Origin of the sequence: Glycomyces sp. NPDC047010 (assembly GCF_040644205.1) — a bacterium.
Lineage (GTDB): Bacteria > Actinomycetota > Actinomycetes > Mycobacteriales > Micromonosporaceae > Glycomyces.
Genome location: NZ_JBEYVY010000004.1, coordinates 167,104 through 221,930, shown reverse-complemented (window position 1 = coordinate 221,930; position 54,827 = coordinate 167,104). Strand labels below are relative to the sequence as shown.

Genomic DNA, 54,827 nt, shown 5'->3' with positions numbered 1-54,827 from the left:
GGTGCTGTTCACCGTCGTCGGCGCCGTCTGGGCGGTGGTCGGCGTGCTGAACCTGGTCGCCGGCGTGTTCGCGCTCGGCATCATCACCGGCCCGCTGTTCCTGCTGATCGGCATCCTCACGTTCTCGAACCCGTTCGCGTCGTACGAGGCCGGGACCATCTCCATGCACTCGCCGCTGGGCTTCAAGGTCTCGGCGTACGGCGCGGCCAAGGGCGAGCGGCTGTGGTTCGACGGCACGAACGTGCTGCGCGTCCAACCCGACGGCAGGCAGAAGAAGGTCAACCTGAAGATCGGCCGACCCGAGGAGGTCGCGCTCGTCGTGCAGGCGATCGGCGCCGCCCAGCAGCAGGCGCAGCAGTAGGTCCGATGGACGACCGGCGGCTGGTCAAGGTCTCGAAGTACCTGTCGCGGCACCTGCGCCACGACCCGCATCGGCTCGGGATCGAGCTGGACGCGCAGGGCTGGGTGGACGTGGACGTGCTGCTCGCCGCCCTGGAGCGGCAGCACTTCCGGCTCACCCGCGCCGAGCTGGACGAGGTCGTGGAGCGGAACGACAAGCGGCGGTACGTGATCCGCGACGGCCGCATCCGCGCGAGCCAGGGCCACACCGTCGATGTCGACCTGGGCCTGGAGCCCCTCGACCCGCCCGCGGAGCTGTTCCACGGGACGGCCGAGGGGTTCCTGGCCGCGATCCGCGCCGAGGGCCTGAAGGCGATGGACCGCCACGACGTGCACCTGTCGCCCGACTACGCGACGGCCGTCCGCGTCGGCTCGCGCCGCGGGCGGCCGGTCGTCCTGGTGGTCGACGCGGCCCGGATGGCCGCGGAGGGCCACGAGTTCTTCCGCTCGGACAACGGCGTGTGGCTCACGGAGTCCGTGCCGCCGTGGGCGATCGCGTTCCCCGACTGAACATCTGGACACCGCAAGGCCGCCGTCCCTCGTTGGGGACGGCGGCCTTGTCGTTCTTTTAGGCGACGGGGACCGGTTCGGGCTGGGCCGCTTCGGTCTTGCGGACCCGGATCACGGTGACCGCCACAAGGAACGCGACGGCGACCATGACGGCGGCGATGGTGTAGCCGAGCCGGTATCCGGCGGTGAGGGCCTCGGCCTGGGCGGTGCCGCCGTCGAGGAGGGCGGCGGTGCGGGCGGAGACGGCGGTGCTGATGACGGCGAGGCCGACGGCGCCGCCGACCTGCTGGGCGGTATTGAACAGGCCTGAGGTGACGCCGGCGTCCTCGGGCTTGGAGTCGGCCATGCCGAGGGTCATGAGGGCGGGCATGGTCAGGCCGAAGCCGAGCGGGGCGGTGACCATGCCGGGGAGCACGTCCGTCAGGTAGGCGCCGTCGGCGCGCATCTGGGCGAAGAGCACGAACCCGAGGACCATGACGGCGAGGCCGACGATGGCGATCCTGCGGGGCGCGAACCTGGTGAGCAGGCGCGGGGCGACCCACAGAGACACGGAGGCGATGACCAGCGGGGCGGGGAGGAACGCGAGGCCCGCGTGCAGCGGCTGGAAGCCGAGCACCTGCTGGAGGTAGAGGACGGTGAAGTACATGAACCCGAACGCGGCGCCGACCATGAGGGCCTGGGCGAGGTTGGCCCCGGCGACGCTGCGGGAGAACATGATCCGCAGCGGCACGAGCGGTGTGGCGGCCTTCGCCTGGCGGACGAAGAACCCGGCGAGGAGCAGCGCGGCGAGGGCGCCGAAGCCGATGGTGCGCATGGAGTTCCAGCCCTGGTGCTCCACCTCGATGAGCGTGTAGACGGCGAGCATGACGCCCGCGGTGACGAGGACGGCGCCGAGCACGTCGGCCCCGGCCTTGAGGCCGATGCCGCGGTCGTTCGCCAGCAGGCGCCAGGCGAGGACGCCGACGATCACGCCGAGCGGCACGTTGATGAAGAAGATCGACTCCCACCCGATCGACTCGGTGAGCACGCCGCCGACGACGCTGCCGAGCGCGCCGCCTCCGGCGGACGCGAACCCGAAGGCGCCGATGCCCTTCGCCTGCTCGGCGGGTTCGGGCAGGAGCATCACGACCATGCCGAGGAGGCCCGCGGAGGCGACGGCGCCGCCGATGCCCTGCACGAACCGTCCGGCGAGGAGCAGGCCCTGCGTGTCGGCGAACCCGATGGCCGCCGAGGAGATCGTGAACAGGGCCAGTCCGGCGATGAAGACCCATTTGCGGCTGAGGAGGTCGCCGAGGCGCCCGGCGAGGAGCAGGAGGCCGCCGAAGGGGATCACGTAGGCGTTGACGGTCCAGACCAGGTTCGACGGGGAGAAGCCGAGGTCGTCGCGGATCGCGGGGAGGGCGATCGTGACGATGTTCTGGTCGAGGATGATCATGACCTGGGCGGCGAGCAGGACCATGACGGTGAGCCAGCGGCGGCTCAGGCTCGCTTCCGTTGCGGTGGACATTCCGGGGCTCCTTCAGCTCTTGGGGAACGATTTGTTCCTGGAGCAATCATGTGTTCCAATGGAGCCGTCCGTAAGAAGGCACTTTCATGTACCGGGGGATACACGGATGTTCCTCTCCAGCTCATCCCCCTCAAGTGCCGCTCTGTGAAGTGGAGCACATGCCATGGCGAACGAATGCGACGACGTCCCGATGTCCGACGTGCAGGTCGAAGCCTGCCCGATCGTCCAGATCATCGACCGGGTCGCCGGCAAGTGGTCGGTCTCGATCCTGGTCGCGGCCATCCGCAACCCGGTCCGCTACACCGAGCTGGAGCGCAGCATCCCCGGCATCAGCCGCCGCATGCTCACCCTGACCCTCCGCAACCTGGAACGCGACGGCCTCCTCACCCGCACCGTCTACCCGACCGTCCCGCCCAAGGTCGAGTACAACGCCACCGACTCCGCCCGCGAGCTCTACGGCCACCTCACCGGCCTCCTCGAATGGGCCGAACGCCACCGCCCCGACATCATCGAGGCCCGCGAACGCTACGACGCCCTCGTCGCCGCCGCCTGATGCACTGAGCGGCGCTCTCGGATCGACGAGATCCGGGACCGCCGCCCGCGTCTCGCCTAGGACTTCGGCCCGCAATGATGGCCTTCGCTGCCTGCGTTCGTCAGGCAGGCGCGCACGTAGAGGCCCTTGATGTTGCTCTTGCTCCAAGGGCCCCAGGCGTACTCGCCGTTGGCCCAGGCGCGGGGGTCCGCGACGTCGTAGTGGGTCTCGCCGTCGATCCCAGTCCACTCCATGCGGATGGCCGCGCCTGCGCCGTTCGCCTCGGTGTCCTGGACGAAGTAGTAGACGTACGTCGAGTAGTAGCCGTTGCCGAGCGGCTTCCAGCACAGGTCGGCGAGCACATAGGCCCCGCCGCCGTTGTCGTCGTTGTCGGTGCGCGCGATCCGACCGTTCGTGTAGCCGCGATCGGTGCACGATTCCGGCACGGCTTGCGCCGGGGAGACGACGGCCAGACTGGCCACCGCACCCAACAGGGCCGCCAGCACGCTGACGACAGCACGTCGAAGTCTCATGAGCACTCCTCCTTCTTCGAGTTGCACTGGGCTGCAACCGATCCAGACTAGACGAACCAAGTGATCTGCGCCACACCCCAGTCCATGGCCCACGCGAAACCCGCCGCCCGGGACCGCCGCCCGTAAATCCGTTTCGCACACCGCGCGCGGCCCATACGATGCGGCAATGAAGGCACACTTCGAATGCGTCGTCCTCGACTGCCCCGACCCGACGGCCCTCGCCGAGTTCTACCGCTCGATCCTCGGCGGGGACGTCGACAAGCCGGACCGGCGCTGGTCGCTCGCCGACGGCAGCGCGACCCTGCACCTCGAATCGGGGTTCGCGCTGCTCTTCCAGCCGGTCGCCGACTACACCCCGCCCCGATGGCCCGATCCCGTACGCCCGCAGCAGATGCACCTCGACTTCGCCGTCCCCGACCTCGATGAGGCCGAGGCCGAAGTCCTCGCCAAGGGCGCCACCCTCCTCGACGACCAACAGGGCTGGCGCGTCTACGCCGATCCGGCAGGCCACCCGTTCTGCCTGGTGCGCGACTGGTGGTCCGCCAAGGGCGGCCCGGACATCGACGCATGACCGCCCCGTTCGCCGACCCGGCCGGGGCCTGGGACCCGCCGTCACTCCACGAGATCCAGGCCCTCCTCGCCGGCCTCGACGCCCCCTGGTGGATCGCCGGCGGCTGGGCGATCGAACTCGCCGTCGGGCGCCCCGTCCGCCCCCACAACGACGTCGACGTCCTCATGCTCCACCGCGACCACCCCGCCATCCAAGCGGTCCTCCCCGACTGGGAATGGTGGGCCGCCGACCCGCCCGGCACCCTCCGCCCTTGGCGCCCAGGCGAAATCCTCCCCCACCACATCCACGACATCTGGTGCCGCCCCACCGCCGACCACCCCTGGTCCTTCCAGTTCATGCTCGACAACGCCGACGGCGACCACTGGGTCTCCCGCCGAGACCCCAGAATCCGCCGCCCCATCCCCGACATAGGCCGCACCACCCACGACGGACTCCCCTACCTCGCTCCCGAGATACAACTCTTCTACAAATCCAAAGGCCCCCGCCCCAAAGACGAACTCGACTTCAAGGCAGCCCTACCAATCCTCACCCCCGAACAACGCCAATGGCTCGACAGCGCCATCAACCTCACTCGCGGACCAGGTAGATGACCTCAAGCGGCTCGCTACCTTTGAGCCGCGCTTGATACCAGGTGATGTAGAACGCCACTTTGAGTAGTTCGTCCGCGGTCGTCATATCGCCCTGCTCATCGGCCTCAGATGCGAGATCGACCGCCGAAAGCCGGATGTGAGCGAAGTCTTCAGGCTGCGGAACCGTCCTACGTTCCGCGGAGCCGACGGCTTTTTCTAGGAGCCGCTCTACCGATTCTATGAATGACTGCGGAAATGTTGCCGAGTACGATGCCTGACGAGCCTGTCCGAGATGCAAGACAATCCAGGAAGGATCAAGCGGAACATCTACCATCATTCCCGCTCGTTTCCTCTCAACGAGGTAGTTGATCGCAATCTCGGCCATAGATTCTGAGAGGAACCCATCGTCCCGGTCAGCCTCGAAGTTCGGCACCAGCGTCCATCCGAACGCACCGCGCACCAGCCCCTCTGTAAAGCTATACGGCACCAGATCATGTGAGTCCGCTTCCGGAGCTACCCAAGCCCGTTGCCAATGAGATGCGGACCGCATCGTAAAGAGCTCTTCGGGTGTGGGGAACCGAAACATGGTCCTGTTCTCGGATACGGCAAGGCTGTTGGCCCAGTCAAGGAATTCCAAAGCCTCTCTCGCCCACATGCCCGCGGCCGGAGCCGGAGACAAGTGATCTAGGCCGCGGAAGCCGTCGGGTGGGAGCACTGAGTTCCAGTCCTTCGTGAAGAGCCAGTAGAGATCGTCCGGAATCGGGTTCGCGCATATCCAGCTGCCTCCTTCAAGCTGGATCACCTTGTTGGTATGGCTGGAGAACAATGCTCGGGCAACTCGGAGTCGATCCTCGCGACTCGCGCCTACGCGGAATGCTCCCTCCTGGATTCGCTCGATGACGTCTCGAAGACCGCGGTCAATCTGAGCATGATGGTTCAGGCAGTCGAAGGCGAGGGAGAGCGAGTCGCCGGTGTCACGGGCGACCGCAGCAGAGACGATCCCGGTGGCGTCGTTGTCCGCGACGTAGAGCAGCGTCGTCTCGCGCCACCAAGGATTGCCGACCACTTCCTCCAGCTGGGCGCCGAGCCCGTTTGCTCTGATATGGACCGATGCCAGGTACTCGCAGAAGGTGTGGTGAGAGAATGAGAACAGATCGCGTTCGCGCTCGATGAGGAGACCGCTCGAATTCACGATGCTCTCAAGCAGATCCTCGGCACTGATCTCGGTGTCGCCGCTCTGGAGCATTCGGCCGAAGACAGAGATCACTTCGCTTCGGGGGAAGTCGCGGGTCTCTTCGCGCATCATGTTGTAGGCGAGCTGGGAGAGGATGCGCTGTCGGACGGGCCCTCCGGGTCTGACTTCCAGCTTCTTCGACTCCATGCGACGCCAGAGCATGACGTCGCAGACCTGGTTGTAGAGCTCGGCGCGGCCTGTGGGCAGGGCTCGGCGCTCGCGGTGGACCGTGACCATCATCGTGAGGAGCAGCGGGTTGACCGCCAGCTCATAGAGGACCGGCGCCGAATTCAGCTGGACGAGGATGTCTTCCGCGTCCTCTCTAGCGCGGTATTCGATCTCGGAGCCGGACTTGCCGGTGGCGAACTGCTCGGTCGCCACACACCAGGCGTGTACGAACTTGGTGATCTGCCGGGAGGTGAACGGCCGGACTTGAAGCACGACCGCCTTCGGAATCACCGCCGTCTGGTAGCCGTGCGGACGGGAGGTCACCACGAAGTCGTTCCCCGGGTGCTTGGCGTTCTGCATCGCAATCCACTCGGAGACCGCGAGCCGGTCCTCGTTGCGGGCGACCTCGTCGAGTCCGTCGAAGAGGATCAGGCAGTTGCCTTCACGGAGTTGGGTTTCCCACCACCCTGCGGGTTCGAGGACGTCGAGCCTGCCGACGCTCGCGCGAATCACATCGGCCAGCGACAGGTCCGGGTCCTCGGCCAGCTCTTCGGAGTGGTCCCGAAGGGCCAGCACGACGGGAACCCGGCGTCGCTGATCCCTCTTGTTCGCCGCGGCGGCCCGGCTCGCGGTGTGGCGCAGCAGAGTGGTCTTGCCCCCGCCGGGGGCGCCGATTACTGCCAGGACTGCGGGTTCGCTGCGGTCGAGGAACTCGTGGATGGGGCGACGGGTACGACCGTCGTCGCGCCCGATTGGCAGCAGACCTCCGGGCCGCTTGGAGGGCGAGTCGGGGACCAGGCCGACGTCGACGTACACCGCGTCGAGCTCCGGAATATGACTCGGCGTGTGGGCGAGGTCCCGGGCGTTGATGTGGGCGTTCTGCTCGATCACATAGCGGCGGTAGTGGCGGGCGTAGCGGGAGACACGGCGGCCCAATGCGAGGTCGGTGAAGTTGGCAAGTTGCTCTAGTCGAGTGCGGACCGTCTGTTGGGCGACGGAGAGCATCATTGCGCCGAGACCGATCACTGCCTCGTACAGGACCAGGAGGAGAACCGCCAACCAGGGTTTGGCCAGGTTCTGGTCGATCACCAGCCAGGTGAGGGGCAGACCCGACAGGCCGAGTATTGAGGTGATCGCTCTACCTGCGACGGACATTCGCGGGCTCCTATGGGCTCAGGGGTTGAGTCGAGGGTATCGGAGTGTCGCCCTTGCGGAGGGTCATGAATAGGAGCATCGCGGCAATCACCAAGGCGGCGAGCGTTAGTCCGAGGGCCGGGTGGTCGGCGACTGCGAGGGTGAGGCCGAGCCAGACTCCTGTGAGGGTTCCTGCGGCGGAGAAGGAGCGGCTGGTTCCTATGGCGCTGAGGAGGGTGGGGCCTTTGAGGCGGGCTTGGCGGGCGGAGGCGTAGAGAACCATGGCGGCAGAGCGGGCGAATGCGGCGCCGAGGAGCGCTAGCCAGGTGAGGGAGGTCGTTGCGGTGGAGTGGGAGGGGAGGGCTGTGGCGGCGATTAGGGCAATGGTGAGGCTGGCGAGGAGGATCGCGGCAGCGGTGATCATTGCGGTGGAGTATTCGATTCGGCGGATTGCGTGCCTGGCGGTGAGGGGGCCGATGGCGGCGCCGAGGCCGACGCAGAGCAGGCCGATACCCGTCTGTGCCAGGAGGTTCGATCCGCTGCTGGCCGCCCAGATGACGACGTAGCCGCCGATGATGCCGTTCGCCAGCGCGAGCGAGCCGGAGATGATCGGGGAGATTGTTCCGAGGCTGAATGCGAACACCGCCTTCTGCCGCAGAGAGATTCGTTGACGATTCCGGTCTCTCCCTGATTCGGTCTGCTCGAACGGGGTCGTCGGGAGCATTCGGTTGGAGATTGTGCGGGCCGTGAGCGCGACGGCTGAGAGTGCGGTGTTGGCGATCAGGAGCAGGACAACCGACTGCTCTGCGATGAAGGCGCCGAGCGGTTGGGCGATGACGAAGCCGAGGAGTGCGGTCGAGGAGGAGATGGCCGCGTTGTAGCGGACGGCGGCGTCTTCGCTGGCCATGGAGACCTGGGCGATGTAGAGCTCTTCGGCGACGTCGACGACCAGCGGGAGGATCGTCGTGGCGAGGAGGTACACGATGATGACCGCGGCGATCGGGACGTCGAGGGCGGTGATGAGGGCCAGGGCGGTCAAGCAGAGGGCGATGTCGATGAGTTCGCAGGTCTGGAGGAGTCGGCCGGGACTGAAGCGGGCCAGGAAGCGCATTGCGAGGGGCGTGCCCATGTCGAGGACCATGCCCGCGGTGCGGAAGAGGGTCAGCGAGACGACCGGCAGGACGCCGACCGCGATCAGGGCGGGGAGCGCGCTTTCGGCGAACATGCTGCCGGTGAATGAGATCAGGAAGCCGCTGATCATCCATTTGGAGGCGCGCAGGGCGGCGAGGGGCCGCCCTGCGGTTGTGGCGGTGATGGTCAGCTTCCGCTGGCGGGGAGGCGGTAGACGGATACGTGGGATGGGGAGTCGGCGGTGAATTCGGTGCCTTGCCAGTCGGCGTGGCGGGATTCGAGGTGGAAGCCGGCGAGGCGGGCCATGAGGTCGAGCTCGGAGGGCCAGATGTAGCGGTGAGGGGAGCGGCCGAGGCGGGCTTGGCGGGACTCGTCGAAAGTGAAGTGGTGGGAGACGAAGTGCTGGGTGAGGGGGTCATAGGTGTCGAGGAGGATGTAGCCGTCCTCGACGATGCCGACGGTGGCCTTGCGGCCCGGCGGGAGTGCGCGAAGTTCGGGGACCCACAGCTCGATCACGAAGCGGCCGCCCGGGACGAGGTGCCGGGCCGCGTTGCGGAAGCACTCCACTTGCAGGTCTTGGGTGAGCAGGTTCGAGATGGTGTTGAACACTAGGTAGGCGAGGGTGAATTCGCCGGGGGCCCGGACGGTAGTCATGTCGCCTTCGAGCACCGGGAGCGCCTCGTCGTCCACTTTGGTGCGGAGCTGGGCGATCATGGCCGGGGACAGCTCGATCCCGGTCACGGGCACCCCGCGCTCGGCGAGCGGCACGCCCACGCGGCCGGTGCCGATCGCGAACTCGACGACGCGGCCGCCGTCGGCGAGCCCGGCGAGGCGGTCGAGCGTCGGGTCGAGGACCTCCGGCGCGAACATGCCTTCGCCGGGCGTGTCGTACCTGTGGGCCGTCTCGGCGTCCCAAATGTCGTTCGATTCCATCGCCCCAGGATTCCGCACGCCTGCGGCCGTGTCGAACCGTTTGCGGCGCGGAAGCCCTCGGGATGGGTCAAGAGAGCGCGCGGGTGAGCATGTGGGCCTTGCGCATCCGGCCGTCCGTGGTGAAGCTGCCGAAGAAGTGGACGTCGATGGAGACGTCCTTGCCGCGCTGCGAGGAGTGCAGGGTGTACCGGGCGGCCAGGAGGTCGCCGTCCAGGACGGCGTCGTGGACCTCCATGCGGATGGTCGGCCGGTTCTTGCGGACCGGCCGCGTGTGGTCGATGAGCTTCTGGCGGTCGATGGGGTTCCCGTCGGCGACCTGGACGATGTCAGGGGTGTGGTAGCGGTCGACGACCAGCGCCGCATCCTCGTCGCCGGCGAGCAGGTCGCGGGTGAAGCCGATGTAGAAGTCGGCGATGAACTGCTTGGGATCGGTGCTCTTGAGCTGCTGCATGGTTCCCAAGCCTGCCCGCGGGACGGCCCGGCGGCGTCGGCCGGAGGTTTGCCTTTGCCCATACCCCCTGGGGCGTACGCGTCAGCGGGACGGGGCCCGTACGTCGGTTGTGGCGAGGAGGCGGATGGTGAGGGACGGGGGGAGGGTTCGGGTGACGGCGGCTATGAGTTTGTTGTGCCAGCCGGGGATGCTCAGGGGTTTGCGTTTGCGGAGGTCGCGGAGGGCGGTAGCGGCAACCGTATCGGGGGTCATCCAGAGGGCGGCCGGGACTTTAGTCATGTCCATTCGGGCGGTGTCGTGGAAGCCGGTTCGGGTGAAGCCGGGGCAGAGGGCCATGACCGTGACGCCTTGGGGGCGCGCCATTTTCGCCGTCGCCTGGGTGAAGTTGATGACCCAGGACTTCGACGCGGAGTAGGTCGAGCTGGGGAAGAAGCCGAGGAGCGAGGCGGTGTTGACCACTTCCCCGCTGCGCCGGTCCAGCATCGCCGGGAGGGCGGCGTGGGTCAGGCGCAGCACGGCCTCCATGTGCAGGCGGGCCATCGCGATCTCGGCTTCGATGGGGGTTTCGAGGAAGCGGGTCGGGTGGCCGAAGCCCGCGTTGTTGATGAGGAGGTCGAGGCCGGAGCGGCAGCGGTCCTCGATCAGGGCGAGGTCGCCGGGGTCGGTGAGGTCGGCCCGGATCGACTCCCCACCGGAGGGGGACGGTAGGGGTTCGCGGTCCACCAGAATGAGCCGATAGCCCTCGGCGGCAAGGAGTTCGGCGAAGGCCGCGCCGATTCCTGATGCGGCGCCTGTGATCAGGGCCGTCGGTCGCGGTGCCTCAATGCTCATACGCCGGAGCATACGGACGGCAGGCCGCCCGCGGGCGGCCTGCCGGGTTCAGCGACGTGCCGAGGTCAACAGGATATGCGTTTGGTGGTGTCGTGGAAGGCGTTGAAGGTGTCTCCGATGATCTGGAGGGAGACGTAGTAGGAGCCGGAGCGGCAGGTGACGTTCATGGTGAGCACGTAGTTCTGGTCGCCGCGGAAGGTCTTGGTACGACCGTTGTCGGAGGCGCCGGGGCCGCTGACGTTGGAGTACTCGGTCCAGTACTGGCCGGAGCAGCCGGAGACATGGACGCGGAAGCGCACCTGGACGATCGTCTGGACCTTGTCGGGCCCGTTGATGCCGCTGGCGACGATGCCGCAGGCGGCCTCGGCCGAGGGAGCGGCGGCGGCCTGGGAGGCCGGGACGGCCGCGGCGAAGGCCCCGGCGGCGACCAACATGAAGGTCACCGCGGCGCGGGTGATCCATTGTCGGAGTTTCATGGTCTGGTCCTTTCCGGGCCTCAGCACGAGGTCACGTTCAGGCGGGTGTCACTGAAATCGTCGGAGTTCTTGCCGTGGCCTTGGACGATGATGTGGGCGACCCATTGGCCGCGCTTGCAGGGCGTGGCGATGCTGTAATAGGCGTCGTACGGTCCGGACACCGTCCAATTGACGGTCTTGACCGGCACATACACACCATTGGTGAGGACCGACAGGTGGAGCTTGACCGTGAAGTTCCCGGAGCAGCCGGACCCGCTGAGCCAGATGTGGCCCGAGCCGCGGATGTTCGAGCCGGACTTGGTCGCGTTGTTGGCGATGGAGCCGAGATCGCAATCGGCGGGCCCCTGGACGTCGGCCGCTACGGCGTGCCCGTCGGCACCTGACGGGGCGGCCGTCGCGGTTCCGGCGACGCTGAGGCCCGCTAGGACCATCGCGAACGCCGCGAGCAGCGACATCAGCAGCCTGGATTTGGTAGTCATGGACTGTCCCTCCTTCATTGCAGGGTGACTTCAGTCCATCGTTTCGGATAGAGACGCCGATCACGAGGCAGAACGGCGGCAGGAGCCCGGCGGTCCTGCGCTGGCGCGTCGACAGTGCGGGCGGGTCTCGCGTCTGCGCGTCTAAGGTGGTGCGGTGCATCAGAGGCGAGCAGTGCTGTTGGGCGGGACCGGGGCTGTCGGCGGGGCTACCGCGCTGCGGTTGGCGAGGGCCGGGTGGGACGTCGCCGTGACCGGGCGGGACCCGTCGCGGATGCCCGCGGAGTTGACGGAGGCCGGGGTCCGGTTCCGGCAGGTCGAGCGGGGCGACGTGCGGGAGGTGGGGCGTCTCGTCGGGGACGGGGTCGATCTGCTGGTCGATCTGGTCGCGTACACCGGCGAGGACGTGGCCGCGATGCTGCCCGTCATGGGCGCGGTCGCCTGCCCGGTGGTCGTCTCGGGGCGGGCGGTCTACGTCGATCGCGAAGGGCGGGACCTGAACGGGGAGGTGCCGCCGCGGTTCGACGGTCCGCTCACTGAGGACGGACCCACGCTGGCGCCCGCGCCGCCGGGGACCGATCCGTTCACAAGGGAGGGATACGGTCCCTGCAAGGCCGCGGCCGAGCGGGTCGCGCTCGATTCGGGGCTTCCCGTCACCGTGCTCCGGCCGTCGAAGGTCCACGGCCGCTGGGCCCGCAACGCCCGGACCCGGGCCGTCATCGAGCGGATGCGCAGCGACGCCGACCGGTTCGACCTCGCATACGGCGATGTCACCGACCACCTCTCGGCCGCTTCCAACGTCGCCGCCCTGATCGAGGTCGTCGCCGCGAAGCCCAAGGCGCGCATCCTGAACGCCGCCGACCCTGACACTCCGACCGCCGAGGACATCGTGCGCGCCGTCGCCGCCGAGATCGCCTGGGACGGCACGATAGTGCGCACCGAGGACGCCGAGCGCGGGCGCCACCCCTGGCAGACCGCCATGGTCCTGGACACGACCGCCGCGCTCGAACTCGGCTACCGGCCCGTCGGGACGGCGCTCGACCTGCTGGCCGAAGAGGTCCGCTGGGTCGCTTCGCGCTAGAGCGACAACGTGTGAGGGTGGGGCCGGGCAGGTTCCACCAAACCTGCCCGGCCCCTTGGGGAGGGAGTGCGGATCAGGTCAGGTGTCGGGCTTGGTGATGAGGGCGAGGCATTGGGCCATGATCCAGAGGGTCCACTCGTCGCCGTCCCAGGCTAGGGCCCATTCGGGGGTGTCCTCGGGGTCGTCGGTGAAGCGGCAGCATTGGCGGGGGCCAGCGCCGTCCTCGACGTCGAGGAGGTAGTTGGTGACGCGGGGCGTCTGGGCCGGATGGGAACCGAGCGTGTAGAGCGTGAAGACGGCCGGGCCGCGCTGGAAGTCGCCGAGGTAGCCGTCTATGCCGGGCTTGCCGTCGGAGCGGAGGTTGTAGTCGTCCTCGCTAACCATTGCAGAACCTCGCCTCGCGGTAGAAGATCCGGAACGCCTGCTCCTCGACCCAGATCTTCGCGTGAGGCTTGAGGCCGTTCCAGAAGCGGCCCCAGGTGGCCTTGAGGTCGCCCGAGTTGAGGCCGGAGACGACGAGCACGACGTCGGTGTTGCCGGGGCCGGTGAGCACCTGGAACGAGTCGGGCTCGACCGGGCCCGCGGCCCGGACCGTGTAGGTCCGGTACTCGTCGGCGAAGGTCCCGCGGACGAGGCCCTGCGACTCGGGTCCTTCACTCGTAAGGTGTACTGTTCCCATCGTAAATCCCTTTCGGACTGTCAGCTTTCCGACACTTGCTCGCGCGCTTCTCCCGCAGCGGGCACCATTTCGAGAGCGAACGGGCCGAATCCTGAGCCGCGATGCCTCTCGACAGCCATGACTCTAGACGGTAAAATCGCAGGTCACAATATGTAATCCCTTGCGGCACAGCGGAACTGTGATCCGAGGACCGTGGACGACTCACAGTGGCAATTGCACGGTCGGAACACCCCGCAGCGTTTCTCACAGAGGCGCAACAGGACCGGCGTGTGCCATAGTGATGGTCCGAACACGTCAAGGACCACCACCTTGGGAGCTGCGATGGCGAAAACGGAATCGGGAGCCTGGTTCATCCGCATGATGCTGCGGACCGGTCGAGAGAAAGTGGGGAAGACGCAGGAGCAGATCGCGCGCAAGTGCCACGTGTCCACCGATACCTACCGCGCGTACGAGGCGGGCCGATCCAGCCCGCACGCCCGGATCATGGGGTCGCTGGCGAAGGAGTGCGGCTACGACGAGGAGATGGCCGAGTACATGGTCAAGGCGTCCGACGCCCGCGCGGAGGAGTGGGAGGCGCTGGAGGCGGACCAGCGGTTCAACGCCCTGTACATCTCCCTCGCCGAACGCTTCTACGGCGAGATCTTCAAGTTCGACGCGCTCATGATCCCCGGAATCCTTCAGCTCCAGGGCTACCACTACCTCGTCGTCCGCCTGGCCGAGCCGCTCGCAAACGACGAGTTCATGGACGGCGGCTGGGACTTCAAGGAGATGCGCATCGAGGACATCGGAGCCCGGACCGACCGGCCGCAGATCCAGATCCTCATCGGGGAGACCGCGCTCCTCCAACTGCGGATGATGGACGAGGAGCTCTACCAGGAGCAGCTGGCGCACATGCGCCGCTTGGCGAAGAAGCCCGGCATCCTCATCCGCGTCCTTCGCGGCCCGGTCCTCGCCCAGCGGAGCAACTTCAGCATCTACAGCGTCGGCAACAGCAAGCTGGCCGGGCCGGACATCGCCTACGCCGAGATCGCCGACTCCAGCTGGCTCATAGATGACCCCAACCGCATCGCAAGTTACGATGAGATCCGCAAGATCCTTTGGAAACAGGCGATCCGGATCGAGGTCTACAACGATGACTACTGGCGTTACCGTCTGGCGTAAGAGCACCCGCAGCGGCGGCGGCAACAACTCCGACTGCGTCGAAGTCCGCCGGGCCTGGCGCAAGAGCACTCGTAGCGGTTCTGGGAACAACTCCGACTGCGTCGAAGTCGCGTTCTGCGCCGACGACGCCGGTTTCCACCTGCGGGACTCGAAGCTCGACACCGAATCCCCGGTGTTCGACCTGACCGCCGCCGACTTCACCGCTCTGGCAAAGGCCGCGGGCTAAGCGAATACAGACCCGAACGGGAGAGGCGACCGCGCTGCGGTCGCCTCTCCCGTTTTCGGTGTCTAGAGGGCCGCCAGCGCGCGGGCTCTCGCGTGTTCGGCCTCTGTGATGCCGGTGTCGGCGTCGCGGAAGCGGAGGGCGGTGTCGAGGGCCGTTGCTGAGAAGGTGTGGGCGAACGGGTCGCGCAGCGGGGCCGGGTCGAGGGGGAGGGACTCGGGGTCGAGTTCGGCGAGGATCGTCCAGGAGACGGCGCGGTCCACGGCCGGGTCGCCCGCGGCGGCGTTGGTCCAGTCGATGACCACCGGGCCATCGGCGGTCCCGATGATGTTCTCGGGGTGCATGTCGAGGTGGAGCACGCTGCGGCCGTTGAGGTCCAGGCCGCGGGTCTCGCCGGGGAGCCAGTCGGGCGCGGGGATGCGGTGGAGGCGTTCGAGGAGGTCGAGCATGAGCGCGGCCGCTGCGGGCGGGGCGACGCGGCCCGCGAACAGGTCCTCGGCGAGGGTGGGGCCGTGGAGGCGTTCCATGGTCATGTCGTTGCCGTCGATCCTGAAGACCTCGGGGACGGGATATCCCTGGTCGCGGAGGTGGGCCATGAGGCGGGCTTCAGGTTCGAGGTCCCATGAGCAGCGGCGCAGGACCCGATTGTCGGACAGGGCGTATACCTTCGAGGCCCTGCCCGACGAGAGGAGGTGCATTACGCGATCTCGGCCAGGAGCGCCCGGTGGAGTTCGGGGTTGCAGGCGAGGATCGAGGTGGCGCTGGTGTCGTAGTCGACGCCGTCGATGTCGGTGACGAGCGCTCCCGCTTCGCGGGCGATGACGACCCCGGCGGCGACGTCCCACGGGTTGATGAACGAGTGGTAGGCGGCGTCCACGCGGCCAGCGGCGGTCCAGCACATGTCGAGCGCGGCGGTGCCGAGCATGCGGACCCGCTGGATCTTGGGCACGAGGCGGCGGAACAGCTCCAGGCGCTGGGTGTTGCGGCGGACCGACTCGGCGGTGACTCCGAAGTCGCCGAAGGCGACCACGGCGTCCGAGAGTTCTGAGGGCCCGCGGAGGGTGAGCGGGTGCTTGTTCAGGGCCGCGCCGTGGCCGAGGGCGGCGGTGAAGCGCTCCTCGCTGACCGGGGCCTCCACGACGCCGACGACGGAGATGCCGTTGCGGGTGAGGGCCAGGGACACGGCGTAGAGCGGGGAGCCGTGGGCGAAGTTGACGGTGCCGTCGATCGGGTCGAGCACCCACTCGTAGTGGGACTCGGTGTTGCCCGTGCGGCCGCGCTCCTCGCCGAGGAGCGGGATGTCGGGGGTCTCGGCGGCGAGGAACTCGCGGACGGCGTCCTCGACGGCGAAGTCCAGGTCAGTGGCGTAGTCGCGGTCGCCCTTGCCGCTGATGGAGCGCTCGCGCCCGAGGCCGGTCCGGATGACCTCCGATGCGGTCGCGACCGCCTGCTCGGCCGTGCCCAGGAAATCCAGAAGATCGCTCATTATTCGGTTCCTCGTCTCGTCAAACCCACCCGACGGACCACATCCTAGACGTGCAAGACCAAGCGCCACTTGGACTCCCAGTGCGATTTTTCCGACAATCGCGGCGAATCCGGGGCCGGTGCGCCCGCAAAGCGGGGCGCACCGGCCTAAAACCACTCAGGTGACGGGCAGCCACACCCGCATCGCGGCGGGTCCCCGCGTGGCGCGGAGTCTAAACGGCAGGAGCGGGACCTCCGCGGCCTTGCCGTCGTCGTCGGCCGCGGCGGGCCCGTACGGCCAGGCGTCGGCGCGGTCGTGGACGCGGGCGGCGACGTGGACCGCGCCGTCGCGCAGGACCGGGGCGACGGAGGTGTCCACGGTGAGCTCGTCCAGGTCACCGCCGGGGAGGTCCACGGACTCGGCGCAGAGCACGACCGGGCCGCGCTCGACGGCGGCGCAGCCGCGCACGGCGTCCACGCGCGGGTCGGGGAAGGTCCAGCGCGGGGCGACCGAGAACTCCAGGTGGAGCTCGTCGCCGGGGCTGAACTCCCCGATGCGGCCCACCGAGACCGCGGCGGGGTCGACCTCGTGCACGGAGCCGTCGGGGTGGACCAGCCGCACGTCCTCGGCCCAGGCCGGGACGCGGAAGGTGATCTCGCGGGTGCCGCCCTCGTTGGCGTCGACGCGGACGGTGACGCGACCCTCCTCCGGATAGTCCGTCTCGACGGTGAGCGCGAGGCGGGAGCCGTCGACCACGGTGTCGATCGTGCAGGGCGTGAACTGGTGGATCTGCACGCCGTGCTCGCTGGTGGTCGCGACGTACACGGCGAACTGGGCGAACGTGCGGGACAGGTTGGTCGGGCAGCAGGACACGTCGAACCACTGGGCGCGGCGCCCGCCCGCCTGGACGTGCGAGAGGGCGCGGTCGCCGGGCGGCTCGGGGTCGGCGGTGCGCTGGTGGAGCGGGTTGGCGTAGAAGAACGACTCCCCGTCGGGGGCGACCGCGCCGGAGAGCACGTTCCAGGCGATGCGCTCGATCATGTCGCCGTAGCGGGAGTCGCCGGTGGCGAGGGTGAGCCGCCACGCGGTCATGACCGCGGCGATCCCCGCGCAGGACTCGGCGTAGGCGCGGTCCGGGTTGAGCGCGAAGTCGCGGCCGAACGCCTCGTCGGCGTACTGCGAGCCCATGCCGCCGGTGAGGTGGGTGCGGCGGGCGACGGTGCGGTCCCATTGGGCGCGCACGGCCTCCAGGAGCTCCTCGTCGCCGGTCTCCACGGCGACGTCGATGGCGCCGGAGGACAGGTAGAGCGCGCGAACCGCATGGCCGCGGAGGACCTCGGCGTCGCGGACGGGGGTGTCGTCCTGGTAGTAGAAGCCGTTCTCCTGCAAGGTCTTCTTGCCGTGCCGCTCGATGAACAGGCGGGCCTGCTCCAGGTAGCGGGGCTCGCCCGTGGCGCGGGAGAGCTCGGCGAGGGCCACCTCGATCTCGGCGTGGCCGCAGATCCGCTCGATGCCGCCGGGGCCGAACGTGTCGCAGACGTGGTCGGCGACGCGGCGGGCGATGCGGGTGAACTCGTCCTCGCCGTGGTTGCGGAGGCGGGCGACGGCGGCCTGGATCAGGTGGCCGGCGCAGTAGAGCTCGTGGCCCCATTCGAGGTTGGAGTAGCGGGGCTCCTGTCCGGGGTTGCCGAACGCGGTGTTGAGGTAGCCGTCCTCGTGCTGCGCGGCGCCGATGCGGGCCGTGAGCCTCTGGAACTCCTCCTCCAGGCCCGGGTCGCCGGTGCGGCCGATCTCCCAGGCCATGGCCTCGGCGAGCTTGTAGACCTCGGAGTCGGAGAACTCGCGCCCGGCGCGCTGGAACGGCCGCCCCGGCTCCTCCCCCGAGGCCGTGCGGTCGAAGTTGCCGATCCAGTCGAGCTCTTCGAGCCAGTGCAGGCAGTGGCGGATCGTCGCCGCGGCGTTCACCGCCTGCCGCTCGCCCCAGTGGCCGCCGGTGAGGCGCACTTCCTCCGTCCCCAGGGGACGGAGTTCGCCGGTGGAGGGCATTACGGGTGTTCTCATATTCATCCTTTAATAGCTCCGGACATGAATCCTCGGACATAGTGGCGCTGGAGCAGTGCGAAGAGCACCAGGCACGGCAGCGCCATGACGACCACGCCCGCCTGGGTCGCGCCGAAGTCGACGGCTCCCATCGACTGCTGGCGGAGGTTCGCGATCGCCACCGGCAGCACGGCCTTGTCGGCCGAGCTGACGAGAATGAGCGGGGCGATGAAGTCGTTCCAGGCGGCCAGGAACGAGAAGAGGCCCACGGTGATGAGGCCGGGCCACACGCTGAACAGCATGATGCGGGTGAGGACGCCGAAGGTCCCGGCGCCGTCGCACATCGCCGACTCCTCGATCTCCTTGGGGACCGCCTCGAAGGAGATGCGCATCATGAACACCGCGAAGGGGAGCTGGTAGAGGGTGAGGACCAGGGCCAGGCCGGTGAGGGAGTCGCGCAGGCCGAGGTCGCCGAGCATCGAGTAGAGCGGGATCAGCAGGGTCGAGTACGGGACCATGAGGATCGCGAGGGTGAGCAGGAACAGGGTGTCCTTGCCGCGGAAGGAGAACCGCGCGAAGGCGTAGCCCCCGGCGATCGAGAGGGCCAGGGTGAACACGACCGTGAGCACGGACGTGTAGGTGGAGTTCCAGAGGTACTGGAGGAGCCCGGCGTCGTAGTCGAGGAGGCTCGCGTAGTTGCCGAAGCCGTAGCCCTCCTGCTGGTTCGTGGCGCCGTGCGGGGAGACCGAGGCGTAGCCGGTCCATATGAGCGGGAACAGGAACAGGACGGCGAGGGCCCCGGCCAGGACGTAGTAGGAGGTGCTCCAGAGCTTGGTGCTCATCACGCGTCCTTTCTCAGGGCCCGGAACTGGACGATGTTGAGGACCAGGAGCGCGGCCAGCACGACCACGGAGATCGCGGCGGCCGCGCCGAGGTCGAAGCGCTGGAACGCCTCCCGGTAGATGAGCTGCACGACGGTGACCGTGGAGTTGTCGGGGCCGCCCTTGGTGAGGATGAAGAACTGGTCGAAGGCGAGGAGCGAGCCGGTGACCGAGAGGATGAGCACGAGGCCGAGCGCGGGCCGCAGGAGCGGGATCGTGACGTGCCAGAACGACTGCCAGCGGTTCGCGCCGTCGAGGCGGGCCGCCTCGTAGACGTCCGGCGGGATCGACTGGAGGCCCACGAGCAGGATGATCATGAAGAACCCGGCGAACTTCCACACGATGAGCACCACTGTGGACCAGAGGGCGGCGGTGGGGGTGCCGAGCCACGAGACCGGTCCGACGCCGAGCCACTCCATGAGCGGGTCGAGCGGGCCGATCGCGGGGCTGTAGAAGCCGAAGAACAGCAGCGAGGCCGAGGCGAGCCCGAGGGTGGTCGGCAGGAAGTACGCCGATCGGAAGAACCCGGTGCCCTTGCGGCGGTCGGCGACGATGAGCGCCAGCAGCAGCGAGAGTCCGATGAGGATCACCACGACGATGCCGGTGTACTTCAGGGTGAAGCCGACCGCGGGCCAAAACAGCGGGTTGTCGGCGATCCCGGCGTAGTTGTCGGGCAGGTTGATCCCCCGGTCGCCCGCCAGCAGCGGCCAGTCGGACGCGGACATGCGTCCGACCAGCAGCAGCGGCGCGACGAAGAAGACCAGCACGAAGACCGCCACGGGGGCGGCGTACAGTGCGCCGGCCAGCTTGCGCGAGTGTCGCATCGGGTTCCTTCTAGCTCGCGAGGGAGGCCGTGACGTCGTCGTTCAACGCGCTCAGGTCGGCGTTCGGATCGCCGTAGACCGCCTCGCGGACCAGCGGGAGCCAGGGGCCCTGCGGGTCGTTGAAGGTCTGCCCGAAGTTGAGCGAGTAGGGCGTGCGGCCGACCTGCACGAGGTCGTTCATGATGACGGCGTTCGGGTTCGCTGCGTAGTACTCGTTGTCGGCGAGGTCGGTGCGGGCCATGACGTCGCCGTTCGCGGCGAGCAGCTCGACCTGCTGCTCCTCTTCGAGGCTCCAGCGCAGGAAGTCCCACGCCTGGTTCGGGTGCTCGGAGTTCGCGGCGATGCCGATGGAGTCGCCGCCGACGAACGTGGACTCGCCGCCGTCGATGCCAGGGATGGGCGCGACGCCGATGTTCATGTCCGCGGGCATCTGCCCGAGCATGGTGGAGGGCATGGGCATCACGCCGATGTTCCCCTCGGGGAAGTACGACACCCAGGTCGCGCCGGTCTCCTCGTTGTGGCCGGGGGCCACGACCTCGTCCTCCACGAGGCCGCGGTAGGTCGAGTACACCTCGCGGGCCTCGTCGGAGTCCAGGAGGGACTCGGTGCCGTCCTCGTTCATGACCTCCGCGCCGGAGGCCCAGATGCTCGGCCACCAGGTGAAGACGAAGCAGCCGCCGCAGTTGCCGCCGAAGAACGTGCCGTTGACGTCCCCGCCGAGGGCGTCCACCGCGCGGGCCTGCTCGGCGAACTCGGCGAGCGTGGCCGGGGGCGCCTCGGGGTCGAGGCCCGCCTGCTCGTAGAGGTCCTTGTTCCAGAACAGGACCGAGAGGTCCAGGGTGTGCGGGACGAGGTACTTCGCGCCGTCCACGGTGCCGACGTCGATGTGCGAGGGGGCGAGCGAGTCGGCGAAGTCGAGCGCGTCGATCCGGTCGGTGATGTCCAGGTAGGCGCCCGCGGTGGTGAAGTTCGGGGCGAACACCACGTCGAGCGCGAACAGGTCGGGCAGCTCCTGGTTGCCCGCTGCGGTGCCGACGCGGGTCTGGTAGTCGTCGGTGGGGATGACGGTGAGCTCGATCTGGTTCTCGTGGCTCGCGTTGTAGGCGTCCACGAGGGCCTGCGACTGGGCCTCGGTGGCCGCGCGGGTCCACATCGTCAGCGTCGTGCCGTCGTCGACGCCTTCGAGGACGACCTCGTCGTCGGACCCGCCGCCCCCGCCGCTGCAAGCGGAGGCGAGCAAGGCGGCAGCGGCGGCGACCGCCGCCGCCCCTTTCACTCGGGCTGGGAATCTCATTGCCTACTCCTCGGTGAATAGGTGTGAAGGGTTTCGGCGGACGGCTCGTGCCGCCGCCAGTAGAGGTGGTACGGGTCCTGGTCGCCCAGGTGGAGGGGGGCGAAGGTGTGGCCGTCGGCGGTGAAGTGGAGGGGGACGCCGGTGGGCTCGAACGCCGCTTCGAGGTCGTCGCCGACGGCGATGGAGATGAGGCCGGTGGCGAGGTCGGTGCCGACGGGGTCGTGCTTGATCGCGAGGACGGTGGGTCCGCAGTAGACGGACTGGATCGCGGGGTCGTCCAGGGCCGCTTCGGTTTGGAGGCGCAGGGGCATCGCGATGTCGACGGTGTCGCCGTCCCTCCAGCGGCGGGAGACGACGGCGTAGGTGCCGGGCGTGGTGCGGATCGACTGGCGGCGGCCGTTCACCTTGACGGTGAAGTCGGTGGCCCAGGCGGGGACGCGGAGGCGCAGGTCGAAGCGGCCGCCGCGGCCGGAGACCTCGATGCGGCTCGCGCCCTCGAAGGGGTAGTCGGTGGTCTGCACGATCTCGGTGCGCCGCGCGGTCCAGTCGAGAGTGGACGGCATGTAGAGGTTGACGTACAGGCCGTCGCGGTCGGCGAAGTAGACGGACTCCTGGTGCTTGGTGTGGTTCTCCATGCCGGTGCCGCCGCAGCAGGTGCCGGTGTTGCCGTAGCCGCGGGCCTGGCCGGGGCGCACGGGCACGAAGTAGGTGACCTGCGGGTCCGTGGCCGAGTCGGCGTCGCGGCGGGAGGCGAGGATCTGGTTGAACAGGGCCCGCTCGACGTACTCCATGTACTTCGGGTCGCGGGTGTGGAAGAACAGGTTGCGCGCCAGCTTGATGAGGTTGTAGACGCAGCAGGTCTCGGCGTGGTTTGGGTCGTTCGGGTACTGCCACAGCGACCCGGCGATCACGTCGCGGGCGCGGAAGATCTCGCCGACGCCGGTGCCGCCGTGGGCGTAGGCGCGGTGCGGGATCGCCATGTCCCAGAACCGCTTCGCGGCCGTGAAGTAGTCGTCCCCCGCGCCCTGCTCGTACATCCGGAGGTAGCCGGTGAACTGCGGGATGTGCTGGTTGGCGTGCTTGCCGTCCAGGAGGTCCTGGCCCGCGACGGTGGCGGCGAGGAGCGCCGTGTTGTCGAACAACTTCGCGGTCTGGAGGAACTCGGGGCGGTCGGGGTGGAGCGCGGCGAGGTTCGCGAGGGACTCGTTGACGCCGCCGTACTCGCCCGCGATGTAGATCGACCACATCCGGTCGAGGCGGGACCGGTCGAGGACCGAGAGCCGCGAGTGGACCCACTCGCCGATCCCGGTGGCGATGTCGAGCGCATCCCCGTTGCCGCCCAAGCGGTGCGCGTCGAGCAGGCCCGCGAGGATCTTGTGGGTCGTGTAGTACGGGGCCCAGATCCCGGCGTTGCCGCCGTACGTGGCGAACTCCTCCAGGCGCAGGAACTGCGTCTCCGGGTAGGCCGCGAGGAAGCCGGGGTGGCGGCGGCCGTCGGTGGGGGCGAGGACGTGCGCGTCCGCACCGCTCCCGGAGGCGTCGGCGCAGACCGCGCCGGGCGCCTCGTCGAACCGGTAGAGGGCGAGGTCGCCGCCCGGGCCCGCTCCCGCGGCCAGGGCGGCGACCTCATCTGCTCCCAGCGAGGTACTGAAGACGTGGAACTCGTCCACGTCGGCGCCGAGGTACTGGACGCTCCCCTGCGGGAACTGGCCGCGGCCGATCCAGTTCGCGGCCGTGGCGCCGAGGTCCGCGGGCGTGAGCGCGACCGGGCCGGAGGCCGCGGCGGTGCCGTTGACGTAGAGGGTGGCGGTGCCGCCGCCGAGGGTCACCGCGAGGTGCGTCCACGCCCCCTCCGGGATCGCGGAGGTCGCGGTGACGCGCTGCTCCCCCGCCGTGCCGGAGGTGGTGATCGCGAAGCGCGGGAACGGGTTCGCGTTGTCGGCGCGCAGCGTCAGGTACAGGTGGTGGTCCGCGTCGGCGCCGAAGTCGAAGACCTTGACGCCGTTGCGCAGCGGCGCCGGGTCCGCGTTCGGGTCCGGCAGGCGGGTCCGGTCGACGGCCGCGAGGTTGAGCCATACGGCGACGGTGAGCTCGGTGAGGCCGTCGATGAGTCCACTGGGGAGTGAGACGTGCTCGGCGTGGCCCAGCGGCGAACCTGTCAGGCGCAGCGCCGTGCCGGTGCGGCCCGCCACCCGCGGGGTCGCCTTCGCGGCCGCCGCGGCGAGGGCGTCGCGGGACTCGCCGAGCCCGGCCACGAGGTGGTCGAGCTTGCGGCGGTACAGGTCGTCGCCGGTGCCCGCGTACGCCTGCGCGAGCATCGACAGGAAGTGCCCCGAGTAGTGCCCGCGCAGGTACCCGTTGCCGTCGTCCCAGCTCCCGGGCGGGCGGATGCCCGCGGGATTCGCCAGGCCCGCGTTCGCGCGGAAGTTGAACAACATCCGGTCCGGGCCCGCGAGTTCCCCGCGCCCGGCCTCGTAGCCGCTCGCGTAGTGGAGCATCCGGTCCCGCTTGCCGGCGAAGATCCCGTCCCCCAGGGCCACCGCGTCGAGCCCGAAGGGCTCCACGGTGGACGCTGCGGGGGCGGCCCCCGCCGGGATCTGGTGCATGATCCCGACGGGGGCCACGGACGCCAAGGCGCCCAGGCGAAGTGCGTTGCGGCGGTTCAGGTGCATCAGGCGCCTCCCCTGGTCTGCACGACCAGCTGCATCGTGCCGTCGGCGTTGAAGTACAGCGGGTCGATCGCCACCGAGCGGCGGAAGTTGCCGCCTCCCGGCGCGTCGGCCGTGTGGTAGACCATCCACCACTGGCCGTTGAACTGCTCGATCGCCGGGTGGTTCGTGGTCGACGTGACCTGCCCGAGGACCACCCCGCGGTGCGTCCACGGCCCGGCCGGGTTCGAGGCCGTCGCGTACCTGATGCACGCGTACGCGGAGCTGGTGACGCAGCCCGAGCCGCCGTTCGAGGCGTAGGCCATGTAGTAGACGCCGTTGCGCTTGAACATCCACGGCGCCTCCCAGAACTCGGTGAGGCCCGTCGGGGTGGTGACCGCGCTCGCCAGGGACGTCATGTTCTGGTTCAGCTTCGCCATGCGCGGCTGCCAGTACGAGCCCCAGTAGAGGTAGATCTGCCCGTCATCGTCGATGAACACGGTCGGGTCGATGTTCAGCGCCGAGGAGTTCGGCGTCGAGTCCGAGATCAGCGGGGCGCCGATCGCATCCACGTACGGGCCGAGCGGGTTGTCCGAGACGGCCACGCCGATGTTCATCCAGCCGTTGTCCGTGGCCCCGTCGACCGAGACGAACCAGTAGTAGCGCCCGTCCGGGCCCCTGACCACTTCGGACGCCCACGCGTTCGCCCCGGCCCACGCGAACGTCGACAGGGAGAGGCGGGCGCCGTGCGCGGTCCACGCCGCCGGGTCGTTGTCCGGTGCGGTGGAGGAGAAGGCGTGCCACTCGTCCATGACGAACGACTGCTGGCCCGCGGCGGCCTCGTCGCGGCCCGAGAAGATGTACATGGTGTTGCCGACGACCAGCGTCGCCGGGTCCGCGGTGTAGATGTTCGTGACGATCGGGTTGCCCGCCTGGGTGGCAGAGCCGGAGCCCCAGACCTTCCATTCGAGGACGCCCACGGAGGCGGCGCCGCTCTGGAGGACCGCGCGGACGGCCGTGGTGGTGACAGCGTTGAAGTTGGTGTGGTTGTAGGCGTTCGCGTTGACGCCGTAGGCGCTGGCGCCGCTCACGGCGGTCCAGGCGCCGTTGTTCAGGTACTCGATGCGCCAGCTCGCCGGGACGCGCACGCCGCCGGGGCCGGAGTTGTACGAGTCGTCGAAGAAGTAGAGGTCCGAAGAGGACACGGTGACGGCGCTGCTCCAGGTCAGCTGCACCCATTGGGACCCGGTCTGGGGCCAGGTGCCCCAGCGCGGGTTGGCGGTGTCGTTCGAGCCGGGGGGCTCGATCCCGTCGTTGACCGCCGCGACGGACTCCCACGAGGAGGTGTAGGAGGCCGTGGCGGTGGCCGAGCGGGCGACGTTCACGGCCTGCGCCTGGGCGGGGCTCGCGAACTGGAGGCAGGTCCAGGCCAGGGCCGCGGCGAGCGCGGCTGCGAATGTTCTTCTGAGGGCGGTGCGGTTCATGGTGCTCTCTCCTTGTGCCGGTTGGAGATCAGACGACGGTGACGGTGGCCTCGGCGCGCAGCGAGGTGCCCGCGATGGTGCCCTGGACGGTGAAGGTGCCCGGCGAGGCGTAGTCGGCCGGATCGACCGCGTCCCAGGTGACCGCGGTGGTCACGTTGTCCTTCGAGCCGTCGTTGTAGACGGCCGTGACGGTGGACGGGAACTGCGGCGGGCGGCCTGCCGGGGTGGTGACCTCCTCGGTTTCGAGCGCGGTGACCTCCACGGCGCCGGTGAGTCTGACGTGGACGGTGGCGCTCGCGGGGAGGGCGAGGCCGGTGACGAGGCCCGAGACCGGGACCGCGGTGGCGGGCTGGTCCACGTCGTCGGCGGTGAGCGGTCCCCACACGACGGGGAGGTCGAGGCGGGTGCCGTCCCCGTAGACGCAGGTGACCGTGTCGGGGAGGTCGGGGACGACGCCGACGGTGGTGGGCTGGTGGACGGCCCGGACCTGTTCGGGCGCTTCGGCGAAGACCTTCCATTCGAGGACGCCGACGGAGGCGCCGCCGCTCTGGAGGACCGCGCGGACGGCGGTGGTGGTCACGGGGTCGAAGGCGACTTCGTTGTACTGGTCGGTCTCGGTCCCGTAGGTCGCGTCCACATCGGTCCAGGCGTCGCCGTCGAGGTACTGAATCTTCCAGGAGGCGGGGGCGAGGACGCCGCCGCCGTCGTCGAAGAAGTACATGTCGGAGGCGTCGATGCGGACCGGGTCGTCCCAGGTCAGCTGGACCCACTGCTCGCCCTGTTCGGGCCAGGTGCCCCAGCGGGGGTTGGCGCCGTCGTTGGAGCGGGGCGGGTCGATGCCGTCGTTGATCGCGGTGGTGTTCTCCCACGGCGAGGTGTAGGAGGCCGTGGGGGTGGCGAAGAGGGCGGCGTTGACGCGGTCGTCGGGGGCCGCGACTTCGACGTCCACTCTGGAGGTCGAGACGGCGGCGCCGTCCCCGGCGGTGAGTTCGAGCGTGTACGTGCCGGGCTCGGTGAAGGTGGCGACGGTGCTCGACGCGGTCGGGTCCTCGAATACGACCGCGCCGGGCCCGTCAACGGCCGCCCACGAGGCGCTGAGCGCCCCGTCGAGGGGGAGGCCGTCGTCTTTGACCGTGCCGGTGAGCAGCGCCTGCATCGGCTGGCGGAACGCGAGGTCCTGCCTGGCGAGCGCGTAGGGCGCGGTGTTCTCCGGCGGATCGGCGTCGTGGTCCGTCAGTAGGACCTGGACTTCCTTGAGTCCGGTGACGTGCCCGTCCTGGTGGTCGAGGAGGACGCGCACGCGGTCGGTCTCGACCTGGGGGAACTGGACCTGGTTGTAGTTGGCGCGCGGGATGGCCGGGGTCTTGGTCTGGTCCTCTATGGTCACCCAGTCGGTGCCGTCGTGGTACTGGACCTGGTAGACGGCGGGTTCGGCGAGGCCGCCGGCGGTTCTGTCGCGGTAGAAGTAGAGCCGCAGCTCGTCGATGTCCTGGGACTCGCCTAGGTCCACTTCGTACCAGTCGGTGTCGTTGCCGGAGCCTTCGCTGGACCAGATGGGCGCGTTGATGGTGGTGCCGTCGACGGCGCCCGCGGTGGTGGTGCCCTCGGCGGTGTAGGACGCCGTGGCCGTCTGGCCCTCTGCGAGGTTCTCGGCGTCGGAGGTGAGGTCGGCCCCGGCCTTGGCGAAGACGTCCACGACGCGGCCGTCGAGTTCGACGTCCTCGGGGGCGGAGAGGTGCTTCATCTTGCGGCTCTTGAGGACGCAGCCGTCCTCGGCGAGCTGGACGCGGCCGGTGTCGGGGTCCCAGACGGCGGGGACGAGGCTGTCGAGGGTGAAGGCGCGGGTGCCGTCGATGTAGACGGAGTAGCCCTCGGGGACGCCGGGGTAGTGGTCGGTGCCGTCGCCGGGCTCGTCCCACACGATGGTGAGGTCGGAGTCGCGCCAGCGCAGGTCGTTGACGGTGAAGTGGTCCCAGCCGATGTCGATCGGGGACAGCTCGATCTTGTCGTCGGTGCGGGGGCGCAGGCCCGCGACGTCCTCCACGTAGGTCCAGATGCTGGAGCCGAGGGTGGTGTGGTGGATCCAGGAGCGGTAGTCGATCTCCTGGTTGGCGGGGTCCCAGTCGGCCCAGAACTCGTTGGAGTCGGGCCAGGCGGTGTCGCCGTCGATGTAGGTGGACCAGGCGTTCCAGTACAGGAGCTTCTTGTAGTCGTCGGTGGTGATGGCGTCCTGGTCGTAGTCGCGCAGCACCGAGGAGAAGAGTCTGAACTGGACGGTGGAGTTGATCTGGGAGAAGTTGTTGGAGCCGGGGTTGCCCTGCTCGGCCGCTTCTTCCTTGTCGGCCTGGTTGGCGGTGTAGAACGGGTAGACGGGGTACTCGTCGGGGTCGGCGAAGAGGCGGAGGGCGTCGGTGTAGGGCTCCTCGTTGGGGACGGCGCCGACGCTGAACGGGTAGTAGTTGTTGATCTCCTTCCAGGGCACGTGGTCCCCGGAGGCGACGTGGACGTGCTCGAAGAGCTGGGTGTCGGGGTTCCAGAGGACATCCGTGATGGCGTTCTTGATGTTCTCGGCGAGGGCGCGCATCTCGTCGGCCTTGGCGGTGTTCCCGGCGAGCTCGTAGGCTTCGGCGGCGGCGAGGGCGCCGGAGTACTGGTAGGCGGACTCGGCTCGGTCGAGGTCGCCGTCCCTCCAGTGGAAGGAGACGGCGTCGGCGTCGTTGCCGGTCATCGCGCCCCAGTCGTACTCGATGAGGTAGTTGCCGTTCGAGTCGAAGGTGTCGAGCTGGCCCTTGACGTCGCCTTCGGCGTAGCGGGCGAGGTTCTCGGCAATGTCGACGGGGCCGCCGTGGACCTGGTAGGAGCGCCAGGCGGCTTCGGCGATGTACTGGGTGTAGGAGTTCGACCAGTTCTCGGGGTCGCCGGGGTTGTCCATGAAGCGGCCGCCCTGGGAGGACTCGCCGGTGGAGACCCAGGGGCCGTATGAGTAGGCGGGGTCGCGCAGGTACTTGAGGTCGTCGATGAACATCGGGACGGTGAGCGCGATGGCGTTGTTGTACCCGGTGACGCCCTCGATGGAGGTGGGGAACTGGAAGTCGTTGCCGGGGATGTCCGCGTCGAGGTAGTTGTAGCGCATCAGCCACCAGCGGTAGTAGATGAACTTCTTGTGGGCCTCGTCGGGGACGTCGAAGTAGGGGACGTTCTCGGCCCACCACGCGTTGTACGTCTGGACCTGGGCGGTGAAGGCGTCCGCGGGGGCGGCGTCGCGGTAGGCGGCGTACTCGGTGGCGGACTCGGGGATCTCCTCGGCGATCATGCCGAGCTGGACCTTGATGGTGGCTGACTCGCCTTGGGCGAGTTCGAGTTCGCCGGTGAGGGCGCCGTCGTCGGGGGCGAGGCCGGTGCCGGAGAGGCGCGGGAAGACGGTGGTGAGGCGTTCGAGGCGGGAGTTCTGGACGTCGAGGACGCCGGTGAGCTCGTCGCCGTCGGCGGTCCACGCGAAGTCGGACTCGACGCTGATGGGGACGGTGGTGGCGCTGCCGCCGTTGGTGACCGTGATGTTCGCGACCGCGGTGTTGTTCTGGGTGATGAACTTCTGGACCTGGGCGGTGAGGGTGCCGTTCTCGTGCACGGAGGTCCAGTGGCTGGGGGTCTGGCGGCGCTGCGCCACGTCCTCGGTGAAGTCCCCGTCGCCGATGTCGACGGTGAAGCCGTCGGTGTTCGAGGCGCGGTCGTAGGTGGGGTCGTAGTAGGCGAACTGGCCGCCGAAGCCGATGACGTCGGGGTCGTGGACGCGCATGAGGAGGGCCCGGCCGCGGGTCATGAGCCACTGGTCGCCGGCGGGGTCGGCGCCTTCGCGGGCGAGGAGGCGGTCCATCCAGAAGTCGGTGCCGTCGCCGCCTTGGAGCTCCTCCTCGTACATCGCGGCCATCATGCCGTCGACGTCGTAGGGGACGGGCTCGTCGGGGACGGCGTCGCCGCCGGTGAACTCGGGGTAGCCGATGGTCTGCTGGGCGGCGGCGGGGGACGCGCCGACGACGAGGAGGCCGGCGGTGAGGGCGGCGGCCGCTGCGGTGGCGAACAGGGTGGACGGGGGGCGTAGCTGCATCGCGTGCCTCCGTGCGCTTGAGGTGTGCCGGGTGTGGGGGGACCGGGGAACCGAAAGCCTCCGAAAACCTTTTCGGAACGCCGTCGAGACGATGTTAGGGGTCTCATCCCGGCCGTGTCAATGCATAGATCGAGGAGAATCAATTCCAGGGCGGTGGCCTGCGGCGCTGTGACCGAAAGCCAGGTTCGCAGGATTTCCCTCCGTCGGCTACAGTCGATCCGTTCCGCACCGAAGGAGGACGAGGTGGCCCGAACCCCGGCGCCGCGCGGCGCCCGCGCCGCGACGCTGACCGACGTCGCCCGGCTGGCGGGCGTCTCCGTCGCCACCGCCTCGAAGGCCCTGAACGGCCGCAACCACGTCAGCGCCGCCACCCGCCAGCGCGTCGCCGAGGCGGCCGCGCAGCTCGCCTTCTCCCCCAACTCGCTCGCCCGCGGGCTCCTCGCGGGGCGCACCGGCACGGTGGGGCTCCTGACCTCGGACCTGGTGGGGCGCTTCAGCCTCCCGATCCTCATGGGCGCGGAGGACGCGTTCGGCGCGGGCGAGATGTCGGTGTTCCTGTGCGACGCGCGCGGGGACGCGATCCGCGAGCGCCACCACGTGCAGGCGCTGCTCAGCCGCCGCGTGGACGGGCTCATCGTGGTGGGCTCCTCGACGGACCCGCGCCCGCCGCTGGCGGCCGCGGTGGACGTGCCGGTCGTGTACGCGTACGCACCGTCGGAGGACCCCGAGGACCTGTCGATCGTGCCCGACAACGTGGGCGCGGGCCGGATGGCCGTGGAGCACCTGGTCGCCTGCGGGCGCACCAGGATCGCGCACATCTCGGGCGACCGCGGCTACTCGGCGGCGCGCGACCGCGTGACCGGTTCGCTGGCCGCGATCGAGGAGGCCGGGCTGTCGCTCGTGGGCGACGTCGCCTACGGGTCCTGGGAGGAGGGCTGGGGCCGCGCGGCGGCCGGGATGCTCCTGGACCGGGAGCCCGATGTGGACGCCGTGCTGTGCGGCTCGGACCAGGTGGCCCGGGGCGTGCTCGACACGCTGCGCGAACGGGGCCGCCGCGTCCCGGAGGACGTGGCGGTCATGGGCTTCGACGACTGGGAGGTCATGACGACCGGCGCCCGGCCGAAGCTGACCAGTGTGGACATGAACCTGGAGGAGCTGGGGCGCAGCGCGGCGCGCGCGCTGTTCGAGGCGATCGGCGCCGAGCACGGCCGCGGCGTGCGGACCGTGCAGTGCCGGGTGGTCGTGCGCGGGTCCACCGTGGCCGAGGGCTAGGCTCCGGCGCGCGGGCGGGGCGACAGGAGTATCTTCTCCGGTCGTGACCGAACAGATGACCTCCGACCGCCACGCGACCTGGCTCGAACTGTTCTTCGACCTCGTCGTCGTCGCCGCGGTCGCCCAGTTGACGCACCTGCTGGTCCACCCCAGCGGGCTGCACGTGGCGGCGTTCTTCACGCTGTACACGGCGATCTGGCTGGTCTGGACCTCGTTCACGGTGTACGCCAACGTGGCCTCAGAGCGGACCCGCACCCGGACGATGCTGCTGGGCATGGTGGGCCTCGCGGCGATGGCCGCGGCCGTCCCGGAGGCGACCGGCGCGCACTCGGCGGTGTTCGCCGCCGCGTACCTGTACACCACCGGGATCGCCTCGCAGGGGCTCACGCGCTCGGGGCGGATGGTCATGAGCTGGTCTGCGGCGCAGCGGAACGCGGGCCTGCTGCCGTGGATCCTCGCGTTCTGGGTCGACGACCCGCGGTGGAAGCTCGCGCTGTGGGCGCTGGGCGTGGCGATGACGCTCGCCGGGGCCGTCCTCGTGGGCGACGACGAGGACCGGATGCAGGAGTTCCAGGACCGGCTGCGCGAGCGCGCCGAGCGGAGCAGGCGCCCGGCGCAGGACTTCGAGCTGTCGGACGTGCAGGGCTCGCACCTGGGCGAGCGGCTGGGCCTGTTCATCATGATCGTGCTCGGCGAGGCCGTGCTCCAGCTGGTGACCGCGATCGGCGAGGTCGAGTGGGGCCGGAGCCAGGTCGGCATCGGGCTGGCCGGGTTCGGGCTCCTCATCGGGCTGTGGTGGCTGAACTTCCGGTACGGGTTCGACGAGGAGAACCAGACCGCGCCCAGGTTCCTGCTCCCCGCGCACCTCGTCGTCGCCATGTCGGTGACGCTCGTCGCGTTCGGCCTCGGCGCGGCCGCCGAGCACGCCACGGCGCCGCTCCCGGACCTCCACCGGTGGCTCCTGTGCTCGGCGCTCGCGGTGTGCCTCGGCCTGTGCGCGCTCGCCAACCGCGCGTGGTGGCTCCTCGCCGTCCTCGCGGCCCCGATCGCCCTGGCGGCCTTCGGGTCCCTGTTCGCGGCCGTGTACACCGTGCTCGTCCTGGCGGCGTCGGTGGGCGCGTTCGCGCTCTACTTCCTGCGCCGGACGGCAACCTCGCGGGCATGAGGGGTCCATCCAGAGTTTGGCATTAATTTTCGGGCCCTGGTCTACCCATGAAGGGGATTTTCATGGGATCTTCTGGAGGACCTCTGTACCCGAACTCCCCCGAAGGCCAGGTCCCACCGTGCGCACCACCGCTCCCTGGATCCTCGCGGCCGCTGCTCTCGCCGCGCTGTTCGTCCCACCGCCGGCCACCGCCCAGACCGGGGAGGTCACCGCCGTCCCCGTCGACGGCGAGAGCCGCCCCATCGCCCCAGACATCGAGCTGGCGTCCTTCGACCGCTGGGAGGACCAGGGCTGGATCCGCGGCGACGCGGCCACCGTGGACCTCACCGGCGGCGCCGTCCCCCACTACCTCGACCCCGGCACCATCGCCGACTCCGCGCCCGTGCGCGACCAGCTCGGCGGCGTCGAGGACGCGGTCCTCGCGTTCAACGCGGACTTCTTCGACATCAACGACACCGGCGGCGCCGAGGGCGCGGCCGTCGCGGACGGCGAACTCGTCAAGTCCGCCGCCTCCGGCACCTCCAACGTGATCGCCTTCGACACCGACGGCACCGCCTCCGTGCAGCGCATCGGCTTCGACGGCACCGCGACCACGCCCTCCGGCACCCTGGACCTCCACGGCCTCAACACGACCGCGCTCCCCGCGAACGGCGTCGGCGTGTACGACGCGCACTGGGGCGAGGCGAGCCGCGTCCGCGTCGCCGACGGCGCCATGGACGTGGTCGAGGCGACCGTGGTCGACGGGATCGTCACCGCCGTCACCGACGACCCGCAGGCCGGGCCCATCGCCGACGGCGCGCTGACCCTCGTGGGCCGCGAAGCCGGGGCGACCGCGCTCGCCGCACTCCAGATCGGGGACGCCGTCGCGATCGAGTACGCCGCCGTGACCGAAGGGGACCTCCCGCAGACCGCCGTCGCGGGCAACCAGCTCCTCATCGCCGACGGGCAGCCGGTGAACCAGACCGACCAGGCCCGCCACCCGCGCACCGCGGTCGGCGTCTCCGAGGACGGCACCCAGCTCTACGTCCTCACTGTGGACGGACGCCAGGCCGCCAGCGGCGGGTACACCCTCCGCGAGACCGCCGAGGAACTGCTCGCCATGGGCGCCTACAGCGCCCTCAACCTCGACGGCGGCGGCTCCTCCACGCTCATCGCCCGCGCGCCCGGCACCGAGGACCTCGTCACCGTCAACAGCCCCTCCGACGGCACCGAGCGCTCCGTGGGCAACGCCCTCGCGTTCACCGTCCCGGACGGCGACGGCGACGCGGACGGGTTCGCGGTCGAACCGCAGGCCCCGTTCAACCCCGGCGCAATCGAAGGCGCCGACTACGACCGGGTCTTCCCCGGCCTCACCCGGCCCCTCTCCGTGGCCGCCTACGACGACGCGTACGGGCCCGCCGACGCCGACCCGCGCTGGAAGACCGACCCGTCCCGCCTCGGCTGGGTCGACGACGACGCGGTCTTCCACGCCCGCAACCGCTCCGGCGACGCCGTCGTCACCGCCAGGGACGGCCGGGCCACCGGTTCCACCGGACTGACCGTGCTCGGCGCGCTCGACACGATCGCGCCCTCGCAGCGGCTCCTCGCCCTCCCCGACGCCGCCGCGACCACCGGGTTCCAGGTCATCGGCACCGACGCGGACGGGTTCACCGCCCCCATCGACCCCGCCGACGTGGACCTGTCCTACGACGGCGACCTGTTCGCGATCGAACCGGACGGGCTCGGCGGCTACACCGTCGCCGCCAAGGCCGACAGCGGCTCCGGCACCGTGGAGGTCACCGTGGCCGGGAAGACCACCGCGCTCGCGATCACCATCGGGCTCGACGAGCAGGCCGTCACGGACTTCAGCGACGGCGCCCAGTGGATCTTCTCCACCGCCCGCGCCACCGGCTCGATGGCGCCCGGCGAGGGCCACGACGGCGACGCCGGGCTCACCCTCACCTACGACTTCACGCAGTCGACCGCGACCCGCGCCGCCTACGCGCGGCCCCCGGCGCTCATCCCCGTGGACGGGCAGCCGCAGCGGTTCGGCATGTGGATCGAGGCCGAGGGCCTCGGCGAGTGGCCGTCCCTGCAGCTCAAGGACGCCAACGGGACCGACGTGGTCCTGCGCGGCGACTACCTCACCGAGCCCGGCTGGAACTGGGTCGAGTTCGACGTCCCGCAGGGCACGAACTACCCGGTGTCGGTGTACCGCTTCTACGTCGCCGAGACCCGCCCGTCCGTGACCTACCACGGCGAGGTGACCATCTCCGGGCTCACCGCGTACACCGCGCCCGACGTGGAGATCCCCGCCGCCGAGCCGCGCGCCGACACGATGGTCGCGAGCGACCTCGACGGGGCCGACTGGACGTTCGCGGTCATGTCCGACGCGCAGTTCACCGCCGAGAACCCCGACAGCGCGATCGTCGCCTCCGCGCGGCGGACCCTCCAGGAGATCAAGGCGTCGGACGCGGAGTTCGTGATCGTCAACGGCGACTTGGTGGACGAGTGCGAACCGGACGACCTCGCGCTCGCCGAACGGGTCCTGGACGAAGAGCTCGGCGACGAGCTCGACTGGGTGTACGTGCCGGGCAACCACGAGGCCATGGGGTGCAGCGTCGCCGACTGGTCGGCGGTCTTCGGGCCCGCGTACCAGACCTTCGACCGCGGCGGCACGCGCTTCATCACGCTCGACACGTCCGGCCTGACGATCGGCAAGGGCGGCTGGGACCAGGTCCTCATGCTGCGCAACGCGCTCGATGAGGCGGCCGAGGACCCCGACGTGGACTCCGTGGCGGTCGTGGCGCACGTGCCCACGAACGACAAGAGCCCGCAGGCGGCCTCGCAGCTCGGCGACCGGCTCGAAGCCGAGGTGGTCGAGGAGTGGCTCACCGGGTTCGAGGCCGACAGCGGCAAGGACGCGGCCTACATCGGCGCGCACGCCGGGTACTTCGACGCGTCCCGTGTGGACGGCGTGAACTACTGGGTGAACGGCAACTCCGGGAAGGCGCCGTCCACGACGCCCGAGGACGGCGGCTTCGTCGGCTGGACCCAGTTCGGCGTCGAGGACTCCGGCCGCGGCGACTGGCTCAGCGCCCTCGTCCGCCCGCAGGTCGACGCGCTCACCGTGGCCGCCGACGACCTCGCGCCCGGCCGCACGGTCACCGTGGCGGCCGAACTGGCCCAAGGGAGCACGACGATGCCGGTGGTCTACCCGATGGGCGTCGAATGGACCGGGTCGAACGTCTACATCGGCGACCGTCCGGGCCCGCTCGCGTGGCTGCGCTACGCCGCCTGGTTCGACCCCGAGACGCGCGAGCTCACCGCGTGGCGCCGCGGCACCGTCGAGCTGACGGCCACCGTCAACGGCGTCGCCGCGACCGACACCGTCACCGTTCGCTAGCAAAGGGGGCCGCCGCGGCGGCCCCCTTCACTGCCGCTCGGGGACGTGGCAGTCGGCCAGGTGGTCGTCCACCATCCCCACGGCCTGCATCATCGCGTACGCGGTCGTGGGCCCCACGAAACCGAAGCCCTGCTTCTTCAACGCCTTCGACAGCGCCTTCGACTCCGGCGTGACCGCCGGGACGTCCGCGAGGGTCTTCGGGCGCTCGCGCCGCTCCGGCGCGAAGGACCACACCAGGTCGCTGAGGCCGCCGTCCATCCGGGCGGCGGCCTTCGCGTTCGCGATGGTCGCCGCGATCTTCAAGCGGTTGCGCACGATCCCCGCGTCGCCCAGCAGCCGCTCGGCGTCCTCGTCAGTGAACTTCGCGACCTTCGCGATCCTGAAGCCCGCGAACGCCTTCCGGAACGCCTCGCGCTTGCGCAGGATCACCAGCCACGACAGGCCCGACTGGAACGCCTCCAGGCTGACCCGCTCGAACAGCGCGTCGTCGCCGCGGACCGGGCGTCCCCACTCCTCGTCGTGGTAGGCCCGGTAGATGTCCGGCTCGGCGCCCCACGGGCACCGCGCCAGCCCGTCCGCCGACGTCACCGCATCACTCACTCGACTCCCCCTCCTGGACCGGCCCTCCTGAACCGGTCGCGAGCCTACGCGCCGGGTCCGACACGTCCCGGGGACCGGGATGTCGGTGGCTTGTTGCAAGATACTTGCAATAGAGTCCCCACGTCCCCTACGAAGGAGCACCCATGGACGCCTCGCCCACCGGCCACCCGATCCCCGACCTCGTCATGGCCTGGGGCCGCGGCCGCGCCCACTCGCGCACCACCGCCCAGCCCGAGCCGATCGACGGCGGCTACGAAGTCGCCGTCGGCCCGCCCAGCACCGAGGTCCGCAAGGTCTACCACACCTACACGCCCGAATTCCTCGCCGCGACCGCCGCCGCCCTCGACACCCCCGGCAACCAGCTCATGATCGCCGGACCCGACGCGCTCCTGCGCTCCGCCATCCCCGCGACCTGGACCATGGACCAGGGCGGCCACCTCATGACCGTCGTGTTCAGGCCCGACCCGTACACCGTCCCCGCCGGATACCGGCTCATCGTCGAGACCGAGGGCCCGCTCACCGTCGCCCGCGCGTTCCACACCAACGGCGACCACGCCGCCTCCGCGCGCCTCGGCCGCGACGGCGACTTCGGCGTGTTCGACAAGGTCGTCACCGCCGACAACCACCAGCGCCGCGGCCTCGGTTCGACCCTCATGCGGGCCCTGACGCTCAACGCCCACGCCCTCGGCATGCGGTACGGGCTCCTCGTCGCCTCCGACGAAGGACGCGCCCTCTACGAGCACCTCGGCTGGACGTTCGTCTCCGACTTCCCCGGCGCCCGCTCCAAAACCGCCTAAACCACTTGCCGGTCATGCGGTCCGCTGCGAGAGTGGCCGCATGACCACCGACTCCGCCTGGCGCGACGCCAACCGGGCCATGTGGGACGAACGCGTCCCCATCCACGCCGCCAGCCGCTTCTACGACCAGGACGGGTTCCGCGCCGGAGGCGGCGACGTCAACGCGTTCGAGGCCGAGGAGGTCGGCGACGTCACCGGCAAGCGCCTCGTCCACCTCCAGTGCCACATGGGGCAGGACACCCTCTCGTGGGCGCGGCGCGGCGCCGCCGAGGTCGTGGGCCTCGACTTCTCCGAACCCGCCGTCGCCGTCGCGCGCGGCCTCGCCGCGGAACTGGGGCTCGCCAACCGGGCCTCGTTCGTCGCCGCCGACGTCTACGACGCGAAAGAGGCCCTCGGCGAGCGGACCTTCGACGTCGTCTACACCGGGCTCGGCGCCCTCTGCTGGCTCCCGGACGCCGAACGCTGGGCCGACGTCGCCGCGTCCCTCGTCGCGCCCGGCGGGTTCCTGTACCTCGCCGAGTTCCACCCCCTGGTCGACGTGCTCGACTGGGACACCGGGACGCGCATCGAGCGCAGCTACCTGCACGGCGAGCCGATGGTCTTCGACGAGCCGGGCACCTACACCGACGGCGACGCCGAAACTCAGAGCAATCTCAACTTCCAGTGGACACACCCGGTGAGCGAGGTCGTCTCGGCGCTCGCCCGCAACGGCCTGCGGATCGAGTTCCTCCACGAGTTCGACTGGACCCTGTTCCAGCACCTCGGCCCCGTTGAGCAGCGGGAAGGCCGCTACCGGTGGCCGGAGGGGGCGCCGCGCACGCCGCTGATGTACTCGCTCAAGGCGTCCCGGGTGTGACGGCTGTCGCGCGCTAGATTCCGATATTGCTCTGACCTTTCCTCCAGTGGATGCCGGGTTCGTCCCTTAAGAATGTTGAGGACGAACCGCCAAGGAGGAATGCCGTGAAGACGAAGCAGCAGAAGACGCCGAGCTACGAGGGCCGCCCGTACGCGAAGCCGGAGGAGGAACTGGTCGACCAGGGCCTCCAATTCGACATCGGGACGCTCCTGAGCCGGCGCGGCGTGCTGTTCGCGGGCGGCGCGGCGGCCGCGGTGGGGCTCGCGGCCTGCACCAACTCCGCCGATGCGACGGGCACGGACACGAGCGCCTCCACGGACGTCTCGGACCTGACGGAGATCCCCGAGGAGACCGCCGGGCCGTACCCGGGCGACGGGTCGAACGGCGCCGACGTCCTGGAGGAGAGCGGCGTGGTCCGCAGCGACATCCGCTCCAGCTTCGGCACCGGCTCCGCCACCGCCGAGGGCGTCCCGATGACCCTCGAACTGACCATCTACGACATGGCGAACGACAACGCCCGCTTCGAGGGCGTGGCCGTGTACGTCTGGCACTGCGACCGCGCCGGCGAGTACTCGATGTACAGCGAGGGCCTGGAGGACGAGAACTACCTGCGCGGCGTGCAGGTCGCCGACGCGGACGGGGTCGTGACGTTCACGAGCATCTTCCCGGCCTGCTACTCGGGCCGGTGGCCGCACATCCACTTCGAGGTCTACCCGGACGTCGACTCGATCACCGACAACACCAACGCGATCGCGACCTCGCAGGTGGCGCTCCCGCAGGACGTGTGCGAGACCGTGTACGACGAGGAGGGCTACGAGCAGTCGATCACGAACCTCGCGCAGGTCTCCCTCGACTCCGACAACGTCTTCAGCGACGACGGCGGCGCCTCGCAGCTCGCCGCCGTGAGCGGGGACGTCTCCGGCGGGTACACCGTGACGCTCCCGGTCGGCGTCGACACCTCCACCAACGCGGGCGGCGGCGGCGCCGCCCCGTCCGGCGGCGGCGGTGAAGGCGCCCCCGACGGCGGCGGCGAGGGCGGCCCCGGCGGGACCCCGCCGGGAAGCGAAGAGACCACCAGCGGCAGCTAGGAGCAGGGGAAAGGCCCGCGACCGGAATCCGGTCGCGGGCCTCGCTGCATCTGCGGCCGCGTCTCAGATGAGGACGACGAGCCCGGACTCGCCGAAGAGCGTCGCGGCGAGCGCGCCGCGGTTGGCGGCCTTCATGGGGAGCTTCGCGCCGACGGCCTCGATGTGCGGCTCGACGCGCTCGGGGTGCGGGTGGACGGCCTCGATGCTCACGAGCGGCACGACGGGCAGCCCCTCGGCGGGGTGCGGGGTGCTCCCCCAGTCGATGAGGAACGGGACGGGGCCGCGGTGGCGGCCCTCCTTGTCGAGGGTGAGGCGCCACGAGAGGGTGGCGCCGTCGGGGGTCTTGCGGGTCATCTCCCACGGCTCGCCCGGGTCGTACCCGGCCTCGCGGGAGGCGGCGACCGCACCGTCGACGTCCTCGGTGCGCACGGCCCAGGTCACGAGGCGGGCCTCGGTGAGGGTGTCGATGCCGAAGGGCCGCCACCGGTCGGGCGCGGGCTGCTCGGGGTCGGGGCCGACGATCTCCAGGTAGGCCCCATCGCCGACGCCGAGCAGGAAGTTCCTGGTGCCCAGGCCCTGGTGGACGCCGCCGGGGACGGGTCGCGTCCCGGTCAGGCGGGCGACCTCGTTCACGGTGGCGGCGAGGTCGGGCGTGGCGAGGACGAGGTGGTCGAGTGAGGACATGGGCCGGAGTCTAGTCACGAAGCGCCACAGCCGTAACCGCCGTCCTGAAACCGCACCGGCCCGGTCAGGTGCGGCGGGGGTCCACGAGGGCTTCGAGGACCTCGTCGCCCGCTTCGGCGAGGACGCGCTCGGCGGCCTGTTCGAGCACCCGTTCAGCCTCCCCTTGGCCCGGGTCGTAGCCGACGCGGCACCCTTCGGGCGTGAACGCCGGGTCGGGCGCGGGCGGCTCGGTGTCGCGGCGCATGACGTCCCCGATGCCGTTCTCCAGCAGCCCGAACGCGTGGTGCGCGGCCGAGACGGCCATCGCGGACACCTCGTAGATCGGGCGCCCTTCCAGGATGAGGTGGACGTTCGCCTCGACGAGGATGTGCTGGGTGTGCAGGAGCTGCGAGGAGACCAGGCGCGAGATGAGCTTGGGGTTGCCCTCGTCCATGAGCACCTCGGCGAGCAGCGCACCCGAACGGCGGCGGTAGTCCATGGCGCTGACCATGAGCGTGGGGGTGGCCTGGATGAGCTGCTGCACCTGGAGGAACAGCGGCTTGTCGCTCAGACCGGTCTGGGGGGCGCGGTGCTCCAGGAGCTCGATGAAGCGGTCGCGCAGGACCGCGTGCGGGGTGGTGCCGCGGGGGCGCTCGCGCACGACGCGGGCGGCGTCCTCGATGTGGTGGCGCATCCCGCCGATGACGAGGTCTTCCTTGGTCGGGAAGTAGTTGAACACCGTGGCCTTCGAGACCTCCGCGGCGGCGGCGATCTCGGCGACGGACACGTTCTCGTAGCCGCGCTCCAGGAACATCTGGAGGGCGGTGGCCTTCAGCAGGCCCCACGTGGCGTTCTTCTTGCGCTCGCGCAGCCCTCGGTGTCGTTCCATCCCGCAACTGTACCAGCACTCCGTTGACCCGGGCAAAAATTCTTCCCGGAAAAAAGTTGTACCCGGTCAAAATCGAGTGCTACGCTCGCCGACATGACAGGAAACCCACCCGCCGACCCGCCCCGCAAGACGGCACCGGACGTCGGCGAGGAGGCAGCACCCGAGGCATCGATCCTCCGCCTCCTCGCCGACTACCTGCGCCCCCACCGCAAACCGCTGCTCCTCGCGGTCGCCTTCCAACTGGTCCAGACCGTCGCCTCCCTCTACGTCCCCACCCTCAACGCCGACCTCATCAACAACGGCGTCGCCACCGGGGACACCACCTACGTCCTGCGCCACGGCGGCTTCATGCTCGCCGTCACCGTCGTCCAGCTCGTCGCCGCCGGATTCGGCGTCTACTTCGGGGCCCGCGCCGCCATGGGCCTCGGCCGCGACCTCCGCGCCGACCTCTTCACCCAGGTCCAGCGGTTCTCCTCCACCGAGATGGACCGCTTCGGCGCGCCCTCGCTCATCACCCGCACCACCAACGACGTCACCCAGGTCGTCACCATGCTCGTCATGGGGCTCACCCTGTTCATGATCGCCCCGATCACCGCCATCGGCGGCCTCTCGCTCGCGCTCACCCTCGACGTCCCCATGACCGGCATCCTCCTCGCCGCCATCCCGATCATGGCCGCGATCATCTACTTCATCGTCCGCGCGATGGTCCCCGCCGGACGCGCCATGCAGCGCTCCATCGACGGCATCAACAAGGTCATGCGCGAGCACATCACCGGCATCCGCGTCATCCGCGCGTTCGTCCGCGACGACCACGAGCAGGACCGCTTCAACGAGGCCAACGGCAAGCTCACCGCCGCCTCGCTCCGCGTCGGCCGCGTCCAGGCGTTCTTCGGCGCCACCGCCATGGCCAGCGGCAACATCACCTCGATCGTCATCGTGTGGATCGGCGCCGGGCGCATCGCCGACGGCAGCCTCCAGATCGGCGACCTCATCGCCTTCCTCACCTACGCCGGGCTCATCCTCGGCTCCGTGATGATGTCCATGGGCGTGTTCATGATGGCCCCGCGCGCGAAGGTCGCCGCCGGGCGCATCCGCGAAGTCCTCGACACCGAGCCGACCATCACCGACCCCGCCGACGCCGTCCGCGACCTCCCCGGCCGCGGCGAACTCGACGTCGACGCCGTCACCTTCCGCTACACCGGCGCCGAAGAACCCGTCCTCCGCGGCGTCGACCTCATCGCCCGCCCCGGCCAGACCACCGCCGTCATCGGCTCCACCGGCGCCGGCAAGACCACGCTCCTCAACCTCATCCCCCGCCTCTTCGACGTCGACACGGGCGCCGTCCGCATCGACGGCGTCGACGTCAGGAGCATGGACCGGGCCCTCATCGCCCGCACCGTCGGCCTCGTCCCCCAGCGCGCCTACCTGTTCTCCGGCACCATCGCCGCGAACCTCCGCTACGGCAACCCCGACGCCGACGACGAGACCCTCTGGCGCGCACTCGAAACCGCGCAGGCCGCCGAGTTCGTCCGCGACATGCCCGACGGCCTCGACACCGTCCTCGGCCAAGGCGGCACCACCGTCTCCGGCGGCCAGCGCCAGCGCCTCGCCATCGCCCGCACCGTCGTCGCCGCACCCCGCATCTACCTGTTCGACGACTCGTTCTCCGCGCTCGACACCGCCACCGACGCGGCCCTGCGCGCCGCGCTCGCCCGCGACATCGCCGACGCCGCGCAGGTGATCGTCGCCCAGCGCGTCTCCACCATCCGCGACGCCCACCGCATCGTCGTCCTCGACAACGGCCGCGTCGTCGGCACCGGCACCCACGAGGAGCTCCTCGAACACAACCCGGTGTACGCCGAGATCGTCAACTCCCAACTCACCCTTCAGGAGGCGCTGTGACCATGCGCGGACCCGCCGGCCTCGCCGGACCGACCCTGAAGAAGGCGGACGACTTCCGCGGCACCGTCCGCCGCATCGTCGGACTCCTGTGGCGCGACAAGATGCGCCTCACCTCCGTCATCGGCTTCGGCGTCCTCATGGTCCTCGGGATGCTCGCCGTCCCCACCGTCCTCGGCCGCGCCACCGACCACGTCATCGCCGGCGCCGCCGCCGGGGACGTCGACTTCGCGGGCCTCGCGAAGATCCTCGGCCTCGCCATCGCGATCGCGCTCGCCACGTTCGGGATCACCGTCTCCAACGGCCGCACCATCGCCAAGATGGCCCAGTACATGGCCTACGACCTGCGCGAGGAGGCCGACCGGAAGGTCGCCGCGCTCCCGCTGTCCTACTTCGACTCCCGGCCCCGCGGCGAGGTCCTCTCCCGCGTCACCAACGACATCGACAACCTGACGCAGACCATCGGCCAGGTGACCCAGCGGATCGTGCAGGGCCTGCTGTTCCTCATCGGCGTCCCGATCATGATGCTCACCATCTCGCCGCTGCTCACCCTCGTCGTGGTCCTCACGCTCCCGCTGACCGTGCTCGCCGCCCGCGTCATCGGCAAGCGCAGCCAGCCGCGGTTCGCGCAGCAGTGGGCCACCACCGGGAAGCTCAACGGGCACGTCGAGGAGATGATCACCGGCCACCAGCTGGTGACCCTGTTCGGCCGCCGCGCCGAGGGCGCCGCCGTGTTCAAGCGGTACAACGACGACCTGTACGAGAACACCGTCCGGGCCCAGTGGGTCTCGGCGCTCCTCGGCCCCGCGATGGCGTTCCTCGGGCTCGTCACGTACGTGCTCGTGGCCGTCGTCGGCGGCCTCCAGGTCGCGGCCGGGCTGCTCAGCTTCGGGCAGATCCAGGCGTTCATCCAGTACACCAACCAGTTCTCGAACCCGCTGAACATGCTCGCGGCGATGTTCGGTCAGGTCCAGTCCGCGGTCGCCTCAGGCGAGCGGGTGTTCGAGCTCCTCGACGCCGAGGAGCAGTCCCCCGAGCCGGAGGCCGCGCCGGAGGCGCTGGCGTCGGTGGAGGGCCGGGTGGCGTTCGAGGACGTGTCGTTCCGGTACCTGCCTGACGAGCCGCTCATCGAGCACCTGTGGCTGGAGGCCGAGCCGGGGAGGACCGTGGCGATCGTGGGGCCGACGGGCGCGGGGAAGACCACGCTCGTGAACCTGCTGATGCGCTTCTACGACCTGGACGCGGGCCGGATCACCGTCGACGGCGTGGACGTGTCCACGGTGGAGCGGGAGCGGCTGCGGCGCCGGATCGGCATGGTCCTCCAGGACACGTGGCTGTTCGAGGGCACGATCGCGGAGAACATCGCGTACGGCAAGCCCGAGGCGGGCCGGGAGGAGATCGAGCGGGCCGCGCAGGCGGCGCACGCCGACCACTTCATCCGGACGCTCCCGGACGGCTACGACACGGTCGTGGGCGCGAGCGAGGAGAGCGGGCTGAGCGCGGGCGAGCGGCAGCTGGTGACGATCGCGCGGGCGTTCCTCATCGACCCGTCGATCCTGATCCTCGACGAGGCGACGTCCTCGGTGGACACTCGCACGGAGATGCTGGTGCAGCAGGGCATGGTGGCGCTGCGGCAGGGCCGTACGAGCTTCGTGATCGCGCACCGGCTGTCGACCATCCGCGACGCGGACGTGATCGTGGTGATGGAGCACGGCACGGTGGTCGAGCAGGGCCCGCACGAGAAGCTGCTCGCCTCGGGCGGCGCGTACGCGCGGCTCTACGAGGCCCAGTTCTCGCAACCCGCGATCGAGGAGGAGGCCGGAGCGGCCGCTCCCGTTCGCGCATAAGACTCGGTGCACTGCAAGGGAAACCAGGGCCCGAATGACGGCGGCGCCCGGAGCCTGGAGGCTCCGGGCGCCGCTGCGTGCACGGTCCGGTTCACACGGTGGCGGTCTCACCGTTGGGAATGCGCCGGTAGGAGTCGCCGACGAGCAGGGGGAACAGCCGGTCGGGCAGGCCCATGCCGATGTCGCTGAGGATGGCGTCGTGGATGGGGTGGACGGCCTCGGCGTCCACGGCGCGGGCGAAGTCGATGGCCTCGGAGAGTTTCAGCCAGGGCGCGGCGACCGGCGCGAGGAGGGTGCGCACGGGCATGTCCGGGACCGTGAGGGAGTCGCCCGGGTGGTAGACGCCGTCGACCAGGTAGCAGACGTTGGCGACGAGCGGGATGTCCGGGTGGATCACCGCGTGGCGCTCGCCGAAGACCTTGACCTCGGTGCCCGCCACGGGGATCGCGTCGCCCGCGCTCACGCACGTGAACTTCAGGCCCGTCAGGGTGGCGGCGAGGGATTCGGGCCCGTAGACGGGGACGTCGGGGCGCTTCGCGTGGAACTCGCGGAGGCGGGCCTCGTCGCAGTGGTCGGCGTGCTCGTGCGTGATGAACACGGCGTCGGCCCCGTCGAGGGCCGCCTGGTCGGAGTACGCGCCCGGGTCGATGACGATGAGGCCCTGACCGGTGTCGAGCCTGACGCAGGAGTGGCCGAACTTGGTGAGTCGCATGGTCACACAGTAGGACCCGCGGCCGGGGCGCGGCGGGCCGTTCCCGCAAAGCCCTAGACGGTGAAGATCCCGGCGGCGGCGCTCACGGCGACGGCCGCCGCACCGGCCGCGATAGCGAGTGCCATGACGGCCCAGTCGGCGGGGCGCATCCGCTGCTCGCGGGCGTGGGTGCGCGGGATCTCGGTGTCGAAGCCGCGCGCGTCCATGGCGGCGGCCAGACGGCCCGCGCGGCGGATCGCGCCGACGAGGAGCGCGAACATGGTCGAGGCGAACAGCCTGGTGCGCCGCACCGGGTTCCATCCCCCTTCGAGGCCGCGGGCGCGGCGGGCCGTGGTGATCTGCCGCCACTCGGCGGCGAGCAGCGGCAGGAGCCGCAGGGCCGCGAGCGACCCGATCGTGAACCGGGCCGGGGCCCTGAGCTGCTGGGTGAGGGCGTCTGCGAGGTCCGTGGGGTCGGTCGTCGCGAACACGAGGACGCCCGCGGTGGCGGCGACGCACACGCGCAGGCCGATCGCGGCACCGTCCAGGAGCGCCCCGGTGCTCACCTCCACGGGCCCGAACGCGAACAGGATGCGGCCGGTCTGCTCGGCCGCGAAGACCGCGTTCACGACCACGACCGTGCCCGCCGCGACCCACAGCCAGCGCAGGCGCCGCGCGAGCGGCCCGAGCCGGATGCCGGTGAACGGCAGGACGAGGAACAGGAACGCGAGCAGCAGCAGCGGGGTGAGCCAGTCGGAGGCCACCAGCGCCACCGTCGTCAGCAGCACCACGGCGGCGAGTTTCGCGACCGGGTTGGCGCGCGCGATCGGCGCCTCGGGGCCGCAGACGGGCACGAGCGTCAGCACGGGGCCTCCCTTCCGTCCTTGAGCACGAGTTCGCGGGCGCCGAGGGCGGCGGCGAAGTCGCGGTCGTGGGTGACGGCGAGGAGCGCGGTGCCGTCGTCGCGGATGTCGGCGGTGAGGTCCACGAGCTCGCCCCAGGTGCGGCGGTCCTGGCCGAACGTGGGTTCGTCGAGCAGGAGCACCCCGGGGGCGGCGGCCAGCGCAGAGGCGACGGAGAGGCGGCGGGCCTCGCCGCCGGAGAGCGTGTGGGGGTTGGCGGCGGCGAGGGGGGCGAGGCGGAGGCGTTCGAGGAGTTCGGCGACGCGGGCGTCGATGCGGGCCTTGGGCCAGCGGGCCTGCCGGGGGCCGAAGGCGAGTTCGTCGCGCACGGTGGCGGTGACGAACTGGTGCTCGGGGTCCTGGAAGACCGATCCGACGCGGGTGGCGAGGCGCCGCGCGGGCAGTCGGTGGAGGGGCCGCTGCTCGCCCGGGACGGTGGCGGCGCCGCGGTCGGGCCGGGTGAGGCCCCCGGCGAGGAGCGCGAGCGTGGACTTCCCGGCACCGTTGGGGCCGGTGACGGCGAGGAGCTCGCCTGCATGGAGGTCGAAGGAGACGCCGTCGAGGGCGGGCCGCGGGGCGCCGGGGTGGGTGAGCGCGAGGTCCGCTGCGTGCAGGGCCGGGTTGCCGGGGGTGCGCGGGGGCCGGTGCGGGAGCGGCGCGCCGGGAACCCATACACCCTGCGCCGCAAGCGAGTCGCCGTGCTCGGCGAGGACGCGGGCGGCGGGCCCGTCGGCGATGAGGGAGCCGTCAGGTCCGAGGGCGACGACGCGGTCGACCAGGTCGAGGATGTCGGCGACGCGGTGCTCCACGACGATGAGGGTGGCGTCGGTGTCGGCGAGCGCGGTCCGGAGGGCGTCCCGGACGTCTTGGGCGCCTTGGGGGTCAAGGTTCGCGGTGGGCTCGTCGAGGAGGATCAGCTCGGGGCGGCGGGCGAGGACCCCGGCGAGGGCCAGGCGCTGCTGCTCGCCGCCGGAGAGGGCGTGCGTGTCGCGGTCGAGTCCGTAGGGGAAGCCGACGGCGCCGAGGGCACTGTGGACGCGGGGCCAGATGTCGCCGCGGGGGACGGCCTGGTTCTCCAGGCCGAAGGCGACGTCGTCCCCGGCGCGGGCCATGACGAGCTGCGTCTCGGGGTCCTGGAACAGGATGCCGACGCGGCCGCGCTGGTCGGCGGCGGGCTTGCCGTCGAGGAGGACCTCGCCGTCCTGGTCGCCCGCGTCGGCGGTGAGGAGTCCGGCGAGCGCGGCGAGCAGGGTGGACTTGCCCGACCCGGAGGGGCCGAGCAGGAGCACCCGCTCGCCGGGCTCGACGCGGAGGTCGACGCCCGTGACGGCCTGGGCTCGGCGTCCGGCGTGGCGCCAGGCGAAGCCGCGGAACTCGACCGGGATCACGGGGTCAGATCCGGGCCCGTTCGCGCCCGGCGGGGAAGCGGTCGAGGACGCCGGTGGGGAGCATGGCGCTGACGAGGGCCTTGGAGCCGAGTCCGGCGACGATGGCGCCGGAGAGGGCGGCGAAGGCGATGTAGGGCAGCTGGAACGACCAGAGTTCGGTGCCGGGGTACCAGACGACGATGTCGAAGAGGGTGGCGGCGACGCAGGCGAGCGCGCCGGCGGCGACGGCGGTGGGGGTGCCGAAGCGGCGGTAGCGTCCCGCGGCGAAGACGAGTTCGCCGCCGAGGCCCTGGATGAGGCCCTGGTAGATGACCAGGACGCCCCACACGGAGCCGAGGAGGGCGGAGACGGTGGCGGCGAGGGCCTCGGTGAGGAGGCCGGCGCCGACGCGGCGGACGATGAGCGGGGCGAGGACGGCGGGGATCAGCCAGACGCCGTACAGGATGCCCTTGAGCGGGGGCAGGAACGCGAGGACGGGGTCGAGCCCCGCCCACACGAAGTTCCAGGCCCAGAAGACGACGCCGAAGGCGACGGCGAGGACGGCGCAGGTGAGGATGTCGACGGTGCGCCAGCGGCCGGGGGCGTTGAGGGTGCTGTCGGTGGGCATGGGCGTTGCCTTCCAAGTGCGATGGGACTGAGCCCTTCAAAGGACATTGCGCGACAGCGGCACACGACGACTTCCTACGCCGGTATTACCCGGATCAGGTGTGAGGGTCTGCGGTCGGTTCCGCACTCTCAGCCATTCGGCTCCCCTGTCTGCATCGACGTTAACACCAAGTGGGGCGCCGGTAGCGGGCCGCGGTCGGCCCAGTGGCGCCCGGCGCCCGCCGGGGCCGGGCGGGCCGCGGCCCGGTCGGGGGTGTCGCCGCGGGCCGTTAGGCTCGCGGGCATGACGAGCGAGCAGGATTGGGACCTGGTGAAGCGGGTCGTGGAGGCGCTGCCGGACGGCACCTGGACCTCGTACGGCGACCTCGCCGAGCTCATCGGCACGGGGCCGCGGCAGGTCGGGGCGTACATGCGCGACGGCGACGTGTCGCGGGCCTACCGGGTACTGACGGCGGGCGGCACGGTCTCGGACGGCTTCCGGTGGGCCGACGGACGCTCGGGCCGCAATGTCCCCGACCTCCTCCGCGAGGACGGCGTGACGGTGAACACCCGTGGCCGGGCCGACAGGTCGCAGCGCATGTCGGTCTACGACCTGAAGCTCCTCGCAGCGGAGCTGGACGAAGAGGCACCCGATGACACGGATGACCGGCCATAACCCGATAAATCGTGATTTGCCCGGTCTAAGGGACCCCTGGCGCAAAAGTACCCCAGGGGTCCGACATCAAGCGCCGCAACGGAACGCGAGCAGCACTCGCCGAGAGGCGGGCGGAGCCGCGAAGCGCGCGGCAGCGGCAGGCCGGCACGGCTTCGCGCCCGGGGCAGCCGCCCCGGCGGCCGGGTGGTCCAGCTCGACGGGCGGTCAGTGCAGTTCGGCGTCCGGTTCGGTGAGGCGCCATGAGGTGAACTCGACGGTGAGGCCCGCGCGCGAGGGCGCGGCGCAATAGGGGCCGGCCGAGGCGGTGGCGTCGGGGTCGAGGGGGGCGAGGCGGACCAGGCGCCAGGGGCCGGGTTCGCCGTCGGCGGGGGTCGCGCGGGCGCGGACGGCGACCGCGTCGGCGAGGCGCGTCGCGCGCATCGTGACCTCCAGGCCCGCCCACTCCGGGACCGGTGCGGTGGACCAGTCCGAGCGGCCGTCGGTGACGACCGCGCCCAGCTGGAGCGCGCCGTCGGCGTACTCGACGCCGGTCTTGATCCACCGCTCGGCGTCGATGCGGACCATGAGGCCCGCCTGGTCGAACTGCGCGTCGTAATCGGCGATGAACGCGACCTCCACGGCCCGCTCCCGGTCCCACTCCTCCAGCAGCGCGTGCTCGTTGTCGTGGACGAACCCGTAGGCGGTGTGCCGCCACGCGTCGCTGCCCTCGGCCGCGGTCACCCGCAGCCGCCCTCCCGCCTCCTCCGCCGACACCGGCAGCGCCGTCCAGGCGCCGGACTTCCAAGGGACTTCGATCGGTGCGTCGATGTGCATCGGTCCGAGCCTAGCGACCGCATCGCCGTCACACCAGTGCTGTACAACGGAGCCCATGGGGGAATCCACCGAAACGCTCAGGAACGAAGCCGAAACCCTGCTGCGCGCCCTCGCGGGCGAGCACGCGCGCCTGCGCGAGGACCAGTGGCGCGCCATCGAGTCGCTCTGCACCGCGGGCCCGGACGAGGCGGGGCGCCGCGTGCTCCTGGTGCAGCGCACCGGGTTCGGCAAGTCCGCCGTCTACTTCACCTCGACGGCGCTGCTGCGCCGCCGCGGCGCCGGGCCCACGGTCATCGTCTCGCCGCTCCTCGCGCTCATGCGCAACCAGATCGAGGCCGCCGAGCGCGCGGGCATCCGCGCCCGCACCATCAACTCCGCGAACCCCGAGGACTGGGACGCCACCGCCGAGGCCATCGCCGAGGACGCCGTGGACGTGCTGCTCATCAGCCCCGAGCGCCTGAACAACCCGGCGTTCCGGGACTACCAGCTCCCGAAGCTCGCGGCCGGGTGCGGGATGCTCGTCGTGGACGAGGCCCACTGCATCTCCGACTGGGGCCACGACTTCCGGCCCGACTACCGCCGCATCGCGACGTTCATCGAGGACCTCCCCGAGCGGGTGCCGGTCCTGGCGACCACGGCCACCGCGAACGCCCGCGTCTCCGACGACATCGCCGAGCAGCTCGACCGCCCCGGCACGCCCACGCTCGTGCTGCGCGGCACCCTCGACCGCGAGTCGCTGCACCTGTCCGTCGCCGACCTCCCCGACAACGCGCACCGCCTCGCCTGGTTGGACGAGGCCCTCCCTCGCTTCGCAGGGTCCGGGATCGTCTACACGCTCACCGTGGCCGCCGCCGAGGAGGTCAGCGACTACCTCGGGAGCCGCGGCCACACCGTCGCCTCCTACACCGGCCGCACCGACAACGCCGAGCGCCTCGCCCGCGAGGACGACCTCCTGAACGACCGCATCAAGGCGCTCGTCGCCACCAGCGCGCTCGGCATGGGCTTCGACAAGCCCGACCTCGGGTTCGTCGTCCACTTGGGGGCGCCGTCGTCGCCGGTGGCGTACTACCAGCAGATCGGTCGCGCGGGCCGCGCCCGCGACCGGGCCGAGGTGGTGCTCCTGCCGGGCGCCGAGGACCGGGCCATCTGGGACTACTTCGGGTCGCTGTCGTTCCCAGCGGAGGACGCGGTGCGGCGCACGCTCGACGTGCTCGCCGCCGAGGGCCGGGCGCTGTCCACCGCGGCGTTGGAGACGCGGGTCGACCTGCGGCGCACCAGGTTGGAGATGATGCTGAAGGTCCTCGACGTGGACGGGGCGGTGCGGCGCGTCAAGGGCGGCTGGGAGGCCACGGGGGCGCCGTGGACCTACGACGCCGAGCGGTACGCGAAGGTCGCGGCGGCCCGCCGCCACGAGCAGCAGCGGATGCTCGCGTACGAGTCGACCGACCGGTGCCGCCTGGAGTTCCTGCGGACCGAACTGGACGACGCCGAGGCCGCGCCGTGCGGGCGCTGCGACAACTGCACGGGCACGCGCGCGGAGTCGGCCGTGTCGTCGGAGGCCGCCGAGGGCGCGGCGGCGGCGCTGTCGAAGCCCGGGGTCGCGGTGGAGCCGAAGCGCATGTGGCCCACGGGGATGCAGGCGATGAACGTGGACTTGAAGGGGAAGATCGCGCCGGAGCTGGGCGCCGAGCCGGGGCGGGCGCTCGCGCGCCTGTCGGACATCGGCTGGGGCGGGCCGCTCCGCGCCCTGCTGGGCGACGGGGCCGACCGGGACGTGCCCGACGACGTGTTCGGCGCGGTCGTCAAGGTCCTGGCCGCGTGGGACTGGGCCGACCGGCCCGCGGCGGTCGTCTCCACCGGGTCGCTCTCGCGGCCGCGGCTGGTGAACGGGCTGGCCGAGCGGATCGCGCGGCTGGGCCGCATGGAGTACCTGGGGGCACTGGGCCGCACGCCGAGCGCGGTGTCGGGCCAGCACCGGGCGAACAGTGCGCAGCGGCTGCACCAGGTGCTCGACGCGTTCACCGTGGACTTCCCGGTCCCGGCGGTGAGCGTCCTGCTCGTGGACGACGTGCGCGACTCCGGCTGGACGGCGACCGTGGCGGCGATGCGGCTGCGGGAGGCGGGCGCGGTGGCCGTGCACCCGCTGACGCTCGCGCTGCAGGCGTAGGCGACCGCGGGCCCGGACGCCGAAGCGCCCGGGCCCGTTCTTCGGAGGAGGAGAAGGGTTCTGGGAGGCGCCGCCTAGAGGGCGCCGAGGAGCGCCGGGTAGTAGCCGGAGGCGTGTCCGGCGGCGTTCGGGTGGTAGGGGACGTCGAGGAGCGTGAACCCGTGCAGCCACGGTGTGCGCGAGCAGATCTCGTGGCCGGTGAACTCGTCGCGCACGTCCACGTAGGTGAACCCGTGGTCCTCGGCGGCGGCCTGGATGACCCCCGAGAGCAGGTCGGCACCCTGGTTCATGCGCACCTGCTCGGCGATGCTGATCGACCCGAGCGCGTCGCAGGTGTTGCGGGCGGCGAACAGCCGCGGGTAGCCCGTGACGAGCACTTCCGCGTCGGGGGCGCGGGACTCGATCTCGGCGTACACCGCGTCGAGTTTCGCGGGGAGCTCCTGGGTGGCCTGGCGCTCGGACTCCTCGATCGCGGGGGTGCAGTTCCGGAACGGGGTGATGCACGCGATCACGGCGTCGGTCCAGCCGATGTCGTTGCCGCCGATGCCGATCGTGACAAGGTCGGTCCCGGCGTCGAGGGCCTGGACCTGGTTGGCCAGGACGTCGTCGGTGGTGGCGCCGCCGCAGGCGACGAAGGTGAACTCGGCGCCGAGCTCGGCGGCGAGGAGCGCGGGGTGGGCCTTGTTCGAGCGCTGGCAGGCGGCGTCCGTGTAAGGCCCGGCGCCCGAGCCGGAGGAGTAGGAGTCGCCGAGGGCGACGTACTCGGTCTGCTGGGCCTGGGCGGCGGCGGGGGCGATGAGGATGGCGGCGAGGGCGGCGACGACGGTCACCGTTGATCGTCTGAGTCGGTCCATGGGAGGTCCTTCGCGAGTCGGGGGAAGACTTGCCACATATTGTGAACTCGCGAGTAACTTGCGGGGAACCCTCGGACGCTAACAAATCGGAAAATTTACACATCTCGTTCTGCGGGTTGCGCCGGAGGCGGGGCGGCCGGGCCGCCCCGCCGCGACGTCAGAGCGCCCCCGCGACCGCCGGGTAGTACCCGTTGGCGTGGCCGAGAGCATTGGGGTGGAACGACTCCGCGGTCGGGTAGCGCAGGCCGTGCAGGTACGGCACGTCGTCGCACACCGCGTGGCCCTCGAAGGACTCGCGCACGTCCACGTATTTGAAGCCGTGGTCCGCGGCGGCGGCGTCGAGGACGCCCGCGAGGACGTCGGCGGCCGCGTTCATGCGGGTCTGCTCGGCGACCGAGGGCTGGTGGAGCGCGCCGCACGTGGTGCGCGCGTTGAACAGCCGCGGGTAGCCCAGGACGAGGACCTCGGCGCGCGGGGCGCGGTCGGCGATCGCGTCGTAGACGCCGTCGAGCAGGCCCGGGAGCTGGCCGCGCATGAGCGCCTCGGACGCCTCGATCCGGCCGGTGCAGTCCATGAGCGGCGTCAGGCACGCGGCGACGGCCTCGGTCCAGCCGATGTCGTTGCCGCCGATGGTGACCGTGACGAGGTCGGTCCCGGCGTCGAGCGCGCCGAGCTGCTCGGCGAGGAGGTCCGCGGCGGTCGCGCCGGAGCACGCCGCGAACCGGAGGTCCGCGCCGAGGCCGTTGGCGAGCAGCCGCGGGTAGGCGAGGTCGGAGCGCAGGCACTCCTCGTCGGCGTAGTCCCCCGCGCCGGTCCCCGACGAGTACGAGTCGCCGAGTGCCGTGTACTCCATGGGCCGGGGGGCGGCCTGGGCGGCGGCCGGGGTGAGGGCGAGGGCGGCGGTGGCGGCCAGCGCCGCGGCCGCGAGGCGCGCAGGGTTCATTCGGGCTCCGTTCCGAGTCGGTATGGGAGGGAACTTTATTGCCCGTAGTTCGCGTGAGGTGATGAAACCCCCCTTATGCGGAGGAATCACGTTTTCGAGTGGCCCGTGAGGGGTGCGGTCTTAGGCTGGGCGCATGGGTGATGCGACGGCGCGGCGGCGGGATTCGATGTCCGATCAGGCCCTGATCGAGGCGACCGGGGCGGACTGGCGGACGTGGCTGGGGCTGCTGGACGAGCGGGGCGCGGCGGAGCTGGGCCACGCGGCGATCGCGCGGCTGCTGGTGGGCGAGTTCGAGATCGACGGGTGGTGGGCGCAGTCGATCACCGTGGGGTACGAGCAGGAGCGGGGGCTGCGGGAGCCGGGGCAGCGGCCGGACGGGACGTTCAGTGCGACGGCGTCGAAGACCGTGGGCGCGCCGGTCGGGGCGGCGTTCGAGCAGTTGGCGGACCCGGAGGCGCAGGCGGTGTGGCTGGGGGACGTGGAGTTGACGCAGCGGAGCGCGTCGCCGCCGAAGTCGGTGCGGTTCGACGCGTCGGACGGGTCGCGGGTGAACGCGAACCTGGTGGCGAAGGGCGACCGGACGGCGGTGCAGGTGGAGGTCGCGAAGCTGCCTTCGGCGGAGGCTGCCGCGGCGGCCAAGGCGGCTTGGAGGGAGCGCCTGGGCCGCCTCGCGGAGCGGTTCGAGTAGTGCGGTTGCGCGCCTTAGGTGGTGGTGACCTCTTCGGCGGGTGCGGCGGGCGGTGCGGCCTGCTTGCCCTTGCGGCTCCCGGAGCGGGAGATGGCGACGCCGACGAGGGCGAGCGCGCCGCCGGCGAGGGTGAGCCAGGTGGGGATCTCGCCGAGGAGCGCCCAGGACATGGCGACGACGATCGCGGGGACGACGTACGTGGTGGCGCCCAGTTTCCCGGCCGTGGTGTAGCGGAGGGCGTAGCCCCAGGTGAGGAATGCCAGCGCGGTGGGGAACAGGCCGAGGTAGAGCACGTGGAGGGTGGCGGAGGCGGGGGCGTCGCCGAGCTGGCGGAACAGCTGCGGGGCGAAGGGGAGGCACAGGACCGCGGCGATGGCGTTGCCGAAGGCGGTGAACTGGAGCGAGGAGCAGTGCTTGAGGGTGGGCTTCTGGACGACGACGCTGATCGCGTAGGTGATCGCGGAGACGAGGCACAGGAGGACGCCGAGGACGGAGGCGGTGCCGTGGCGGCCCATGGAGAGGCTGACGACGGCGACGCCCGCGAAGGCGACGGTGATGCCGAGGAAGAGGCGGGGCGGGAAGCCCTCTTTCAGGATCCAGCCGCCGAGGAGGGCGATGAGGATGGGTCCGATGTTGACGATGAGGGCGGCGGTGCCGGCGTCGACGAGCTGCTCGCCCCAGTTGAGGGCGACCATGTAGACGCCGAACCAGAGGACGCCGGCGGTGGCGATGCCGGGCCAGGCGCGGCGGCCGGGGAGTCCTTCGCGGCGGAGGGCCCAGACGGCGAGGAGGACGACGGCGGCGACGCCGGCGCGGCCGAGGGTGAGGGGGCCGGGGTCGAGGTGCTGTCCGGCGTCGCGGATGGAGACGAACGCGGAGGCCCAGCAGAGGACGGTGACGGCGATGGCGAGGGCGGCGCGGGTGTTCATTCGCTCGCTCATGGGCGGGTGCTCCTCGGGGCGGACGGGCCGCAGGTCGGGTGGGCTGCGGGCGCGGGCGGGCGCGGTTCGCGCCGCGCTCAAGGTAGCACCGTGATCCGGTGGGCGTATCTGTCGATCGACTGGGGCGCGGGGGGCGGGGGTGGCGGTGCGGGGGCGGGGCCCCTAGGATGGAAACCGGTATCTATGCGGTCGGCGCCCGCCGGACCTGGGCGGATGCGGTCGCCCGGATCATGGCGGACAATGGTCGGACTCCTCCCGTCGGACCGAGACGAGGCGGCCGTGCTGGAGCGCGGCAGCCCGGCGGGAATGTTCCGTTTACTGGAGAGGGATTCTGATTCATGAGTCAGACCGGTTTCACCTACGTGGAAAGCGTTAGCC

General features: G+C 70.6%; 51 protein-coding genes and 1 riboswitch (2 of these 52 only partly in view). Of the genes, 20 read left to right on the top strand and 31 right to left on the bottom strand.

Annotation, left to right across the window (positions count from 1 at the left end; all coding sequences use genetic code 11):
• Both AB0A65_RS10135 and AB0A65_RS10130 read left to right on the top strand, forming a co-directional pair.
• Positions 1 to 361: the 3' portion of a hypothetical protein gene (locus AB0A65_RS10135; RefSeq protein WP_359949326.1), read on the top strand. The gene continues 56 nt to the left of window position 1, outside the view; only the last 361 of its 417 coding nucleotides appear in the window; its start codon lies off the left edge, out of view; its stop codon occupies positions 359 to 361.
• Between the two features lie 5 nt (positions 362 to 366).
• On the top strand, positions 367 to 909 hold the full coding sequence (locus AB0A65_RS10130) for an RNA 2'-phosphotransferase (RefSeq protein ID WP_359949323.1): 543 nt from the start codon (positions 367 to 369) through the stop codon (positions 907 to 909).
• A 58-nt stretch (positions 910 to 967) separates the two neighbouring features.
• On the opposite strand, the gene AB0A65_RS10125 is transcribed toward AB0A65_RS10130, so the two are convergent.
• Positions 968 to 2,416 (bottom strand): MFS transporter, encoded by a 1,449-nt coding sequence (locus AB0A65_RS10125; protein ID WP_359949320.1) that lies wholly within the window; start codon positions 2,414 to 2,416, stop codon positions 968 to 970.
• A gap of 163 nt (positions 2,417 to 2,579) precedes the next feature.
• Between AB0A65_RS10125 and AB0A65_RS10120 the strand changes: the two genes are divergently transcribed.
• Positions 2,580 to 2,969, top strand: a complete 390-nt coding sequence (locus tag AB0A65_RS10120) for a helix-turn-helix domain-containing protein (RefSeq protein WP_359949317.1) — start codon at positions 2,580 to 2,582, stop codon at positions 2,967 to 2,969.
• 56 nt (positions 2,970 to 3,025) lie between these two features.
• On the opposite strand, the gene AB0A65_RS10115 is transcribed toward AB0A65_RS10120, so the two are convergent.
• Positions 3,026 to 3,481 (bottom strand): hypothetical protein, encoded by a 456-nt coding sequence (locus AB0A65_RS10115; RefSeq protein WP_359949314.1) that lies wholly within the window; start codon positions 3,479 to 3,481, stop codon positions 3,026 to 3,028.
• A 166-nt stretch (positions 3,482 to 3,647) separates the two neighbouring features.
• Here AB0A65_RS10115 and AB0A65_RS10110 point away from each other — a divergent pair, with 166 nt between their 5' ends.
• Positions 3,648 to 4,052, top strand: coding sequence for a VOC family protein (locus AB0A65_RS10110; protein WP_359949311.1), 405 nt, complete (start codon positions 3,648 to 3,650; stop codon positions 4,050 to 4,052).
• Positions 4,049 to 4,642, top strand: a complete 594-nt coding sequence (locus AB0A65_RS10105; RefSeq protein ID WP_359949309.1) for an amino acid transporter — start codon at positions 4,049 to 4,051, stop codon at positions 4,640 to 4,642. The genes AB0A65_RS10110 and AB0A65_RS10105 overlap by 4 nt, the downstream gene beginning before the upstream one ends.
• On the opposite strand, the gene AB0A65_RS10100 is transcribed toward AB0A65_RS10105, so the two are convergent.
• The 7 genes from AB0A65_RS10100 to AB0A65_RS10070 form a co-directional block, all read right to left on the bottom strand.
• Positions 4,620 to 7,178, bottom strand: coding sequence for an NACHT domain-containing protein (locus AB0A65_RS10100; protein ID WP_359949306.1), 2,559 nt, complete (start codon positions 7,176 to 7,178; stop codon positions 4,620 to 4,622). The genes AB0A65_RS10105 and AB0A65_RS10100 overlap by 23 nt on opposite strands.
• Positions 7,179 to 7,188: 10 nt before the next feature.
• Positions 7,189 to 8,418, bottom strand: a complete 1,230-nt coding sequence (locus AB0A65_RS10095) for an MFS transporter (RefSeq protein ID WP_359949303.1) — start codon at positions 8,416 to 8,418, stop codon at positions 7,189 to 7,191.
• Between the two features lie 56 nt (positions 8,419 to 8,474).
• Complete coding sequence (locus AB0A65_RS10090) at positions 8,475 to 9,221, bottom strand: class I SAM-dependent methyltransferase (RefSeq protein WP_359949300.1); 747 nt, start codon at positions 9,219 to 9,221, stop codon at positions 8,475 to 8,477.
• A gap of 67 nt (positions 9,222 to 9,288) precedes the next feature.
• The gene (locus tag AB0A65_RS10085) at positions 9,289 to 9,672 is read right to left on the bottom strand and encodes a nuclear transport factor 2 family protein (RefSeq protein WP_359949296.1); all 384 of its coding nucleotides are present in this window, start codon (positions 9,670 to 9,672) and stop codon (positions 9,289 to 9,291) included.
• An 81-nt stretch (positions 9,673 to 9,753) separates the two neighbouring features.
• Positions 9,754 to 10,503 (bottom strand): SDR family NAD(P)-dependent oxidoreductase, encoded by a 750-nt coding sequence (locus tag AB0A65_RS10080; RefSeq protein WP_359949293.1) that lies wholly within the window; start codon positions 10,501 to 10,503, stop codon positions 9,754 to 9,756.
• A gap of 65 nt (positions 10,504 to 10,568) precedes the next feature.
• Positions 10,569 to 10,979, bottom strand: coding sequence for a hypothetical protein (locus AB0A65_RS10075; RefSeq protein ID WP_359949290.1), 411 nt, complete (start codon positions 10,977 to 10,979; stop codon positions 10,569 to 10,571).
• A gap of 20 nt (positions 10,980 to 10,999) precedes the next feature.
• Positions 11,000 to 11,458, bottom strand: a complete 459-nt coding sequence (locus AB0A65_RS10070) for a hypothetical protein (protein ID WP_359949287.1) — start codon at positions 11,456 to 11,458, stop codon at positions 11,000 to 11,002.
• Between the two features lie 154 nt (positions 11,459 to 11,612).
• Between AB0A65_RS10070 and AB0A65_RS10065 the strand changes: the two genes are divergently transcribed.
• Positions 11,613 to 12,536 carry a saccharopine dehydrogenase NADP-binding domain-containing protein gene (locus AB0A65_RS10065; protein WP_359949284.1) on the top strand — a complete coding sequence of 308 codons (924 nt, stop codon included), beginning with the start codon at positions 11,613 to 11,615 and terminating at the stop codon, positions 12,534 to 12,536.
• 78 nt (positions 12,537 to 12,614) lie between these two features.
• Here the strand turns inward: AB0A65_RS10065 and AB0A65_RS10060 are convergent, their stop codons facing one another.
• Both AB0A65_RS10060 and AB0A65_RS10055 read right to left on the bottom strand, forming a co-directional pair.
• Positions 12,615 to 12,920 carry a hypothetical protein gene (locus AB0A65_RS10060; RefSeq protein WP_359949281.1) on the bottom strand — a complete coding sequence of 102 codons (306 nt, stop codon included), beginning with the start codon at positions 12,918 to 12,920 and terminating at the stop codon, positions 12,615 to 12,617.
• Positions 12,913 to 13,215 carry a hypothetical protein gene (locus AB0A65_RS10055; RefSeq protein WP_359949278.1) on the bottom strand — a complete coding sequence of 101 codons (303 nt, stop codon included), beginning with the start codon at positions 13,213 to 13,215 and terminating at the stop codon, positions 12,913 to 12,915. The genes AB0A65_RS10060 and AB0A65_RS10055 overlap by 8 nt, the downstream gene beginning before the upstream one ends.
• 321 nt (positions 13,216 to 13,536) lie before the next feature.
• On the opposite strand from AB0A65_RS10055, the gene AB0A65_RS10050 reads away from it, so the two are divergent.
• On the top strand, positions 13,537 to 14,376 hold the full coding sequence (locus tag AB0A65_RS10050) for a Scr1 family TA system antitoxin-like transcriptional regulator (RefSeq protein ID WP_359949275.1): 840 nt from the start codon (positions 13,537 to 13,539) through the stop codon (positions 14,374 to 14,376).
• A complete protein-coding gene (locus AB0A65_RS10045; protein ID WP_359949272.1) occupies positions 14,348 to 14,602 on the top strand; it encodes a DUF397 domain-containing protein in 255 nt (84 codons plus the stop codon). Before AB0A65_RS10050 ends, AB0A65_RS10045 begins: the two co-directional genes overlap by 29 nt.
• Positions 14,603 to 14,664: 62 nt before the next feature.
• On the opposite strand, the gene AB0A65_RS10040 is transcribed toward AB0A65_RS10045, so the two are convergent.
• From AB0A65_RS10040 to AB0A65_RS10000, 9 genes are all read right to left on the bottom strand, one after another.
• Complete coding sequence (locus AB0A65_RS10040) at positions 14,665 to 15,297, bottom strand: phosphotransferase (protein ID WP_359949269.1); 633 nt, start codon at positions 15,295 to 15,297, stop codon at positions 14,665 to 14,667.
• Complete coding sequence (locus AB0A65_RS10035) at positions 15,297 to 16,085, bottom strand: inositol monophosphatase family protein (RefSeq protein ID WP_359949266.1); 789 nt, start codon at positions 16,083 to 16,085, stop codon at positions 15,297 to 15,299. Before AB0A65_RS10035 ends, AB0A65_RS10040 begins: the two co-directional genes overlap by 1 nt.
• Before the next feature lie 156 nt (positions 16,086 to 16,241).
• Positions 16,242 to 18,125 (bottom strand): beta-L-arabinofuranosidase domain-containing protein, encoded by a 1,884-nt coding sequence (locus AB0A65_RS10030; RefSeq protein ID WP_359949264.1) that lies wholly within the window; start codon positions 18,123 to 18,125, stop codon positions 16,242 to 16,244.
• Positions 18,126 to 18,127: 2 nt separating this feature from the next.
• On the bottom strand, positions 18,128 to 18,946 hold the full coding sequence (locus AB0A65_RS10025; protein WP_359949261.1) for a carbohydrate ABC transporter permease: 819 nt from the start codon (positions 18,944 to 18,946) through the stop codon (positions 18,128 to 18,130).
• Complete coding sequence (locus AB0A65_RS10020) at positions 18,946 to 19,809, bottom strand: sugar ABC transporter permease (protein WP_359949258.1); 864 nt, start codon at positions 19,807 to 19,809, stop codon at positions 18,946 to 18,948. The genes AB0A65_RS10025 and AB0A65_RS10020 overlap by 1 nt, the downstream gene beginning before the upstream one ends.
• 10 nt (positions 19,810 to 19,819) lie before the next feature.
• Positions 19,820 to 21,103 (bottom strand): sugar ABC transporter substrate-binding protein, encoded by a 1,284-nt coding sequence (locus AB0A65_RS10015; protein WP_359949256.1) that lies wholly within the window; start codon positions 21,101 to 21,103, stop codon positions 19,820 to 19,822.
• A complete protein-coding gene (locus AB0A65_RS10010; RefSeq protein ID WP_359949253.1) occupies positions 21,100 to 23,775 on the bottom strand; it encodes a beta-L-arabinofuranosidase domain-containing protein in 2,676 nt (891 codons plus the stop codon). The genes AB0A65_RS10015 and AB0A65_RS10010 overlap by 4 nt, the downstream gene beginning before the upstream one ends.
• Positions 23,775 to 25,235, bottom strand: a complete 1,461-nt coding sequence (locus AB0A65_RS10005; protein WP_359949251.1) for a family 43 glycosylhydrolase — start codon at positions 25,233 to 25,235, stop codon at positions 23,775 to 23,777. The genes AB0A65_RS10010 and AB0A65_RS10005 overlap by 1 nt, the downstream gene beginning before the upstream one ends.
• Before the next feature lie 28 nt (positions 25,236 to 25,263).
• Positions 25,264 to 29,340, bottom strand: a complete 4,077-nt coding sequence (locus AB0A65_RS10000; RefSeq protein WP_359949248.1) for an Ig-like domain-containing protein — start codon at positions 29,338 to 29,340, stop codon at positions 25,264 to 25,266.
• Positions 29,341 to 29,583: 243 nt separating this feature from the next.
• Between AB0A65_RS10000 and AB0A65_RS09995 the strand changes: the two genes are divergently transcribed.
• The 3 genes from AB0A65_RS09995 to AB0A65_RS09985 all read left to right on the top strand — a co-directional run bounded on the left by AB0A65_RS09995 (position 29,584) and on the right by AB0A65_RS09985 (position 35,162).
• Entirely contained in the window at positions 29,584 to 30,612 is a 1,029-nt protein-coding gene (locus AB0A65_RS09995) for a LacI family DNA-binding transcriptional regulator (protein WP_359949245.1), read from the top strand.
• A 43-nt stretch (positions 30,613 to 30,655) separates the two neighbouring features.
• Positions 30,656 to 31,777, top strand: coding sequence for a low temperature requirement protein A (locus tag AB0A65_RS09990; protein WP_359949242.1), 1,122 nt, complete (start codon positions 30,656 to 30,658; stop codon positions 31,775 to 31,777).
• 118 nt (positions 31,778 to 31,895) lie between these two features.
• Positions 31,896 to 35,162, top strand: coding sequence for a phosphodiester glycosidase family protein (locus AB0A65_RS09985; protein ID WP_359949239.1), 3,267 nt, complete (start codon positions 31,896 to 31,898; stop codon positions 35,160 to 35,162).
• Between the two features lie 27 nt (positions 35,163 to 35,189).
• Here AB0A65_RS09985 and AB0A65_RS09980 read toward each other — a convergent pair whose 3' ends face one another.
• Positions 35,190 to 35,762 carry a DNA-3-methyladenine glycosylase I gene (locus AB0A65_RS09980; RefSeq protein WP_359949236.1) on the bottom strand — a complete coding sequence of 191 codons (573 nt, stop codon included), beginning with the start codon at positions 35,760 to 35,762 and terminating at the stop codon, positions 35,190 to 35,192.
• 143 nt (positions 35,763 to 35,905) lie between these two features.
• Between AB0A65_RS09980 and AB0A65_RS09975 the strand changes: the two genes are divergently transcribed.
• From AB0A65_RS09975 to AB0A65_RS09965, 3 genes are all read left to right on the top strand, one after another.
• On the top strand, positions 35,906 to 36,559 hold the full coding sequence (locus tag AB0A65_RS09975) for a GNAT family N-acetyltransferase (protein WP_359949233.1): 654 nt from the start codon (positions 35,906 to 35,908) through the stop codon (positions 36,557 to 36,559).
• 40 nt (positions 36,560 to 36,599) lie between these two features.
• Positions 36,600 to 37,415, top strand: a complete 816-nt coding sequence (locus tag AB0A65_RS09970; protein ID WP_359949230.1) for a class I SAM-dependent methyltransferase — start codon at positions 36,600 to 36,602, stop codon at positions 37,413 to 37,415.
• A gap of 104 nt (positions 37,416 to 37,519) precedes the next feature.
• A complete protein-coding gene (locus AB0A65_RS09965) occupies positions 37,520 to 38,503 on the top strand; it encodes an intradiol ring-cleavage dioxygenase (protein ID WP_359949227.1) in 984 nt (327 codons plus the stop codon).
• A gap of 63 nt (positions 38,504 to 38,566) precedes the next feature.
• On the opposite strand, the gene AB0A65_RS09960 is transcribed toward AB0A65_RS09965, so the two are convergent.
• Positions 38,567 to 39,187: a VOC family protein gene (locus AB0A65_RS09960; protein WP_359949224.1), complete on the bottom strand. Its 621-nt coding sequence runs from the start codon at positions 39,185 to 39,187 to the stop codon at positions 38,567 to 38,569.
• Between the two features lie 64 nt (positions 39,188 to 39,251).
• Positions 39,252 to 40,055: a TetR family transcriptional regulator gene (locus tag AB0A65_RS09955; RefSeq protein WP_359949221.1), complete on the bottom strand. Its 804-nt coding sequence runs from the start codon at positions 40,053 to 40,055 to the stop codon at positions 39,252 to 39,254.
• 93 nt (positions 40,056 to 40,148) lie between these two features.
• Between AB0A65_RS09955 and AB0A65_RS09950 the strand changes: the two genes are divergently transcribed.
• Both AB0A65_RS09950 and AB0A65_RS09945 read left to right on the top strand, forming a co-directional pair.
• The gene (locus AB0A65_RS09950) at positions 40,149 to 41,957 is read left to right on the top strand and encodes an ABC transporter ATP-binding protein (protein WP_359949218.1); all 1,809 of its coding nucleotides are present in this window, start codon (positions 40,149 to 40,151) and stop codon (positions 41,955 to 41,957) included.
• Between the two features lie 2 nt (positions 41,958 to 41,959).
• On the top strand, positions 41,960 to 43,801 hold the full coding sequence (locus AB0A65_RS09945; protein ID WP_359949216.1) for an ABC transporter ATP-binding protein: 1,842 nt from the start codon (positions 41,960 to 41,962) through the stop codon (positions 43,799 to 43,801).
• 91 nt (positions 43,802 to 43,892) lie between these two features.
• Here the strand turns inward: AB0A65_RS09945 and AB0A65_RS09940 are convergent, their stop codons facing one another.
• From AB0A65_RS09940 to AB0A65_RS09925, 4 genes are read right to left on the bottom strand one after another with little or no spacing between them, the layout of a single operon-like run.
• Positions 43,893 to 44,513 (bottom strand): MBL fold metallo-hydrolase, encoded by a 621-nt coding sequence (locus AB0A65_RS09940; RefSeq protein WP_359949213.1) that lies wholly within the window; start codon positions 44,511 to 44,513, stop codon positions 43,893 to 43,895.
• Positions 44,514 to 44,566: 53 nt separating this feature from the next.
• Positions 44,567 to 45,358 carry an energy-coupling factor transporter transmembrane component T gene (locus AB0A65_RS09935; protein WP_359949210.1) on the bottom strand — a complete coding sequence of 264 codons (792 nt, stop codon included), beginning with the start codon at positions 45,356 to 45,358 and terminating at the stop codon, positions 44,567 to 44,569.
• The gene (locus tag AB0A65_RS09930) at positions 45,352 to 46,782 is read right to left on the bottom strand and encodes an ATP-binding cassette domain-containing protein (RefSeq protein WP_359949207.1); all 1,431 of its coding nucleotides are present in this window, start codon (positions 46,780 to 46,782) and stop codon (positions 45,352 to 45,354) included. The genes AB0A65_RS09935 and AB0A65_RS09930 overlap by 7 nt, the downstream gene beginning before the upstream one ends.
• 4 nt (positions 46,783 to 46,786) lie before the next feature.
• The gene (locus AB0A65_RS09925; protein ID WP_359949205.1) at positions 46,787 to 47,389 is read right to left on the bottom strand and encodes an ECF transporter S component; all 603 of its coding nucleotides are present in this window, start codon (positions 47,387 to 47,389) and stop codon (positions 46,787 to 46,789) included.
• 54 nt (positions 47,390 to 47,443) lie between these two features.
• A riboswitch (TPP riboswitch) is annotated at positions 47,444 to 47,546 on the bottom strand.
• A 125-nt stretch (positions 47,547 to 47,671) separates the two neighbouring features.
• Here AB0A65_RS09925 and AB0A65_RS09920 point away from each other — a divergent pair.
• A complete protein-coding gene (locus AB0A65_RS09920) occupies positions 47,672 to 48,043 on the top strand; it encodes an MGMT family protein (RefSeq protein ID WP_359949202.1) in 372 nt (123 codons plus the stop codon).
• Between the two features lie 204 nt (positions 48,044 to 48,247).
• Here the strand turns inward: AB0A65_RS09920 and AB0A65_RS09915 are convergent, their stop codons facing one another.
• Positions 48,248 to 48,856, bottom strand: a complete 609-nt coding sequence (locus tag AB0A65_RS09915; RefSeq protein WP_359949199.1) for a DUF1349 domain-containing protein — start codon at positions 48,854 to 48,856, stop codon at positions 48,248 to 48,250.
• A 55-nt stretch (positions 48,857 to 48,911) separates the two neighbouring features.
• Between AB0A65_RS09915 and AB0A65_RS09910 the strand changes: the two genes are divergently transcribed.
• Positions 48,912 to 51,023: a DEAD/DEAH box helicase gene (locus AB0A65_RS09910; protein WP_359949196.1), complete on the top strand. Its 2,112-nt coding sequence runs from the start codon at positions 48,912 to 48,914 to the stop codon at positions 51,021 to 51,023.
• Positions 51,024 to 51,097: 74 nt separating this feature from the next.
• On the opposite strand, the gene AB0A65_RS09905 is transcribed toward AB0A65_RS09910, so the two are convergent.
• Complete coding sequence (locus AB0A65_RS09905; protein WP_359949193.1) at positions 51,098 to 51,877, bottom strand: SGNH/GDSL hydrolase family protein; 780 nt, start codon at positions 51,875 to 51,877, stop codon at positions 51,098 to 51,100.
• Between the two features lie 157 nt (positions 51,878 to 52,034).
• Positions 52,035 to 52,820: an SGNH/GDSL hydrolase family protein gene (locus AB0A65_RS09900; RefSeq protein ID WP_359949190.1), complete on the bottom strand. Its 786-nt coding sequence runs from the start codon at positions 52,818 to 52,820 to the stop codon at positions 52,035 to 52,037.
• Between the two features lie 133 nt (positions 52,821 to 52,953).
• On the opposite strand from AB0A65_RS09900, the gene AB0A65_RS09895 reads away from it, so the two are divergent.
• On the top strand, positions 52,954 to 53,508 hold the full coding sequence (locus AB0A65_RS09895) for a hypothetical protein (RefSeq protein WP_359949187.1): 555 nt from the start codon (positions 52,954 to 52,956) through the stop codon (positions 53,506 to 53,508).
• Between the two features lie 14 nt (positions 53,509 to 53,522).
• On the opposite strand, the gene AB0A65_RS09890 is transcribed toward AB0A65_RS09895, so the two are convergent.
• A complete protein-coding gene (locus tag AB0A65_RS09890; protein ID WP_359949184.1) occupies positions 53,523 to 54,449 on the bottom strand; it encodes a DMT family transporter in 927 nt (308 codons plus the stop codon).
• Positions 54,450 to 54,787: 338 nt separating this feature from the next.
• Between AB0A65_RS09890 and AB0A65_RS09885 the strand changes: the two genes are divergently transcribed.
• Positions 54,788 to 54,827 carry the start of a glycoside hydrolase family 2 TIM barrel-domain containing protein gene (locus AB0A65_RS09885; protein ID WP_359949181.1) on the top strand. Its footprint extends 2,879 nt past the window's final position, so only the first 40 of its 2,919 coding nucleotides appear in the window; it begins with the start codon at positions 54,788 to 54,790; the stop codon falls past the right edge of the window.

Bases quoted from the DNA above. Each gene is read 5' to 3' on its own strand.
- AB0A65_RS10045 (WP_359949272.1), top strand. From the start codon at position 14,348: ATGACTACTGGCGTTACCGTCTGGCGTAAGAGCACCCGCAGCGGCGGC.
- AB0A65_RS09920 (WP_359949202.1), top strand. From the start codon at position 47,672: ATGACGAGCGAGCAGGATTGGGACCTGGTGAAGCGGGTCGTGGAGGCG.
- AB0A65_RS09975 (WP_359949233.1), top strand. From the start codon at position 35,906: ATGGACGCCTCGCCCACCGGCCACCCGATCCCCGACCTCGTCATGGCC.
- AB0A65_RS10115 (WP_359949314.1), bottom strand. From the start codon at position 3,481: ATGAGACTTCGACGTGCTGTCGTCAGCGTGCTGGCGGCCCTGTTGGGT.
- AB0A65_RS09955 (WP_359949221.1), bottom strand. From the start codon at position 40,055: ATGGAACGACACCGAGGGCTGCGCGAGCGCAAGAAGAACGCCACGTGG.
- AB0A65_RS09970 (WP_359949230.1), top strand. From the start codon at position 36,600: ATGACCACCGACTCCGCCTGGCGCGACGCCAACCGGGCCATGTGGGAC.
- AB0A65_RS10035 (WP_359949266.1), bottom strand. From the start codon at position 16,085: ATGAGCGATCTTCTGGATTTCCTGGGCACGGCCGAGCAGGCGGTCGCG.
- AB0A65_RS09900 (WP_359949190.1), bottom strand. From the start codon at position 52,820: ATGAACCCTGCGCGCCTCGCGGCCGCGGCGCTGGCCGCCACCGCCGCC.
- AB0A65_RS10010 (WP_359949253.1), bottom strand. From the start codon at position 23,775: ATGCACCTGAACCGCCGCAACGCACTTCGCCTGGGCGCCTTGGCGTCC.
- AB0A65_RS10080 (WP_359949293.1), bottom strand. From the start codon at position 10,503: ATGAGCATTGAGGCACCGCGACCGACGGCCCTGATCACAGGCGCCGCA.
- AB0A65_RS10070 (WP_359949287.1), bottom strand. From the start codon at position 11,458: ATGACTACCAAATCCAGGCTGCTGATGTCGCTGCTCGCGGCGTTCGCG.
- AB0A65_RS09945 (WP_359949216.1), top strand. From the start codon at position 41,960: ATGCGCGGACCCGCCGGCCTCGCCGGACCGACCCTGAAGAAGGCGGAC.
- AB0A65_RS09950 (WP_359949218.1), top strand. From the start codon at position 40,149: ATGACAGGAAACCCACCCGCCGACCCGCCCCGCAAGACGGCACCGGAC.
- AB0A65_RS10120 (WP_359949317.1), top strand. From the start codon at position 2,580: ATGGCGAACGAATGCGACGACGTCCCGATGTCCGACGTGCAGGTCGAA.
- AB0A65_RS10095 (WP_359949303.1), bottom strand. From the start codon at position 8,418: ATGATCAGCGGCTTCCTGATCTCATTCACCGGCAGCATGTTCGCCGAA.
- AB0A65_RS10060 (WP_359949281.1), bottom strand. From the start codon at position 12,920: ATGGTTAGCGAGGACGACTACAACCTCCGCTCCGACGGCAAGCCCGGC.
- AB0A65_RS09925 (WP_359949205.1), bottom strand. From the start codon at position 47,389: ATGCCCACCGACAGCACCCTCAACGCCCCCGGCCGCTGGCGCACCGTC.
- AB0A65_RS10085 (WP_359949296.1), bottom strand. From the start codon at position 9,672: ATGCAGCAGCTCAAGAGCACCGATCCCAAGCAGTTCATCGCCGACTTC.
- AB0A65_RS10040 (WP_359949269.1), bottom strand. From the start codon at position 15,297: ATGCACCTCCTCTCGTCGGGCAGGGCCTCGAAGGTATACGCCCTGTCC.
- AB0A65_RS10130 (WP_359949323.1), top strand. From the start codon at position 367: ATGGACGACCGGCGGCTGGTCAAGGTCTCGAAGTACCTGTCGCGGCAC.
- AB0A65_RS10020 (WP_359949258.1), bottom strand. From the start codon at position 19,809: ATGCGACACTCGCGCAAGCTGGCCGGCGCACTGTACGCCGCCCCCGTG.
- AB0A65_RS10030 (WP_359949264.1), bottom strand. From the start codon at position 18,125: ATGAGAACACCCGTAATGCCCTCCACCGGCGAACTCCGTCCCCTGGGG.
- AB0A65_RS09895 (WP_359949187.1), top strand. From the start codon at position 52,954: ATGGGTGATGCGACGGCGCGGCGGCGGGATTCGATGTCCGATCAGGCC.
- AB0A65_RS10055 (WP_359949278.1), bottom strand. From the start codon at position 13,215: ATGGGAACAGTACACCTTACGAGTGAAGGACCCGAGTCGCAGGGCCTC.
- AB0A65_RS10025 (WP_359949261.1), bottom strand. From the start codon at position 18,946: ATGAGCACCAAGCTCTGGAGCACCTCCTACTACGTCCTGGCCGGGGCC.
- AB0A65_RS10090 (WP_359949300.1), bottom strand. From the start codon at position 9,221: ATGGAATCGAACGACATTTGGGACGCCGAGACGGCCCACAGGTACGAC.
- AB0A65_RS09910 (WP_359949196.1), top strand. From the start codon at position 48,912: ATGGGGGAATCCACCGAAACGCTCAGGAACGAAGCCGAAACCCTGCTG.
- AB0A65_RS10000 (WP_359949248.1), bottom strand. From the start codon at position 29,340: ATGCAGCTACGCCCCCCGTCCACCCTGTTCGCCACCGCAGCGGCCGCC.
- AB0A65_RS10100 (WP_359949306.1), bottom strand. From the start codon at position 7,178: ATGTCCGTCGCAGGTAGAGCGATCACCTCAATACTCGGCCTGTCGGGT.
- AB0A65_RS10125 (WP_359949320.1), bottom strand. From the start codon at position 2,416: ATGTCCACCGCAACGGAAGCGAGCCTGAGCCGCCGCTGGCTCACCGTC.
- AB0A65_RS09905 (WP_359949193.1), bottom strand. From the start codon at position 51,877: ATGGACCGACTCAGACGATCAACGGTGACCGTCGTCGCCGCCCTCGCC.
- AB0A65_RS09890 (WP_359949184.1), bottom strand. From the start codon at position 54,449: ATGAGCGAGCGAATGAACACCCGCGCCGCCCTCGCCATCGCCGTCACC.
- AB0A65_RS10015 (WP_359949256.1), bottom strand. From the start codon at position 21,103: ATGAGATTCCCAGCCCGAGTGAAAGGGGCGGCGGCGGTCGCCGCCGCT.
- AB0A65_RS10005 (WP_359949251.1), bottom strand. From the start codon at position 25,235: ATGAACCGCACCGCCCTCAGAAGAACATTCGCAGCCGCGCTCGCCGCG.
- AB0A65_RS10050 (WP_359949275.1), top strand. From the start codon at position 13,537: ATGGCGAAAACGGAATCGGGAGCCTGGTTCATCCGCATGATGCTGCGG.
- AB0A65_RS10105 (WP_359949309.1), top strand. From the start codon at position 4,049: ATGACCGCCCCGTTCGCCGACCCGGCCGGGGCCTGGGACCCGCCGTCA.
- AB0A65_RS09915 (WP_359949199.1), bottom strand. From the start codon at position 48,856: ATGCACATCGACGCACCGATCGAAGTCCCTTGGAAGTCCGGCGCCTGG.
- AB0A65_RS09960 (WP_359949224.1), bottom strand. From the start codon at position 39,187: ATGTCCTCACTCGACCACCTCGTCCTCGCCACGCCCGACCTCGCCGCC.
- AB0A65_RS10075 (WP_359949290.1), bottom strand. From the start codon at position 10,979: ATGAAACTCCGACAATGGATCACCCGCGCCGCGGTGACCTTCATGTTG.
- AB0A65_RS09940 (WP_359949213.1), bottom strand. From the start codon at position 44,513: ATGCGACTCACCAAGTTCGGCCACTCCTGCGTCAGGCTCGACACCGGT.
- AB0A65_RS10110 (WP_359949311.1), top strand. From the start codon at position 3,648: ATGAAGGCACACTTCGAATGCGTCGTCCTCGACTGCCCCGACCCGACG.